A 55705-nucleotide genomic window follows, 5' to 3' on the forward strand; every position below is an offset into this window, starting at 1 on the left:
TGCTCGGCCTGTCGACCTTGCTGCGGGGCAACCTGCAGAAACTTACCCGTTTCGGTCCCCTTCGTCAACTTGGCGCTGACTCGGCTCTCGAACCGGTGTCGGCGCGCACAGCACCTGGGACCTGGTGGCCTCTCGACCGGGGGTTTTGGTGCCGCTCGCGGCGACAGGAAGAACATTACACAGCGGTGTCGGGAGCTTCAAATCGGGGCAGACGACCGGCGAACCGACCACCTGCCGACGCCCAGGATCAGCGGTTCGGCACGCCTCAGGAGCCGGCGCGGCGGCGCTTCTCCAAGGACTGGGCGGGCCGGTAGACCGACACCGTCGGGTCCCCCGTGATCCAGAACCGCCACGGCCGTTCCGGCGCGCCTCGCAGCCCCACCCGGGGTCCGGTCGACACCGTCGTCACCGGGTCGCCCAGCTCCAGGTGGACCGGCCCCGCCGCGAGGTCGGCGCCATTGTGCTCCCCGGTGAGGTGCAGCGCGCGGGTCAGGCGCGCCGGCCCCCGGGCGAGGTCTCGGTCGGACGAGCCGAGACGACGGTGCCGGGCGAGGTCGATCCCGTCGACCACCTCGCCGGCACGCAGCAGGCACCCGGACGGGTCGCCCTCGACGCTGCAGACCACGTTGGCGCAGAAGTGCATGCCGTAGGTGAAGTAGACGTAGAGGTGGCCGGCCGGGCCGAACATGACGGCGTTGCGGTTCGTCCGGCCGCGGTAGGCGTGGGAGCCCGGGTCCGCCGGGCCGGCATACGCCTCGACCTCGGTGATCCGGACAGTGACGCCGGCGTGCGAGAGCAGGCCGCCCAGCACCAGCGGGGCGACCTGCTCGACCGGGCCGGCGAGGGCCTCAGCGAGCCCGTCCACGCCCGTCCTGGTCGTCGCCCAGGGGCGCACGCAGGGGCGCTCGCAGCGACGCCACGCGCTGGCGCAGCTCGGCGAGCTGTTCGGCCACCCGGTCCGGGGCGGTGCCGCCGCGGCCGTTGCGGGACTCGACGGAGCCCTCCGCGGTCAGGACCAGCCGGACCTGCGGCGTGAGGGCAGGCGAGATGGCGGCGAACTCCTCGTTGGTGAGCCCGTCCAGGTCGGTCCCCTTCGCCTCGGCCGCCCGCACGCAGGCGCCGGCGAGCTCGTGGGCGATGCGGAACGGCGTCCCCTCCCGGACCAGCCACTCGGCGATGTCGGTCGCGAGCGAGAAGCCCTGCGGTGCGAGCTCGGCCATCCGGTCCGTCTTGTAGACCAGGGTCGCGACCTGACCGGTGAAGGCGGGCAGGAGCACCTCGAGCGTGTCGACCGAGTCGAACACCGGCTCCTTGTCCTCCTGGAGGTCGCGGTTGTAGGCGAGCGGCAGCGCCTTGAGCGTGGTGAGCAGACCGGTGAGGTTGCCGACCAGGCGCCCGGCCTTGCCCCGGGCGAGCTCGGAGATGTCCGGGTTCTTCTTCTGCGGCATGATCGACGACCCCGTGGACCAGGAGTCGTGGAGCGTCACGAAGTCGAACTCCTTCGTGGCCCACAGGATGATCTCCTCGGCGATCCGCGAGACGTCGACGCCGGCCTGCGCGCAGACGTAGGCGAACTCCGCCACGAAGTCCCGCGACGCGGTGCCGTCGATCGAGTTGGCCGTCGAGCCGGTGAACCCGAGCTCGCTCGCGACCAGCTCGGGGTCCAGACCGAGGCTCTGACCGGCCAGCGCGCCCGAGCCGTACGGCGAGTCCGACTCGACCCGCCGGCGCCAGTCCCCCATCCGCTCGACGTCGCGCAGCAGCGCCCACGCGTGGGCGAGCAGGTGGTGCGACAGCAGCACCGGCTGGGCGTGCTGGAGGTGCGTGCGGCCCGGCATGATCGCGCCGAGGTGGGTCTCCGCCTGCCCGGCCAGCGCCTCGACCAGGTCGAGGAGGAGACTGGCGACGACGCGACCGTGGTCGAGCAGGTAGGACCGGAACAGCGTGGCGATCTGGTCGTTGCGCGACCGTCCGGCGCGCAGCTTGCCGCCGACGTCGGGTCCGACCTCCTCGATCAGGAGGCGCTCCAGCGCGCCGTGGACGTCCTCGTCGGATGCCGCCGGCCGCAGCCTCCCCGTCGTGAACCGCTCGGCGAGGACGTCGAGGCCGCGGTGCAGCTCGAGCTCCTCGTCGGCGGTGAGCAGCCCCGCGGCACCCAGCGCCTTGGCGTGGGCGTGCGACCCGGCGATGTCGTAGAGGGCCAGCCGCCAGTCGAAGTGGGTCGAGCGGGACAGCGCCTCGAGCTCGGGCGAGGGGCCGCCCGAGAAGCGGCCGCCCCAGAGCTTGCCCTCGTTGGTCCCCTGCAGCTCAGTCAACGCCGGACTCCAGCGCCGCCTCGTCGACGGCCTCGTCGAGCGCCTCCGCCTCGGCGACGGCCTCGGGGTTGTCCGAGATCTGGTCGAACCCGCCGGCCGGCAGCTCGCCGAAGAGGGTGCCGTGCTCGACGAGCACGTTGCCCTGGTCGAGCGGCTGGGCGGCGTACTGCTCGAGCTTGGCCCGGCTGTCGGCGATGTCGAGGTTGCGCATCGTCAGCTGGCCGATCCGGTCGGTCGGGCCGAACGCGGCGTTCTCGACACGCTCCATCGACAGCTTCTCGGGGTGGTAGGAGAACGCCGGACCCTCGGTGGCGAGGATCGTGTAGTCGTCGCCGCGGCGCAGGCGGAGGGTCACGGTCCCGGTCACGAGCGACGCGATCCAGCGCTGGATCGACTCACGCAGCATCAGCGACTGCGGGTCCAGCCAGCGGCCCTCGTAGAGCAGCCGGCCGAGCTTGCGGCCCTCGGTGTAGTAGTTCGCGAGGGTGTCCTCGTTGTGGATCGCGTTGAGCAGCCGCTCGTAGGCGATGAACAGCAGCGCCATGCCGGGCGCCTCGTAGATGCCGCGCGACTTGGCCTCGATGATCCGGTTCTCGATCTGGTCGGACATCCCGAGCCCGTGGCGACCGCCGACCGCGTTGGCCTCCAGCACCAGGGCGACCGGGTCGTCGAAGCGGCGTCCGTCGATCGCGACCGGGCGGCCCGCCTCGAACGTGATCGTCACGTCCTCGACGTCGATGGTGACGCTCGGGTCCCAGAACTTCACGCCCATGATCGGCTCGACGGTCTCGAGCGAGACGTCGAGGTGCTCCAGCGTCTTGGCCTCGTGGGTCGCACCCCAGATGTTGGCGTCGGTCGAGTACGCCTTCTCCTGGCTGTCGCGGTAGGGCAGGCCGTGCTCGGTGAGCCACTGCGACATCTCGGCGCGTCCGCCCAGCTCGGAGACGAAGTCGGCGTCGAGCCACGGCTTGTAGATGCGCAGCTCGGGGTTGGCCATCAGGCCGTAGCGGTAGAACCGCTCGATGTCGTTGCCCTTGTAGGTCGAGCCGTCGCCCCAGATGTTGACGTCGTCGGACTGCATCGCGCGGACCAGCATGGTGCCGGTCACCGCACGGCCGAGGGGCGTGGTGTTGAAGTAGACCTTGGCACCCGACCGGATGTGGAAGGCGCCGCAAGCCAGCGCGGCCAGGCCCTCCTCGACCAGCTGGGGCTTGATGTCGATCGCGCGGGCGATCTCGGCACCGTACTGGCGGGCACGCCCGGGGACCCCGGAGATGTCGGGCTCGTCGTACTGCCCGATGTCGGCGGTGTAGGTGCACGGCACAGCGCCCTTGTCGCGCATCCATGCCACGGCCACCGAGGTGTCCAGTCCGCCGGAGAACGCGATACCGACGCGCTCGCCCTGCGGCAGGGAGGTCAGGACCTTGCTCACTTGTTTGCTCAACTCTCCTGTACGTCGGGGTGGGACTGATCGTCGTGGTTGGGCTGCTGGTCGGCCAGCCCGAGGAAGCGCTGGGCCAGGTCGTCGCCGCCCTGCGGGTCGCGACCGATGACGAGCACGGTGTCGTCGCCCGCGATCGTGCCCAGGATCTCGGGGAAGTCGGCCTTGTCGAAGGCGGACGCGAGGAACTGCGCGGCGCCCGGCGGGGTGCGCAGGACCACGAGGTTGGCACTGGCCTCGGCGGTGACCAGCAGCTCGGCGCAGAGCCGGGCCAGCCGGTGGCTCGCCGCGGCCGACTCCCCCGGCGCCTGCGGCCGGCGGTCGCCGCCCTCGGCGGGGACCGCGTAGACGAGCGCGCCGCCCGCGGCGCGCACCTTGATCGCGTCGAGCTCGACCAGGTCGCGCGACAGCGTCGCCTGGGTGACCTGGACGCCGCGGTCCGCGAGCAGGTCGGCCAGCTCGCCCTGGGACCTGATCTCGTGGCCGGCGACGAGCTCGACGATGAGCCGGTGCCGAGCGTTCTTGGTCGACGGTCGCAGCGCGGACTCGGTCATGAGAGACCGCTCTCCGCGGCCAGGAACGCGAGGATCGCCTTCTGCGCGTGCCGGCGGTTCTCGGCCTCGTCCCACACGACGCTGCGCGGACCGTCGATGACCGACGCGGCGATCTCCTTGCCCCGGTAGGCGGGCAGGCAGTGCATGACGATCGCGTCGGGCTTGGCGTGCGCGAGCAGCTCCTCGGTGAGCGCATAGGGCGAGAACACGGCCAGGCGTGCCTGTGCCTCGTCCTCCCGGCCCATCGAGACCCAGGTGTCGGTGACGACGACATCCGCGTCCGTCACCGCTTCGGCCGCGTCCGTGACCCAGCTGGCCGAGCCGCCGGTGCCGGCGCCGATCTCGTTGGCCCGGTCGAACATCGACGCCTCGGGCGCGTAGCCCTTCGGCGCGCCGATGACGACGTGGACGCCCGCCAGCGCGCCGGCCAGCAGCCACGAGTTGCCCATGTTGCACGCGCCGTCGCCGACGAACGCCACCCGCAGCCCGGCGAGCGTGCCCTTGTGCTCACGGACGGTGAGGAGGTCGGCGAGCAGCTGGCACGGGTGGAAGTCGTCGGTGAGCGCGTTGACGACCGGCACGCCGGCGTAGGACGCCATCTCCTCGAGCCGGTCCTGGGCGTAGGTGCGCCACACGATGATGCTCGCCTGCCGCCCGAGGACACGCGCGACGTCGGCGACCGACTCGCGCCGGCCGATCCCGGCCAGCCCGCCGTCGACGAGCATCGCGTGGCCGCCCAGCTCGGCGATCCCGGCGGCGAAGGACGTCTGCGTGCGCAGCGTCGGCTTGTCGTAGATCGTGGCGACCGTGCGCGGACCGGCGAGCGGCTTCGGGCCGTAGGGGTCGGCCTTGAGCGTGGCGGCGAGGTCGAGGACCCGCGCCAGCTCCTCCGGGCTCAGGTCGTCGTCGCGCAGGAAGCTGCGGGCCGTCATGACCAGGCCTCGTCGAGGATCCGCGGCCAGGCCGCGAGGAAGGCTTCGGCGTCGTCAGCGGTGAGCACCAGCGGCGGGGCCAGCCGGACCCGGCCGGTGGTCGCGTTGTTGACGATGAAGCCCGCCTTCAACGCGGCTGCGGCGACCTCGGCCGCCTTCTGCTCGGTCAGCACGATCCCGACGAACAGCCCCTCGCCGGCGACCTCGGCCACCCGGGGGTCGGCGGCGAGGCCGTCGCGGAGCTTGTGCCCGAGCACCGTGACGTGCTCGAGCAGGCCGTCCTCCTCGATGGTCCGGATCACCGCCAGAGCGGCGGCGCAGGCGACCGGGTTGCCCCCGAACGTGGTGCCGTGGTTGCCCGGCTCGAACAGCGACGCCGCCCGGCCCAGGCCGAGGCATGCACCGATCGGGAAGCCGCCGCCCAGGCCCTTGGCGAGGGTCACGATGTCGGGGGTGACGCCCTCGGCCTGCGAGGCGAGCCACCGGCCCGTCCGGCCCATGCCCGACTGGATCTCGTCGAACCAGAGCAGGGCACCGTGCTCGTCGGCGATCCGCCGCGCGGCGGTCAGGAAGCCCTCGGGCGGGACGACCACGCCGGCCTCGCCCTGGATCGGCTCGATCACGATCGCCGCCGTCTCGTCGGTGACGGCCGCGGCGAGCGCATCGGCGTCGCCGTAGGGCACGAAGGTGACGTCGCCCGGCAGGGGCTCGAAGGGTGTGCGGTAGGCCTCCTTCGAGGTGAGCGCGAGCGAGCCCATCGTGCGGCCGTGGAACGAGCCGGTCATCGCCACCAGGTGCGTGCGGCCGGTACGCCGGGTCAGCTTGAACGCGGCCTCGTTGGCCTCGGTGCCGGAGTTGGCGAAGAAGACCTTCCCGTCGGCGCCGGCGATCGACAGCAGCTTCTCCGCGAGCTCGATCTGCGGCTCGGAGGCGAAGAAGTTGGAGATGTGCCCGAGGGTCTGCAGCTGCGTGGTCACCGCCTCGACCACCGCCGGGTGGCCGTGGCCGAGCGCGTTGACGGCGATCCCGCCGAGCAGGTCGACGTACTCGCTGCCGTCCTCGTCCCACACGTGGGCGCCGTGGCCGCGCGTCAGGACGCTCTTCGGCGTGCCGAAGGTGTTCATCAGCGCGCCCTGGTAGCGCCGCGTGTAGTCGTCGGTCGAGCTCATCGGTGAGCAGCCTTCCTGATCTTGGTCTCGACTCCCGGGAGCACCTGGGTGCCGATGCCCTCCTCGGTGAAGATCTCGAGCAGCACGGCGTGCGGCTCGCGTCCGTCGACCACGGTCGCACGGGGTACGCCGTGGGTGACGGCCTGGAGGCAGGCGCTCATCTTGGGCACCATGCCGCTCGCCAGGGTCGGCATCAGCTCGGCGAGCGCCTCCGGGCCGATCTCGCCGATGACGTCGTCGCTGCTCGGCCAGTCGCGGTAGAGCCCCTCGACGTCGGTGAGCACCAGCAGCTTGGCGGCGCCGAGCGCGACCGCGAGGGCCGAGGCAGCGGTGTCCGCGTTGACGTTGTGGACCTGGCCGTCGGCGTCGGGGGCGACGCTCGAGATCACCGGGATGCGGCCGGCCTCGATGAGGTCGAGGACCGCGTCGGGCCTGACCTCGGACACCTCGCCGACCAGGCCCAGGTCGACCTCCTCGCCGTCGACGACGGTGTTGGCCGGGATGGCGGTGAAGAGCCCCGCGTCCTCGCCGGACAGGCCGACCGCGAGCGGGCCGTGCTGGTTGAGCAGGCCGACCAGCTCGCGCTGCACCTTGCCCACCAGGACCATGCGGACGACGTCCATCGCCTCGGGCGTCGTCACCCGCAACCCGCCCCGGAACTCGGACTCGATCCCGAGCCGGTCGAGCATGCGGGAGATCTGCGGCCCGCCGCCGTGGACCACGACCGGCTTGAAGCCGGCCAGCCGGAGGAACGCGATGTCCTCCGCGAAGGCCACCTTCAGCGCCTCGTCGGTCATCGCGTTGCCGCCGTACTTGATGACGATGATCTTGCCGTTGTACTTCTTCAGCCAGGGCAGCGCCGCGGCCAAGGTCGCGGCCTTGGCACGCGAGACCGCAGGGTCGTCGACGAGCTTGGTGGGCATGACGGTCTCGTTCATGAGCTGTAGGCGCTGTTCTCGTGCACGTAGGCGTGGGTGAGGTCGTTGGTCCACACGGTGGCCGCGGCCTCCCCCACCTTCAGGTCGATGGTGACGGTGACGTCGCGCTCCTCGAGGCTGATCGCCGCGGGGTCCTCGGCCGGGGCCGAGTTGCGGCACACCCAGACGCCGTTGAGCGCGACGTCGAGGTCGGCCGGGTCGAACGCCGCCTGCGTCGTGCCGACGCTGGCGAGGATGCGGCCCCAGTTGGGGTCCTTGCCGAAGATCGCTGCCTTGAAGAGGTTGCTCCGGGCGACCGAGCGGGACACCTCGACGGCCTCGTCCTCGGAGGCCGCGTTGACCGTGGTGATCGCGATCGAGTGGTCGGCGCCCTCGGCGTCCGCGAGCAGCTGCAGGGCGAGGTCCGTGCAGGCGTCGGCGAGCCGCGCGGTGAACTCCTCGAGCGACGGAGCGACGCCGCTGGCCCCGCTGGCGAGCAGGCTGACGGTGTCGTTGGTCGACATGCAGCCGTCCGAGTCGAGCCGGTCGAAGCTGATCCGCGTCGCGGCGCGCAGCGCCTTGTCGAGGTCGGCCGCGGGTACGACGGCATCGGTCGTGAGGACCACCAGCATCGTGGCCAGGGCCGGCGCGAGCATGCCCGCGCCCTTCGCCATGCCACCGATCGACCAGCCGTCACCCTCGACGACGACCTGCTTGGCGACCGTGTCGGTGGTCATGATCGCGTGGGCGGCGTCGATGCCGCCGTCGGCCGCGAGACCAGCGGCTGCGGCGTCCACGCCGGCCAGGAGGGCGTCGCGGTCGTTGAGGAGGCCGATGAGACCGGTGGAGCAGACGATGACGTCGCCGGCACCGATGCCGAGGTGCTCGGCCACCCGCTCTGCGGTGAGGTGGGTGTTCTGGAAGCCGGCGTGGCCGGTGTAGCAGTTGGCGCCGCCCGAGTTGAGGACCACCGCCTTGACGACGCCGTCCTGGGCGACCTGCCGGCTCCACAGCACCGGGTTGGCCTGGCAGCGGTTGGCGGTGAACACGTTGGCCGCGTCGAACCGGGGACCGGTGTTGACCACGAGCGCGACGTCCTTGCCGCCGGACGTCTTGAGGCCGGCGGCCACCCCGGCCGCCGTGAACCCCTGGGGGTGGGTGACGCTCATGGAGCGAGTCCGATCGTGCTCAGGCCGGCGGCCTCGTCGAGGCCGAGGGCGAGGTTCATGCACTGGACGGCTGCGCCGGCCGTGCCCTTGGTCAGGTTGTCGACGGCACCGACGGCGACGAGCCGCCCCGCCGTCTCGTCCACCGTGACCTGCAGGTGGACGGCGTTGGAGCCCGTCACCGACTTGGTCTGGGGCCACTGTCCCTCGGGCAGCAGGTGGACGAACTGCTCGTCCGCGTAGGCCTTCTCGTAGACGGCGCGGACCTCGTCGGGAGTCACGCCCGGGCGGAGCCGCGCGCTGCAGGTCGCGAGGATGCCGCGCGGCATCGGCACGAGCAGCGGGGTGAAGCTCACGGTCACGGTGCCGTCGGCCAGAGCGGAGAGGTTCTGGGTGATCTCCGGCGTGTGCCGGTGCACTCCGCCGACGGCGTAGGCGCTGACGTTGCCGGCGGTCTCGCTGCCGAGCAGGTGCGACTTGGCGGCCTTGCCGGCGCCACTGGTGCCGCTGGCCGCGACGACCACGACGTCGTTCTCGACGATCCCGGCGGCGACCGCGGGGGCGAGGGCGAGGGACGACACGGTCGGGTAGCACCCGGGCACGGCGATCTTCGTCGCGCCGGCGAGCCTCTCCCGGTTGCCCGGCAGCTCGGGCAGCCCGTAGGGCCAGGTGCCGGCGTGGCCGCCGTTGTCCGTGCCGTAGAACCGCTCCCACTCCCCCGCGTCGGCCAGCCGGAAGTCGGCGCCGCAGTCGATGACGACGGTGCCCTCCGGCAGTGCTGACGCGATCGCGCCCGACTGGCCGTGCGGCAGCGCGAGGAACACGACGTCGTGGCCGCTCAGCGTCTCGACGGTGGTCTCCCCGAGCACCCGCTCGGCGAGCGGCAGGAGGTGCGGCTGCAGCGTCCCGAGCGTCTGGCCGGCGTTGGACCCGCCGGTCAGCGCGCCGATCTCGACCTCGGGGTGGCCCAGCAGGAGACGCAGCAGCTCACCACCGGCGTACCCGCTGGCTCCGGCGACGGCGACGCGCTTCACGATGTCTTCTCCTTCGACATATGCATGACTATACATGGTGATGCATGTGAATGTGCCATCGTCTCGAGACCGCGCCCAAAGGGATCGCGCGGCGTCGGCGCCGGGCGCTAGCGTCCTCCAGCGTGACCCGACTTCCCTTCGACGTCTACCTCGACCATATCGACCGCGAGTCGCGACGCTTCCGCGATGTGCTGGCCGGCTGCGACCCCGAGGCGCGCGTCCCGTCCTGCCCCGACTGGAGCGCCGCCGACCTCCTCTGGCACCTCACCGAGGTCCAGACGTTCTGGGAGCGCGTCGTGCGCGAGCGACCGGCCGGACCGGACGACGACTGGCAGGAGCCGTCGCGGCCGGGCACGTACGCCGAGCTGCTCGCCGCGTTCGACGACCGCCACGGCGCCTTCGTGGCGGCCCTCCAGGCCGCCGACCCCGCCGAGGCCGCGTGGACCTGGTCGACCGAGCAGACCGTCGGGTTCACGTTCCGGCGACAGGCCCAGGAGTCGCTCATCCACCGGCTCGACGCCGAGCTCACCGCCGGCTCGGTCACCGGGCTCGACCCGGTGCTCGCCGCCGACGGCGTCGACGAGGCGCTCGACATCATGTTCGGCGGCACGCCGGCCTGGGGCCGCTTCGACCCGCTCCCCCACCACGTCCGCGTCGACCTCACCGACACCGACACCCAGGTCTGGGTGCAGCTCGGCACCTTCAGCGGGACCTCGCCCGACGGGACCGACTACGCGGAGGAGCCGGACATCTCCGTCGTGCCGGATCCCGGCGACGACCCGGACGCGGTGGTCGAGGGTCTGGCCGCCGATGTCGACGCCTGGCTGTGGCGGCGCGGCGACGACGCCGGCATCCACGTCGCCGGGGACCGCGGGATCTACGACCGGTTCCGCGCCTGCGTCAACCAGCCGATCACCTGAGCGCGCTCAGCCCCCGTGCAGCCGCTGGTGCGCGCGGCTGGACGACGTCCGGGTCGAGGCACCGCCCAGCATCCGCGCGGAGTTGACCAGTCCCACGTGGCTGAACGACTGCGGGACGTTGCCGAGCTGGCGGCGGGCGACGGGGTCGTACTCCTCGCTCAGCAGGCCGACGTCGTTGCGGAGGTCGAGGAGACGCTCGAAGAGGTGCTCGGCCTCCGCCGTCCGACCGATCCCGGCCAGGGCGTCGACCAGCCAGAAGCTGCAGGCGAGGAAGGCGCCCTCGCTCCCGGGAAGGCCGTCCGTGCCGCCGTCGGCCTCGGGGTCGTAGCGGCGTAGCAGCCCCTCGTGGCACAGCTCGCGCTGGACGGCGTCGACGGTGCCCCGCACGCGGTCGTCGTCCCAGGGCAGGAACCCGACCCGCGGGAGGAGCAGGAGCGCGGCGTCGAGGCCGGAGGAGCCGTAGAACTGGGTGAACGTGCCGCGGTCGGTGTCGAAGCCGTGCTCGCAGACCTCGGCGTGGATCCGGTCGCGCAGCTCGCGCCAGCGGTCGACGGGCCCGTCCAGCCCGTGGTCCTCGACCGAGTGGACGGCCCGGTCGACGCCGGCCCACGCGAGCACCTTGGAGTGGACGAAGTGCCGGCGCGGGCCGCGCACCTCCCACAGCCCGTTGTCCGGCTCGTCCCAATGGCCCTCCAGCCAGTCCAGCAGCGCCAGCTGCAGGTCCCAGGCCGTCTCCTCGGCGTCCGCCCCGCTCTCCCGGGCCAGGTGCAGACCGTCGAGCACCTCCCCCCAGACGTCGAGCTGGAACTGCCCGGCGGCGGCGTTGCCCTCGCGGACCGGCCGTGAGCCGGCGTACCCGGAGAGCCAGTCGAGCTCGAGCTCGGGCATGCGCCGACGACCGTCGACGCTGTACATGATCTGCAGCTTCGCGGGGTCGCCCGCCACCGCGCGGACCAGCCACTCGCGCCACGCCTTCGCCTCGGCCACGTAGCCGGTGCCGAGCAGCGCCTGGAGCGTGAAGGTCGCGTCCCGCAGCCAGCAGTAGCGGTAGTCCCAGTTGCGTACGCCGCCGAGCTCCTCGGGCAGGGAGGTGGTCGCGGCCGCGACCATGCCGCCGGTGGGCGCATAGGTGAGCGCCTTCAACGTGAGGAGAGAACGGCGCACCTCCTGCTGCCAACGCCCTTCGTAGCGACAGCGGGCGATCCAGTCTGCCCAGAAGGTCTGCGTCTCACGCAGTGCGCGGTGCGCCTTCGTCGCCTCCGTCTCCCGGCTGTGGGCGGGTCGGTGCGTCAGCACGAACGCGACCTCCTCGCCCTCGCCGACCGTGAAGTCGGCGGTGATGACGCTCTCGTCCACGTCGACCGGTACGTCGCTGTTCAGCCACAGGGCGTCGGGCCCGGCGACCGCCCGCACGTCGCGCCCCCGGCCGACGACCCAGGGCACGACGCTGCCGTAGTCGAACCGCGGCACCAGCTCGCTGCGCATCGCGACGCGCCCACGCACACCGCGCACGATGCGGACCAGGTCGGCGGTGTCGCCGCGCGGCGGCATCAGCTCGAGCACGTCGACCGCGCCATCCGGGCCGTCCCAGTGGTTCCGGAGGACGAGCGAGTCGTCGACGTACTCCCGGTGGGAGACGCTGCCGCCCGTGACCGGGGCCAGCGTCCAGTGGCCCGCGCTCTCCTCGCCGAGGAGGGCCGCGAAGCAGGCCGACGACTCGAACCTCGGGAGGCACAGCCAGTCGATGCTGCCCGTCCTCGAGACGAGCGCGGCGGTGTGGAGGTCGCCGAGGAGGGCGTAGTCCTCGATCCGGGCGTGGTCCCTGATCACCGGTCACCCACGTTCTCGGCCGGCCGGCCGGTCAGTCCCTTCATACCTCGCCGGTGGCCGCCGAGCGCGAGACCTATGCCCTGGCGCATCGGTTCGTCACGCCTGGCCGGAGGTGCGGTGAAACCGCTGAAGGCGCCGTGAAGGCGGACTGAAACCGGCATCCCCGACAGTGGTGCCATGAACGTTTCCACGACACTCGCGGTCAGCGCCGAGGGCCTCGTCAAGAGGTTCGGCGACTTCAGCGCCGTCGACGGGATCGACCTGGAAGTGCGCCGCGGTGAGGTCTTCGGCGTGCTCGGGCCGAACGGAGCCGGCAAGACCACCACGCTCTCCATGCTCGCCACCCTGCTGCCGATCGACGGCGGCAGGGCCAGCATCTTCGGGGTCGACGTCGCGTCCTCCCCGCACCAGATCCGTCAGCTCGTCGGCGTCACCGGGCAGTACGCCTCGGTCGACGAGAACCTGACGGCCACCGAGAACCTCTACCTCTTCGGCCGGCTCCTCGGCCTGCCGAAGGCCCGGGCGAGGGCCACGGCGGACGACCTGCTCGGGCGGTTCGGCCTCGAGGAGGCCGCCACCCGGCAGATCAAGAACTTCTCGGGCGGCATGCGTCGCCGGCTCGACCTCGCGGCCTCGCTCATCGCGCAGCCCCCGCTCATCTTCCTCGACGAGCCGACCACGGGCCTGGACCCGCGCACCCGCGGCCAGATGTGGGACACGATCCGGGAGCTCGTCGCGAACGGGTCCACGATCCTGCTGACGACGCAGTACCTCGACGAGGCCGACCAGCTCGCCGACCGGATCGCCGTCATCGACCGCGGCCGGAAGGTCGCCGAGGGCACACCCGAGCAGCTCAAGAGCAGCGTCGGCGACTCGACGCTCCACGTGCGGATGACCGACCGGGAGCAGACGTCCCTCGCAGCGGCGGTCGTCGAGCGGGTCGTCGGCGAGGCGCCCGTCCTGACGCCGGAGGCCGGGGGCCTCAACATCGCTCTCCCCGACGCCGACCGGGCGGCCGACGTCCTCATCGCGCTGCGGCAGGCGTCGGTCTCCATCGCCACCGCCACCGTCCGGCAACCCACGCTCGACGAGGTCTTCCTGGCCCTGACCGGCCACCACAGCGACACCGACCACCAGGACGAGGAGGTGGCCTGATGACCACCCAGACGCTTCTCCCCGAGGCCCGCTCGGCCGTCGTCGTCGAGGAGCGGCCGCTGAGCCCGCGGCCGAGCCTGCGGGACACCGTCACGCAGACCTTCGCGATGGCCTGGCGCGCGATGAAGAAGATGCGCCGCAACCCGGAGCAGTTCTTCGACGTGACGCTCCAGCCGATCCTGTTCACCGCGATGTTCGCCTACGTCTTCGGCGGCGCGGTCTCCGGGTCCGTGAGCGACTACCTGCCGCTGATGATCCCCGGCATCCTCGCCCAGACCGCCCTGACCGCCTGCATGGCGACCGGGACGCAGATGCGCGAGGACATGGACAAGGGCGTCTTCGACCGGTTCAAGGCGATGCCGATCGCCCGGATCGCCCCGCTGGCCGGGCCGATGATGGCCGACCTGCTGCGCTACGGCATCGCCGCGACCATCACCATCGCGGTCGGTCTCGTCATGGGCTACCGACCCGACGGCGGTGTCGTCGGCGTGATCGCCGGCTGGCTGCTCACGATCGTCGCCGGCTGGTCGCTGGCGTGGATCTTCGCGTGGCTCGGGACCGTGGCACGCTCGGCGCAGGCCGTGCAGGGCATCGGCATGATGATCATGTTCCCGCTCACCTTCCTCTCCAACGCCTACGTGCCGGCCGGCACGATGCCCGACTGGCTGCAGACCTTCGTGAAGATCAATCCGGTCTCGCACGTGGTCACCGCGGTGCGGGACCTGATGAACGGCAACGGGCTCACCGCCCAGGTCGGCTGGGCGCTGGTCGCCTGCGCGATCGTCGTCGCGATCTTCGCGCCGCTCGCGGTCCGCAGCTACAGCCGCAAGATGTGACCTAGACGGTCATCACGAGCTCACGAGCCTCGTCGCGCACCTCGGGTGCGGGGCGGGGCTCGTGGGCCTTCTCCCCCAGCAGCTCCTCGGCCCAGTCGAGGTCGAGGCTGGGCAGCATCCGGTTGAAGGAGAAGGTCGTCGCGTAGCCGAGCAGGCGGCGCGCCTTCTCACGCGAGCCCCCGGTGGTCAGCTCCCACACGCCGAGGGCGAACAGTCCGCAGCCCACGACCGGGTAGTCGAGGAAGTCGTCGGCGTCGCCGAGCAGCACCACCAGCTTGTCCCGCAGCTCGTCCCGCTCCGCGCGTACGTCGGCCACCCGGCCGGCCCGGCAGTGGGCGGCGATGCAGGCCGACTCGGGGAAGATCACCCAGGGCGCGAAGTCGACCGGCACGTCGACGCCGGGCACCCCACGGTTCCGCAGCGAGGCGACCGCGTCGCGGTAGGCGGCCAGCCCCTCGTCGGTGTCACCCCGGGACAGCAGCAGCTCGGCGTGCCCGGCCAGCCGGCTGACCGCACCGCCGAAGATCGACTGGCTCGACTCGTCGGCGGCGACCGCGTCGAGGATCCGCTCCGCCTCGTCGAGCTCGCCCAGCCGGATCGCGGCCAGCGCGAGCATCGACTGCGTCTGCGCCATGTCGTCCCACGCGCCGATCTCGGTGAGGAGCGGCAGCGCCGCCGCGGCGTACTCCCGGGCCTCGGTGGTGTCCCCGGCCTGGAGCGCGAGGCTCGCCAGCTGCGCGGTGAGCAGGGCCGACGTCCACGGGCCGTCCTCGGCGTCGTCGAGCGCGAGCGCCCGCCGGGCCAGCGAGCGGGCACCCGGGAGGTCGCCGTTGTTCTCCAGCGCGCCGGTCGCCCACATCAGCGCGACGCGGGCGACGAGCGGATCCTCGTCGTCGGTCAGCCGCAGCAGCTCGTCCGTCTGCGCGCCCTCCGCGCCGGCCAGCGCCAGCACGACCCGCACGTTGGCCCGCGTCCGCGGATCGGTGGTTCCCGGCCCCAGTGACCGCAGCCGGGCGAGGATGTCGTCGGCGCCCTCCCGCGAGAAGATCATCCGGTTGGTGATGATGAACGTGAACACCGCCCGGAAACCGTCCTCGAGCCCCGGGACGACCGGTGCGGGCACGACCACGTCCTCGACCTGGGTGGCGAGGTTGATGACCTTGAAGTGGCTGCCCTCGACCGTCCAGTAGCCGGCCAGCGCACTGAACAGGCGCACGACCGTCGGCACGTCCTCGTCGGCCAGCGCCGCCCGGAGGACCTCGAGGAGGTTGCCCTCCTCGGCGCGCAGCTCGGCCATGGTCGCGACCTGGTCGGGGCTGAACAGTCGCGGCGCGGCGCCGTCGGCGAGCGCGAGCGCCCAGTCGCGGACCCGCCGGGCGGAGTCGATGTCGTCGCCGGCGTCGACGAGCTGCATCCGCCCGAACTCGCGGACCGTCTCGAGCAGCCGGAAGCGGATCCGCTCGCCCTCCTGCACGGTCACCAGCGACTGGTCGGCGAGAGCGGTGACCAGGTCGAGCGCGTCGGGGCCGACGACCGCGGCCGCTCCGTCGAGGGAGAACCCGTCACGGAAGATGCTGAGGCGCCGGAGCGCGACCCGCTGCTCCTCGGTCAGCAGGTTCCACGACCAGTCGATGACGGCCAGCAGGGTCTGGTGGCGCTCGGGCGCGTCACGGCTGCCGCCCCGTAGGAGGGAGAACCGGTTGTCGAGGCGCCGCTCGATCTCCGCCACGCTCATGACGCGGATCTTGGCGGCGGCGAGCTCCACGGCGAGCGGGAGGCCGTCGAGCCGGCCGACGAGGCTGCGAACGGCCGCCGGGTCGAGGTGGACACCGGGCCGGGCGGCGGTGGCCCGCTCGACGAACAGGTCGACGCCGTCGTCGATCGAGAGTTCCGGCAGCAGGTAGATCCGCTCCGCCGCCAGGCCGAGCGGCGCGCGTGACGTGGTCAGCACCGTGAGAGCCGGCGTACGGGCGATGAGCGCCGAGACGAGGTCGGCGACGGCCTCGACGACGTGCTCGCAGTTGTCGAGGATGAGGAGCGACGGCGCGGTCCCGACCGCATCCACGATCCGGCCGACGACGTCCTCGCGCCGCGGCCGGGCGCGGGTGACGGCGCTCTCCCTCACGCCGAGCACGTCGGCGACCTCGAGACCGACCCCGTCGGCCGACGTGACGCCGGCCAGCTCGACGAAGTGGACGACCGGCTGCTCGGCCTGGCGGCCGACCACGTGGGCCAGCCGGGTCTTGCCCAGGCCGCCGGCGCCGACGATCGAGACGACCCGCGCGGTGCGGACCATCGCCGTGACCGCCGCGATGTCGGACTCGCGGCCGATCAGGGCGTCGGCGTCGAACCGCAGGCCCGAGCGTACCGGTCGGTCACGGGCCAGCAGCTCGCTGTGGAGGGCCTGCAGCGTCGGGCTCGGGTCGACACCCAGCCGGTCGGCGAGCGCCTCCCGGTAGGCCTCGAAGCGGTCCAGGGCGGCCGGGACGCCGTGGACGTCGGCGATCGCCCGCAGGAGGGCGGCCGTGACCTCGTCGTCGGACTCGGTCTGCTCCTGGGCCCGCTCCAGCAGCGGGAGCGCCTCGACGTAGCGCCCCTCGGCCGCCAGGCGCAGCCCCTCGGGCCGCAGCGCCCACGCGTCCACCTCGGCCGGGGCGAGCGCGAGACGATAGCCGTACGCCGTCCGCTCGATCACCTCCGTGGCCGTGGCCGACCGCGCACGGGACACGACGACCTGCAGCGCCTTGGTCGGGTTCGACGGCGCGTCGTCGACCCAGACCTCGTCGGCGAGCGCGTGCTCGCCGAGGCCGCGGGGGCCGGCCTCGACCAGAGCACGCAGGAGCGCGTGCGTCCGCTCCCCGGGGACCGCCCTGCCGTCCCAGGAGACCTCGTCGAGCACACGCAGCCGCAGCACGCTGCGATCATGCCAGGGAACGGTCAGCGGACGACGTCCAGGACCTGCTTCTGGATGCCGTTCTCGTAGACCTGGTGCTCGACGAGCTTCAGCCGCTGCGCGGCGATGTCGGCGTCGCTGAACAGCGGCTTCCCCGCGCCGAGCAGCACCGGGAAGACCAGCAGGTGGTAGCGGTCGATCAGGCCGGCCTCCTGCAGCGCCCGGTCGAGGGACGCACTGCCGTGGACGAGGACGGGGTCGCCGTCCGTCTCCTTGAGCTTCGCCACGTCCTCGAGGGAGCGCAGGATCGTCGTCTCGCCCCAGTCGTCGACGAGGTCGTCGTCGGTGAGCGTGGTGGAGACGACGTACTTGGGCAGGGTCTTGTAGCGGGCGAACTCCTCCATGCCCGGCCACACCGGGGCGAAGAGCTCATAGCTCCTGCGCCCGAGGAGCAGGGCCCCCGCCTCCTCCTGCTCGCGCCCCTTGAGCTCGTAGGCGTCGAGCAGGAAGTCGACCGTCTTGTAGGTCCACTGGGTGTCGTGCAGGCCCGGGTCGCCGGCCGTGGGATCGAGCTTTCCGTCGAGCGAGACGAACGCGGTCGAGATCAAGGTGCGCATGGTGTTCTCCTTCGAGGGTGGTGACGCTTCCGACACCGCCACGAACGGCCGCAGCCGAATCCGACAGCCACGCCCGATCTTGCCCCTCAGGCGCGCTGCACGGCACCTGTCAGCTCGGCGGCCCTCGCCACCGCGGCGTCCCGCGCCGCGCCTGCCTCGCCCTCGACCAGCGTGCGGTCGGGGGCGCGGAACCGCAGCGCGAACGCGAGCGACTTCCTGCCCTCGCCGATCTGCTCGCCGACGTAGACGTCGAAGAGGCGGACCGACTCCAGGAGCGGTCCGGCGCCCTCGCGCAGGGCCGCCTCGACGGCACCGGCCGTGACGCCCTCGTCGACGACGAGCGCGACGTCCTCCTTTGCGACGGGGAACGTCGAGAAGACCGGACCGGAGACGACCTCGGGAGCCTGCCGCATCAGCGCGTCGAGGTCGACGACGACGGCAGCGCTGCGCTCGGGGAGGCCGAAGGCGTGGCACACCTTCGGGTGCAGCTCGCCGGCGAACCCGAGGGTGACGTCACCGGCGGTGACCTTCGCGCACCGGCCGGGGTGCCACGGCATGACCGACGCCGACTCGACGGAGATCTCGAGGCCGAGGTCGCCGGCGAGCCGGTCGACCAGGGCGAGCGCGTCCTGCCAGGCCGCCGTACGCGCCGGGCCCCACCAGCCGCCGCGCTCCTGCTCGCCCGCGAGGACGACACCGAGCTCGGTCCACTGGACCGGGATGGCGGCGAGGAGCTCGTCGAGCTCCGCCTCGGTCGGGCGACGGTCGACTCCGTAGATCGGCGCCGGACCCTTGTCCGCCGGGATGGCGACGATCTGCGTCTCGAACAGCGTGACGCCAGGGGCGCCGCGGCCGAGGTTGCGCCCGGCCGCCTCGAGCAGACCGGGAAGCACCGTGGTCGTGTAGGACGGCGCCTCCGCGGAGAGCGGATTGGCCAGACCGACGGTGTTGCGGCGCGGGTCGTCGGCGGCCAGGCCGAGCGCGTCGAACGACGCCTCGCCGACGAACGGGAAGCTGATCACCTCGACGGCGCCGGCACCGGCCAGCACCCGCCCGACGCGACGCCGGAGCCGCTGCTCGCGGGTCAGGCCGCGGCCGGTGGCGCGGCGCGGCAGGACGCTCGGGACCCGGTCGTAGCCGACGATCCGCACGACCTCCTCGACCAGGTCGTAGGGGTCGGTGACGTCCGGTCGCCACGGTGGCGGCGTCGCCGTCACCCGGTCGCCGGCGACGGAGACCGAGCAGCCGACGGCCTCGAGCAGCGCGACGGTCGTCCCGGCGGGTATGTCGATGCCGCTGATCCGCGCGGGAAGGTCCGCGTCGATCTCGATCGGCGCCGCCTCCGGCGGTACGCCGACCACGGTGACGCCCGGCTCGGCGGTCGCACCGCCGTGCTCGACGAGGAGCTCGACGACGCGGTCGGCGGCGGCCTCGCAGATCGTCGGGTCGACGCCGCGCTCGTTGCGCTTGCCGGCCTCCGAGCCGATCTTGTGGCGCTTGCCGGTGCGGAACATGGAGACCGCGTCCCAGTGCGCCGCCTCGATCAGCACGTTGGTCGTGGTGTCGGACATCTCGGTCGTCTCGCCGCCCATGACGCCGCCGAGCCCGATGATCCCCGAGTCGTCGGTGACGACGAGGTCCTCGGAGGAGAGCGTGCGCTCGTTGCCGTCCAGCGTCGTCATCCGCTCACCGGCGACGGCACGGCGCACGCGGATCGCACCCTGGAGCTTGTCGCGGTCGTAGCCGTGGATCGGGCGACCGGTCTCGAGCATCACGTAGTTGGTGACGTCGACGGCCAGCGAGATCGGGCGCATCCCGGCCTGCTCGAGCCGGCGCGCCATCCAGTCGGGGGTCGGCGCCGCGGGGTCGAAGCCCGTCACGGTCCGCGCGACGAAGACCGGGCAGCCGACCGGGTCGTCGACGACGACCGGGTAGCCCTCGGCGTTGGCCGCGGGGACGTCCCGCAGCACCGGGTCCCGGAAGGGCGCGTCGAAGCCGAGAGCGGCCTCCCGCGCGATGCCTCGCAGGGACAGCGCGTAGGCGCGGTCGGGGTTGATCTCGAACTCGATGACCTCCTCACCGAGACCGAGCACGGCGCGCGCGTCGGTGCCCGGCTCGGGCGCGTCCTCCGGCAGCACGATGATGCCGTCGTGGTCCTCGCCGAGGCCGAGCTCGCGGGCCGAGCAGATCATGCCCGCGGAGAGGTGGCCGTAGGTCTTGCGGGCCGAGATCTCGAAGTTCCCGGGCAGCACGCCGCCCGGGAGGATCACGACGACCTTGTCCCCCGGCTTGAAGTTGTGCGCACCGCAGACGATGCCCTGGGGCTCACCGGTGCCGTTGGCGTCGCCGACGTCGACGGTGCACCAGTTGATGGTCTTGCCGTTCTTCTGCGGCTCCGGGTCCATGGTGATCACCCGGCCGACGACGAGCGGGCCCTCGATGCCGGCGCCGGCGGTCTCGATCGCCTCGAGCTTGAGGCCGAGCATGGTCAGCCGGTCGGTGAGCGCCTCGGTCGTGAGGTCGGCCGGCAGGTCGACGTACTCCTTGATCCAGGAGACGGGGGCCTTCACAGTTCACTCCCAAATGCCGTGGTGAAGCGGACATCGCCCTCGAAGAGGCTCCGCAGGTCCTCGAGGCCGTGCCGGAACATCAGCGTCCGGTCGATGCCCATGCCGAACGCGAAGCCGCTGTAGCGCTCGCTGTCGATGCCGCAGGCGCGCAGGACGCGCGGGTTGACGATGCCGCAGCCACCCCACTCGATCCAGCCCTCGCCGCGGCAGGTGCGGCAGTTCTCGGAGTCGACGCCGCGGCAGACGAAGCAGACCAGGTCGACCTCGGCGGACGGCTCAGTGAACGGGAAGTACGACGGCCGGAACCGCGTCGTGATGCCCTCGCCGAACATCGAGCTGGCGAAGTGGTCGAGCGTGCCCTTGAGGTGGCCCATGGTGATGCCCTCGTCGATGGCGAGGCCCTCGACCTGGTGGAACATCGGGCTGTGCGTGGCGTCGTACTCGTCGGTGCGGAAGACGCGACCGGGGCAGACGACGTAGATCGGCGGCTCGGTCGTGAGCATCGTGCGCGCCTGGACCGGCGAGGTGTGTGTGCGGAGCACGAGGTGGTTCTCGGCCGGCTCGGTCCAGAACGTGTCCTGCATGGTGCGGGCCGGGTGGTCGGGTCCGAGGTTGAGGGCGTCGAAGTTGAGCCACTCCGCCTCGATGACCGGGCCCTCGGCGACCTCCCAGCCCATGCCGACGAAGATGTCGGCGATGAGCTCTGCGCCGGTCGTCAGCGGGTGGCGCGCCCCGACCGGGCGCCGGTCGGTGGGCAGCGTGACGTCGACGGCCTCCTCGACGAGGATGCGCGCCTCGTGCTCGGCCTCGAGCACGGCCTGCCGCTCGGCGAGCGCCTTGTTGACGGCACCGCGGGCCTGACCGATGCGCTGGCCGGCCTCCTTGCGGGCCTGCGGCGGCAGTGCGCCGATCTCGCGGTTGGCCAGTGCGAGCGGCGAGCGGTCCCCGGCGTGGTCCAGGCGGACCTGCTTGAGCTGCTCCAGGTCCTGCGCTCCGGCGATGGCCGTGAGCGCGGCGTCGCGGGCGGCCTCCACCTCCTCGGCCTTCAAGGGCGTGACCTCCACGGGGTCGTAGTCGGTGTTCGGGCCGGACATCGGTGCCTTTCCCAGCAGGTGACGTGCGGGGCCAAGTCTAGGAAGGTGGGCGGCGCCGGCACGAATGGGTTCCCGATATGGTCATGAAACGCGGGGGAGCTCGTCCTGCTCATGGTGGCCACGCGGGCCTGAGCGGTCGCGACCACGGGCCGCCCATGGCGTCCGGCTGCGCGGCCAGGGTCGCCGGTGGTCACGGGCAGCCACGTGACCCTTGTCACGTTCCGCCCCTCTGTGGTGATCTGGCGACGTGCCCGGACTCGACGGAACGGCCAGCGACCTGCTGCTCAGATCGGGCAGGTTCTTCACTCGGTGGGAAGAGACGGACGACGGGCGCGCGGTCTTCCGCGAGGGCGGCCGCGCCGGGGACGTCTTCTACCGAGATCGTTGGAGCCACGACAAGGTCGTCCGCTCCACGCACGGGGTCAACTGCACCGGCTCGTGCTCGTGGAACGTCTACGTGAAGGACGGGATCATCACCTGGGAGACCCAGGCGACCGACTACCCGTCGGTCGGACCCGACCGCCCGGAGTACGAGCCGCGCGGGTGCCCGCGCGGGGCGGCGTTCTCCTGGTACACCTACTCCCCCACGCGGGTGCGCTACCCCTACGCCCGCGGCGTGCTGCTCGAGATGTACCGGGAGGCGAGGCAGCGGTTGGGTGATCCGGTCCTGGCCTGGGCCGACATCCAGGCCGACCCGGAGCGGCGCCGCCGCTACCAGCAGGCACGCGGCAAGGGCGGCCTCGTCAGGACGAGCTGGGCCGAGGCGGTCGAGATGGTCGCCGCCGCCCAGGTGCACACCATCAAGACCCACGGACCCGACCGCAACATCGGCTTCTCCCCCATACCCGCCATGTCGATCGTGTCGCACTGCGTGGGCACCCGCTACACGCAGCTCATCGGCGGGGTGATGACCTCGTTCTACGACTGGTACGCCGACCTCCCGGTGGCCAGCCCGCAGGTGTTCGGCGACCAGACCGACGTCCCGGAGTCCGGCGACTGGTGGGACGCCAGCTACCTGGTCATGTGGGGCTCGAACGTCCCGGTCACCCGCACGCCGGACGCCCACTGGATGACCGAGGTGCGCTACCGGGGCACCAAGGTCGTCTCGATCAGCCCCGACTACGCGGACAACACCAAGTTCGCCGACGAGTGGCTGCCCGCGGCCGCCGGGACCGATGCGGCGCTCGCGATGGCCATGGGGCACGTCATCCTCAAGGAGTTCCTCGTCGACCGGCTGACGCCGTTCTTCGCCGACTACGTACGCGCCTACACCGACCTGCCGCACCTGGTCCGGCTCGAGGAGCATCCCGACCACCCGGGCTCCTACGTCGGGGGCAAGTTCCTCACCGCCGCCGATCTCGGTGGCGGCACCGACGAGGACCGGTGGAAGACCGTCGTGCTGGACGAGGCGACCGGCCGGCCGGTCGTGCCCAACGGCTCCCTGGGCTTCCGCTACGCCGACTCGGGCGTCGGCCGGTGGAACCTCGATCTCGAGGGCGTGACGCCGCGGCTGACGATGCTGGACGGGGATCGCGGTAGGCCTCCGGCCAGCGGCTCCGGCTCCTCGACCAGCGAAGCGGTCGAGGTGCTGCTGCCGGCCTTCGTCGATCCCGACGGGACCGGGTCGGTGCTCCGGCGCGGGGTGCCCGCCCGGCGAGTCGGCGGCCACCTCGTGACGACCGTCTTCGACCTGATGCTGGCGCAGTACGGCGTCGGACGCGCTCTGGACGGGCGCAGCCTGCCCGGCGACTGGGCGACCGGCTTCGACGACGCGTCGACGCCCTACACCCCGGCCTGGCAGGAGGAGATCACGTCGGTGCCCGCCGAGGCGTGCATCCGGATCGCGCGCGAGCTCGCCACCAACTCCGAGGAGTCCGGCGGCCGGTCGATGATCATCATGGGTGCCGGCATCTGCCAGTGGTTCCACGGCGACGCCACCTACCGCGCGGTCCTGGCCCTGCTGATGCTCACCGGCGCGATGGGTCGCAACGGCGGCGGCTGGGCCCACTACGTCGGGCAGGAGAAGTGCCGGCCGATCACCGGCTGGATCTCGCTCGCCAACGGGCTCGACTGGAGCCGACCGCCGCGCACGGTCCCCGGTACGTCGTTCTGGTACATGCACACCGACCAGTGGCGCAACGACGGCTACAGCACGGAGTCGTTGGCGTGGCCGCTCGCCCGTGGCCACGTGCGCGGCCACACTGCCGACGCCATCGCGTCCTCGGCGCGGATGGGGTGGATGCCGTTCTACCCCCAGTTCGACCGCAACCCGCTCGACGTCGCCGACGAGGCGGAGGCGGCGGTCGACGCCGGAGACGCGCCCGACGCGGCGTCGTACGTCGCCCGGGAGCTGAAGGACGGCCGTCTGGGCGCCGCGATCGACGACATCGACGCGCCGACGTCCTGGCCGCGCACGTTGATCCTCTGGCGTTCCAACCTGCTCGGATCCTCGGCGAAGGGGGACGAGTACTTCCTCCGCCACCTGCTCGGGACCCACCACAACGTGCTGGGCAGCGAGAACCCCGGGACGCCCCGGCCGGACGGCGTGCGGTGGCACGAGCGGGCGCCGGAGGGCAAGCTCGACCTGCTCGTCTCGGCCGACTTCCGGATGACGTCGACGACGCTCCTGTCCGACGTCGTCTTCCCAGCGGCCACCTGGTACGAGAAGCACGACCTCTCCTCCACCGACATGCATCCCTACGTGCACGCCTTCTCCCCCGCGATCGACCCGCCGTGGGAGGCGCGCAGCGACTTCGAGATGTTCCACGCGCTGGCCCGGAAGCTGTCGGAGCTCGCCCAGACCCACCTGGGCACCCGCCGCGACCTCGTCAGCGTCGCCCTCCAGCACGACACCCCCGGGGAGGCCCTCCAGGCAGGGGGCATCGCCCGCGACTGGCGCCAGGGCGGCGTGCCGGCCGAGCCGGGCCGCAACACACCGCTGTTCTCCGTGGTCGAGCGGGACTACACCGCGATCGCCGACAAGCTCGCCGCCGTCGGCCCGCTCGCCGACAGCCTGGGCTTCACGGTCAAGAACGTCACGTTCCGGCTGGAGCACGAGACCGAGCGGCTGGCACGCAGCAACGGGGTGATGTCCCACGGCGCGGCCGCGGGCCGCCCGGCGATCGACACCGACGCCAAGCTGGCCGAGGCGATCCTCACGTTCTCGGGGACCACCAACGGCGAGCTCGCGGCCCAGGGCTTCCGGACGCTCGAGGAGCGCGTCGGGAAGCGGCTGGCCGATCTCGCCGAGGGCTCGGAGGAGCGCCGGATCAGCTTCCGCCAGACGCAGGCGGCGCCGGTCCCGGTCATCACCAGCCCCGAGTGGTCCGGCTCGGAGACGGGCGGCCGCAGGTATGCGCCGTTCACGGTCAACATCGAGCGGCTCAAGCCGTTCCACACCCTCACCGGCCGCATGCACTTCTACCTCGACCACGACTGGATGACCGACCTGGGCGAGTCGATGCCGACGTACCGACCGCCGCTGGACATGCACCGGCTCTTCGGCGAGCCGCGCCTCGGCCCGGACGGTGCGGCGACGGTCACGGTGCGCTACCTGACGCCGCACAACAAGTGGTCGATCCACTCGGAGTACCAGGACAACCTCTTCATGCTGTCGCTCTCCCGCGGCGGCCCGACGGTCTGGATGAGCCCGGCGGACGCCACGTCGATCGACGTGAAGGACAACGACTGGGTCGAGGTGACCAACGCGAACGGCGTCTACGTGGCCCGGGCGGTCGTGTCCCACCGGATGCCGGCCGGCGTCGTCTACGTCCACCACGTCCAGGAGCGCACGATCGACGTACCGAAGTCCGAGGCGACCGGGCGACGAGGCGGCATCCACAACTCGGTGACCCGGCTGCTCGTGAAGCCGACCCACCTCATCGGCGGCTACGCCCAGCTGTCCTACGCGTTCAACTACCTCGGCCCGACGGGCAACCAGCGAGACATGGTGGCCACGGTCCGCAAGCGGCGTCAGGAGGTGGCCTACTCATGAGGGTCATGGCCCAGATGGGCATGGTGATGAACCTCGACAAGTGCATCGGCTGCCACACCTGCTCGGTCACGTGCAAGCAGGCGTGGACCAACCGGGCCGGCACCGAGTACGTCTGGTTCAACAACGTGGAGACCCGCCCCGGGCAGGGCTACCCGCGGCAGTACGAGGACCAGGAGCGGTGGCGCGGCGGCTGGACGATCGGGGCCAACGGGCGGCTCAAGCTCAAGGCGGGCGGCCGGCTCAAGAAGCTGCTCACCATCTTCTCCTCGCCGGTCCAGCCGGAGCTGGGCGACTACTACGAGCCGTGGACCTACGACTACGCGACGCTGGTCGAGGCACCGCTGGGCGATGACTTCCCGGTGGCGCGGCCCAAGTCACTCATCACCGGCGAGGACACCAAGGTGACCTGGTCAGCCAACTGGGACGACAACCTGGGCGGTGCCAGCGAGATGGGACACCTCGACCCGATCGTGGCGAAGGTGCGCCGCGAGGCCGAGGACCGGATCAAGTTCGAGTTCGAGCAGACGTTCATGTTCTACCTGCCGCGCATCTGCGAGCACTGCCTCAACCCGTCCTGCATGGCCTCCTGCCCCTCGGGAGCGATCTACAAGCGGTCCGAGGACGGCATCGTGCTCGTCGACCAGGACCGCTGCCGCGGCTGGCGGCAGTGCATCACCGGGTGCCCCTACAAGAAGATCTACTTCAACCACAAGAGCGGCAAGGCCGAGAAGTGCACGTTCTGCTACCCGCGCGTCGAGGTCGGCCTCCCGACAGTGTGCTCGGAGACGTGCGTCGGTCGGCTGCGCTACCTCGGCCTGTTCCTCTACGACGCCGACGCGGTCACCGCGGCGGCATCGGTGACCGACGAGCAGGACCTCTACGAGGCCCAGCTGGACCTGCTCCTCGACCCGCACGACCCGGAGGTCGCCCGCGCGGCCCGCAAGCAGGGCATCCCCGACGACTGGATGGAGGCCGCCCGGCGCTCCCCCGTCTACGCGCTCGCCAAGGACTACCGGGTGGCGCTGCCGCTGCACCCGGAGTACCGCACCATGCCGATGGTCTGGTACGTCCCGCCCCTCTCGCCGGTCGTCGACCTCCTCAAGGAGCAGGGCCACGACGCCGAGGCCGCCGGGAGCCTCTTCGGTGCCATCGACGCGCTGCGCATCCCGGTCGAGTACCTCGCGGGGCTCTTCACCGCCGGAGACACCGCCGTCGTCGACGGCGTGCTGAAGCGGCTCGCCGCCATGCGCGCCTACATGCGCGACATCACCCTCGGCCGGGAGCCGGACGCCGCCATCCCGGCCTCCGTCGGCATGAGCGAGGAGTCCGTCTACCAGATGTACCGGCTCCTCGGCGTCGCCAAGTACGACGAGCGCTACGTCATTCCCAAGGCGCACGTGGAGCAGGCCCACGAGCTCGAGGAGATCGGCTGCTCCCTGGACTACGACGAGGGCCCGGGCATGTACGGCGCCGGCCCGCTGGGCGAGGCGAGCGGCCGGCCCGTCCCGGTGGCGGTCGAGACCTTCCACGCGCTGCGCGACCGGCAGACCGCCGACATGCCGACCTCCGACGAGGGCCTGCGCGGCCGGGTCAACCTGCTCAACTGGGACGGCAACGGCAGGCCGAGTGGGCTGTTCCCGGAACGGCCTCCGGAGTCGCAGGAAGACGGCGGGGTGGACGAGCGATGAGACGGCCCGATTGGCGGGTGGTGCACCAGGTGGCGGCCTGGTGCCTCGGCTATCCCGACGACGACCTGCTCGCCCGGGTGCCGCTGCTGCGCGACGCGCTCGCGGAGCAGCGCGACAGCGAACCGGTGCGGCTGCTCACGCGGTTCCTGGACGAGATCGGCCGCCACCAGTCGGACGCGCTCCGGTCGGCGTACGTCGACACCTTCGACCTCAACCGGCGGAGCACGCTCTACCTCTCCTACTGGACCGACGGCGACACCCGGCGCCGCGGGGAGACGATCGGGGCGTTCAAGCAGCGCTACCGCGACGCGACGTCCAACGGCGCCTGGCTCGTGAACACCCACGGCGACCTGCCGGACCACCTCCCCATGGTGCTGGAGTACGCCGCCCTGGCGGATCCGGTCGGCGGCCGCGAGCTGCTGCAGGAGCACCGGCCCGGCCTGGAGCTGATCCGGCTCTCCCTGGCCGAGCGCGGGTCGCCGTACGCGGACGTGCTCGCCGCCGTGTGCGCGACCCTGCCGGGCCGCTCGCCGCGCGACCGCGCCGAGGCGATGGCGATCGCCCGCAGCGGGCCGCCGAGCGAGACGGTCGGGGTCGGGCCGGACCAGGGGTCGCCGGTGCTGCTGGGCTTCCCGACCGTGGCCACGGCGAGCAGGGAGGTCTGATGGACGTCGCACTGTGGGGCGTGCTGCCCTACATCGGTGTCGTGATCCTCGTGTTCGGGACCATCTGGCGCTACCGCTACGACAAGTTCGGGTGGACGACCCGCTCGTCGCAGCTCTACGAGTCACGGCTGCTGCGGATCGGGTCGCCGCTGTTCCACTTCGGGCTGCTCGTCGTCGTGGTGGGGCACGTGGTGGGCCTGTTCATCCCGGAGTCGTGGACCGAGAAGCTCGGGGTGAGCGACGGGTTCTACCACGGGAACGCGCTCTTCTGGGGCTCGATCGCCGGCATCTGCACGCTGGTCGGGATCGGCATCCTCATCTACCGCCGCCGCCGGACGGGCCCGGTGTTCATGGCGACGACGACCAACGACAAGGTGATGTACGTCGTCCTGGTCGGGGCGCTCGTGCTCGGCCTGTGGACCACCGTCGTCGCGGTGGCCCAGGGCCACGACACCGCCGACTACCGCGAGTCGGTCTCGCCGTGGTTCCGGTCGCTCTTCCGGCTGCAGCCCGACGTGGACGCGATGGCGGCGGCGCCCTACCAGTTCCAGGTGCACACGCTCGTCGGGCTGCTCCTGTTCGCGATCTGGCCCTTCACCCGGCTGGTGCACGCGTTCACCGCACCACTGCACTACCTGTTCCGTCCCTACATCGTCTACCGCAGCCGCGACACCGGCGCCACCGGTGCACGACCGGTCCGGCCCGGGTGGTCGCCGGTGGGCACCACCGACCGCGAGCGAGGAGTCCGTCGATGAAAGAGCGCAGCGAACGCACCATCCAGTCCGGCGCCCAGATGCGCAACCTCGCGCTCGCCACCTGGGCGTTCGCGATCAGCTTCTGGGCCTGGAACATGATCGCGCCGCTCGGTGTGAGGTACACCGACGCGCTCGGTCTCTCGTCCACCGAGAAGTCGGTCCTGGTCGCCGTTCCGGTGCTGGTCGGCTCCGTCGGCCGCATCCTCTCGGGCGCACTGACCGACCGGTTCGGCGGCCGCGTGATGTTCCCGGCCCTGCTGCTGATCTCCACCCCGTTCGTGCTGCTCGTGGCGTTCGCCGGCAACCAGGACTCCTACGGCCTGCTGCTCCTCTTCGGGTTCTTCCTCGGCATCGCTGGCACGACGTTCGCGGTCGGCATCCCGTTCGTCAACGCATGGTTCGAGCCCTCCCGCCGCGGCTTCGCGACCGGTGTCTTCGGTGCCGGCATGGGCGGCACGGCGCTCTCGGCGTTCTTCACCCCACGCTTCGTCGACTGGTTCGGCTACACCACGACGCACGTGATCATCGCCGCCGCCCTCGTCCTGACGGCCGTCCTGGTCTGGGCCGCGCTGCGCGACTCGCCGCAGTGGACGGCCAATCGCGACGCGGTCGTGCCCAAGCTGATGGCCGCGGCGAAGCTGCCCGTCACCTGGCAGATGTCGTTCCTCTACGCCGTCGCGTTCGGCGGGTTCGTGGCTTTCTCGACCTACCTGCCGACCTACCTCAAGGACGTCTACTCGTACGACCTGACCGCGGCCGGCACCCGGACGGCGGGCTTCGCCATCGCCGCGGTCGTGTGCCGGCCGATCGGCGGTGTCCTCGCGGACCGCATCGGACCCCGGCCCATCGTGGCGACCTCGATGGGCGGCGCGGCGGTGATGGCGGTCGACATCGCGTTCAAGCCTCCGGTCGAGCTGGCCGCGGGCATCTCGTTCGTGCTGATGGCGGCGTTCCTCGGCCTCGGCACCGGCGGGGTCTTCGCCTGGGTGGCCGAGCTGGCCCCGCCGCCACGGGTCGGGTCGGTGACTGGCATCGTCGGCGCCGCCGGCGGTCTCGGCGGGTTCTTCCCGCCGCTGGTCATGGGGGCGACGTACAACGAGGCGAACCACAGCTACACGGTCGGGCTGCTGCTGCTCTGCGTCGTCGCGGTGTGTGCGCTGCTCTACACGATCGTCGGCATCAGGCGACATCTCGTGCAGCGACCGGCCTAGCGAGTCCGGCTTGAAGCAACGTTCGTCCGGATCTGAACGGACGTTCGTTCAGACCACACCTCGCGGTCCTCACTCGACGCAGAGGCAGAACGGATGGCCGGCGGGGTCGAGGAAGACCCGGAACGTCGTGCCCGGCTGGTGCTCGGCGCGCGTCGCACCGATCGCCAGGACCTGCGCCTCCGCGTCGTCGAGGTCGGCGACGTCGACGTCGAGGTGGAGCTGCTGCGGCACCTGCTGGCCTGGCCAGTCGGGGGCGCGGTAGTCGTCCACCCGCTGGAAGCAGATGCAGGACGAGCCGTCGGCGGGCCGGATCTCCGCCCAGCCGCCGTCGGCGTCCTCCCGCTTGACCTCCCAGCCGAGCAGCGCGCCGTAGAAGCGCGCGAGCCCACCAGCATCGGGGCAGTCGTAGACGAAGGACGGGAAGCGAGCGATGGCCATGGAGGGACCGTAGCCACGGGCACCGACAGGCGTCACGCCCGCGCGTCGAAGGACGTCACGACCTCGTGCAACCACGCGTCGAGACCGGCCAGCTCCGACGCCGCGCCGAAGAACGGCTTCTTGCCGGGAGGCGGGAGGAAGCCGACCGCGTCCATCACCAGCCAGTAGGCGTCCGGGTCGGTGCCGGTGACGGCGGCGTACGCCCCGAGGAAGGACCTCGCCGGCCCCGGGCCGAACGCGACTGCGAGGTTGGTCGCGGCATGAGCGGCATCGAGCCAGGCCGGCCCGATGGAGGTCTCGACCCAGTCGACGACGCCCGAGACCGCGCCGTGCGTCCACAGCAGGTTGCGGTGGCTGAAGTCCCGGTGCAGGAGGGTCGGCTCGTAGCCGGGCGGCTCCTCGGCCAGGATCGCGAAGGCACGCCGCCACGAGTCGGCGTTCCGGGTCCAGTCCGGCACCACCCACTTCGCCTCCCACGCCCACGACTGGTAGGTGCGGAACGGCTCGCCGGGCCACACGTCGTGGATGGCCGCGAGCACGTCGGCCATCGCCGCCAGGGCGCCGTCGTCCACGGAGGTCGTCGGCATGCCCGGTAGCCGCGACATCAGGTGCGCCGCGACACCGGCTGCCGCTCCGTCGGCGTCCAGCCCGAGGCTCGTGGGGACGGGGATGCCTGATGCCGCGAGCGCACGCTGCGCCGCCCGCTCACGCCGGGTGAGGTCGGCGCCGTGCGCCCGCCAGGGCTCGTTCGTCATCAGCCGCAGCACCGACCGCGCCCCCGAGGCGTCGGTGAGCGCCAGCATGGTCGACGTCAGGCCTCCGCCGAGCGGCGTGACCTCGGCGATCGGGCCGGTGAGGACCGACTCGGCCCACGCGACCGCCGCTTCGTGCACGCGAGCGATCGTAGGGCGTCAGCGTGCCGTGGCGTCGATCTCGGCGCGACGCAGCCGGACGACCTCGTCGAAGACGTCGTCGGGCAGCAGGTCGGCGACGCTGACCCGGATCGAACCCGCCTTCTCCGACGTGTCCAGCCCGGGCAGCCGCTGCGCCACCGCGCCGCTGAAGGGGATCACCGAGAGGCCAGCCTTGGTCGCCATGACGCTGACCAGGCCCTTGCCGCGGTAGAGGTACGCCGGCATGGCATAGCTCCGGCCGACCACCGCGTCGGGGACGAGCGCGGGAACCCTGGCGTAGTAGGCGGCGATGATCGGCCGCTTCTCGGGCTCCACCTCGGCCAGGTAGTCGTCGATCGCGCGCGGCTCCTCGGTCGTCATCGCTCGCCCGCCTCTCTGCTCTGTTCGTACCGCGTCGGATTCGGCACGATCGGGCTCACCGACAGCGGTCGGGACCCGGCACGACCGATTCAAGCACCGGTCACAGCGAGAGGACACGACGATGACGTCAACACCAGAGCGCCTCCAGGGCACGATCGCGCTCGTCACCGGCGCGGGGCACGGCATCGGCCGGGCCTGCGCCGAGCGGCTCGCGGCCGAGGGTGCGCAGGTGGTCGTCACCGACCTCGAGCCCGACGCCGCGCACGCGACCGCTGAGGCGCTGCCCGGGTCGGCCCGGCACCTCGCCCTGGGCATGGACGTGACCGACCGGGCCTCGGTCGACGGCGCCGTCGGCCGGGCGGCCGACCAGCTCGGCGGGCTGGACGTGGTCGTCAACGTCGCTGGTGGAGACCTGCCGCACGGACCCTTCGAGGAGATCGGGGACGAGTTCTGGTCGGCCCTGCTCGACCTCAACCTCGTCGGGGTGGCGCGGGTGTGCCGTGCCGCGCTCCCCCTCCTGCGCCGCAGCGGGCGCAACCCGGCGATCGTGACCGTCAGCTCGGTCAACGGGCTGGTCCCGCTGGGCAGCGAGCCGTACTCGGCGGCGAAGGCGGGTCTGACGGCCCTCACGGCCAACCTCGCACGGGACCTGGGGCCGGCCGGGGTCCGGGTCAACGCCGTCGCGCCCGGGACGATCAGGACCCGCGTCTGGGAGGACCAGGAGGGCGGCGCCGAGCGGATGCTGCCGCTCTACCCGCTGGGCCGCGTCGGCGAGCCGGCCGACATCGCCGCCGCGGTCGCGTTCCTCGCCTCCGCCGACGCCGCCTGGATCACCGGGCACGTGCTGCCGGTCGACGGTGGCCTGCTGCTCTCCCGACCAGCCGTCTGAGGCCGGAGCCGACGTCAGAGGAGCGCTTCCCCGTCGTGCGGCCAGGTCGTCTCGATGCGCGCGCCGCCACCGGCGGCGTCGGTGACGGTGACCGTGCCGCCGTGCGCCTTCACCAGACCGCCGACCAGGTACAGGCCCAGGCCGGAGCCGGCGCTCTTGCCGCCCTTCCAGAACTTGGTGAAGACGCGCCGGCGCAGCTCGACGGGGATGCCCTCCCCCTCGTCCTCGATGGTCAGCGTGACCAGGTCCGGCCCGGCGCTGACGTGCACGCTGACCGTGCCCTCGCCGTGACGCACGGCGTTCTCGACGAGGTTGGTGACGACCTGGGTGAACTTGTCGGGGTCGACCGTGATCGACGGCAGGTCGGGCTCGGCGTGCAGCTCGATCGGCCGGCTGGTGGTCTGCTGCACGGAGTTGACCACTCGCTCGGCGAGCACGCCGGCGTCGCTCGGCCGCGGGTGCAGCTGCAGCCGTCCGGTGTCGAGGCGGGCGACGTCGAGCAGCTCGGCGATGAGCCGGCTGAGGCGGTCGGAGTCGACGCTGACGGTGGTGAGCATGAGCTTCTTCTGCTCGTCGTTGAGCTTGTCCCACCGGTTGAGGAGCGCCTGGACGAAGCCCTTGACGCCGGTCAGCGGGCTGCGCAGCTCGTGGGCCACGGTCGCGACCAGGTCCGATCGCTCGCGGTCCAGGCGGGCACGGCCGCGTCCGCTCCGGATCGTCACCGCCACCCCGGTGACGGGGCCACCGGGTCGCTCCCGGTGCAGTCGTGCGTGGGTGAGCACCTCGGTGCCGTCGGGCAGGAGCCAGGACTGCTCCGGGATGCCGGTGCGGGTCGCCAGGCCGGCGTACGGCTCGTTGACCTCGACCCAGGCGCGACTCTCGGTGTCGAGCAGGAGGAGTACGTCGCCCAGCGGCCGTCCCGCCGTCCCGTCGAGGCCGAGCATCCGACGGGCCACGGTGTTGGTGACCGTCACCGTGCCGTCGGGACCTGCGAGGACCACACCGTCGGGAAGGGCGTCGAGGGGGTCCATGGGGCGAATCTAGCCAGTGACCGGTGCCAGCTGAGGGACCGTGACAGCGCGCCGGGCCGCGAGCGCTGTTGCCGCGAGGACCACGGCGATGGCGACCAGCCCGGTCCTGACGCCCAGCGCGCCGCAGAGCCAGCCGACCGCCGGGGTCGCCAGGAGCACCGGACCGACCTGCGCGAGCTGCAGCAGCGACTGGAAGCGGGCCAGCATGTCGGCGGGCGTCCGCGCCACGAAGCTCGGCAGCAGGCCGGCCGTCAGCAACCCGCAGCCGACGCCCACCAGGGCCATCGCGGCAACCGCGGTGGCCGGCCGCTCCGTCGCTGCCAGGACGACCACTCCAGCCGAGGCGAGGACCGGACCGGCCACCGACAGTGCCGCCGGCGGTGCGCCCCGCCGGGCGACCACGACGGTCACGAGCAGGCCGCCGGCGATCCAGCCGCTCGAGACGAGCCCGGTGGTGCCCGCGTCCCAGCCGCGATCGCGTCCGGTCAGCGGCAGGGCGACCATCACCAGCGGCAGCGCCGTCGCGGCCAGGCCGACGATCGTCAGCAGCGTGGCCGGCACGCCACCTGTCGCTGTCGCCGTCCGCACCGCCGCCGTCACCCGGCGCCACGGCGAGACGCCGTCGGTGCGCCCGGCGGCCAGCTCCGCGTGCGGGGGTCGCACGGACAGCAGGGTGAAGAGAACCAGGAGGTACGACGCCGCGTCGAGCGCCGCCGCGCCCGAGAGCCCCAGCGCCCCGACCAGCACGCCGCCGACGGCAGGCCCGGCGAGCCGGGCGACCTGGGAGAACGAGCCCACCGTCGCGAGCCGGCGGTCCAGACCCTGCGACCCGAAGAGCCGTGGGAACACGCCCTCGGCCGGCCGCCGGAGCGCCGCGGCGCACCCGGAGACGAACCCGACGACGGCGAGCCCCCACAGCGGGGTGCCGCCGACGGAGCCGACGGCCAGCGCGGCCATCACCACCCCCATGACGAGGTCGCAGGCGCACATGACCTGGCGGACGCCGTACCGGTCGGCGGTGATGCCGCCGACGAGCACGAGCGCCGCGAGGGGCACCGACTCGATAGTGAGGACCAGACCCACGGCGCCGGCGCCGAGGCCCGAGGCGACCCAGCCGAGCGCGAAGAACGAGACCGAGTCGCCGAGCGTCGACAGGGTCGCCGCAGCGAGCCAGCACCCGAACGGGTGCCGGCTGACGAGGCCGCGCATCACTCCGGCCGGATCGGCATGACCAGGGCGACGAAGCCCGCCTGGTAGGGCGAGCGGAGGCGGAGCGGGCGTGCCGGGGCGCTGGCCGCGACGACGACCTCCGGCCCCAGGCAGGCGGCGATCCCGCGCAGGAGCAGGGCCGCGCCGAGCCTGAGGGTGAGATCCGCCCCGGCCACCGTGCCGCCGATCTCCCGACCGTCGAGGACCGGCCCGCCAACGGCCAGCTCCAGCGTCACCTCCGCGCGGCCGGCCGCCTGCACAGCGCCTGCCAGCGTCGCCGTGGGCAGCACCGCCGTCGTCGTCGCGTCGTCGAGCCCGTCCAGCACGACGCGGTGGGACGGGTAGGCGACGTGGCGCGCGGCGTACTCCTCGCCCAGCAGCACGACCCGGTCGCCGGTCACCTCGACCGCCACCTCGCCGGCCGCGTCGAGCGCGTCGGCGAGCCGGGCCGCGACCGGGAGGGACAGGACGGCGCGGCCGGACCCACTGCCCGTGAACGGCAGGGTGCGCAGCGCCATCCAGAACCGGTTCGTCGCGACGACGTCGACGCCGTCGGGCGTGACCTCGAGCAGGACCGACGAGAGCGGCGAGGCGGGGTCACCGTCGGCGGCGGGTCGCACCTGGCGCAGCGCCGCCGCCAGCACCGGCCCGTCCACCTGCGTCTGCGCGGGCGGTCCGGGCTCGCTGCCCTGGACCGCCTCCAGCACCGCGACGAGGGCCGCCTCGTCACGGGCGGCCCGCTCCGCGCGGCTGTCCAGGAGCTCCCGCAACGCCTTCTGCGCCACGTCGGGGGTCGCGTCGAGGACGGTCCGCATGGTGTCGATGGCGACACCGGCGTCACGCATGCCCGCGACCAGCCGGGCGCGTCGGACCAGGTCAGGGGTGTAGTAGCGGTAGCCGCTCGCGGGATCGGTCGCGGCCGGCGGGAGCAGCCCGCAGTCGTCGTAGTGGCGCAGCGCGCTCGCTGTCAGCCCGACGGCGCGGGCGAACGACCCGATGGTCAGCAGGGGTTCCGTCGTCACACCCGCCACCCTTGGCCTTCAAGCGGCCTGAAGGTCAAGCACGCTGCGCACGGGCGCTGGCGTACAGACAGACGGCGGCAGCTGTCGAGAGGTTGAGGCTCTCGGCGCGGCCGTAGATCGGGATGCTGACGACGCGGTCGGCCAGGTCCCGGAGTCCGGTCGGGATCCCCCACGCCTCGTTGCCGAACAGCCAGGCGGTCGGCTTCGCGAGGACGTCGTCGGCGCCGAAGAGGTCGTCCCCGTCCATGTCGGCGGCCAGCACGGTGAGCCCGTCGGCCTGGGCGGCCGCGACGGCGGCGGCCGGGTCGCGCTCGACCACGACCGGGAGGTGGAAGATCGACCCGACCGAGGCCCGGATCGTCTTGGGGTTGTAGAGGTCGACCGAGTCACCGGCCAGGACCACGAGGTCGGCACCGGCCGCGTCGGCGCATCGGATGACGGTGCCCGCGTTGCCGGGGTCCCGTACGTCGGCGCAGATGGCGACCAGGCGCGGCGACTCGGGCACGACCGGCTCGAGGAAGCGGCAGACCGCGACCAGACCGGCGGGCGTCACCGAGTCGGAGAGTCCCCCGATCGCGCGGTCGTCGACCAGCGTGACCGTCGGGGCGGGCGCCAGCAGGGCGGCGTACTGCTCGGACGCCGCGGGCGTGGAGAAGACCTCCACCACGCAGTCGGGCACGCTCAGCGCACCCTCGACGGCCTTCGGACCGTCGGCAAGGAAAAGCCGCCGCTCGGATCGCTCCGAGCGGCGGCTCAGCTTCCTTGCTTCCTTCACGCGAGCGTTGCCCGCGGAAAGAGGCGGAGTCATGCTCAGGCGTTGGCCGGAGCGTTGACGTCCTCGGGGAGGGCGGCCTTGGCCTGCGCGACGAGCGCGTTGAACGCGGCGACGTCGTTGACGGCGAGCTCGGCCAGGATCTTGCGGTCGACCTCGATGCCGGCCAGGTTGAGGCCCTGGATGAAGCGGTTGTAGGTCAGGCCCTCGGCGCGCGCGGCGGCGTTGATGCGCTGGATCCAGAGCCGACGGAAGTTGCCCTTGTTCTTGCGACGGTCGTTGTAGGCGTAGACCAGGGAGTGGGTGACCTGCTCCTTGGCCTTGCGGTACAGACGCGAACGCTGGCCGCGGTAACCGCTCGCCCGCTCGAGGGTGACGCGACGCTTCTTCGCCGCGTTGACTGCGCGCTTCACGCGTGCCATGTGGAACTCCTTAGTGCGAAAAGATCGTGGGTGCCGGTCGAACGGCGATCCCGGGGAAGGTCAGCGGCCGAGAAGCTTCTTGGCGCGCGGGACGTCGTTCTTGGCAACCTCGACGGTGCCGGTCATCCGGCGGGTGACCTTGGAGGGCTTCTTCTCGAGGTTGTGGCGCTTGCCGGCCTTCTCGCGAAGGATCTTGCCCGAGCCGGTCACGCGGAAGCGCTTACCGGCACCGGAGTGGCTCTTGTTCTTCGGCATCTGTCGGTCTCTCTCTTCTACTTGCGGTGCGTCTCAGGCGTCGATCTCGGGATCGAGGTTCTCGGAGCGGCGGCGCTCCTTCTTCGCGGCCACCGGGCCGGCGGCTGCGGCCGCGGCGCGCTCGGCGCGCTCGGCGGCCTGGTCAGCCTCACGCTCGGCGGCCTTGTTCTCCTTGGCCGCCTGCTGGTCGACCTTGGCGTCGGCCTTCTTCTTGTTCGGGCCGAGCACCATGACCATGTTGCGGCCGTCCTGCTTCGGAGCGGACTCCACGAAGCCGAGCTCCTGCACGTCCTCGGCCAGCTTCTGCAGCAGGCGGAAGCCGAGCTCCGGACGGTGCTGCTCGCGACCGCGGAACATGATGGTGATCTTCACCTTGTCGCCGGCCTTGAGGAACCGCACGACGTGACCCTTCTTGGTCTCGTAGTCGTGCGAGTCGATCTTGGGACGAAGCTTCATCTCCTTGATGATGACGTTCGTCTGGTTCCGGCGGGCCTCACGGGCCTTCTGGGCGTTCTCGTACTTGAACTTCCCGTAGTCCATGAGCTTGCAGACCGGGGGCTTGCCCTGCGGGGCGATCTCGACGAGGTCGAGGTCGGCCTCCTGGGCCAGGCGCAGCGCGTCGGCCGTCGGCACGATGCCGACGGTCTCGCCGTTGGGACCAACGAGGCGGACCTCGGGTACGCGGATCCGGTCGTTGATACGAAGCTCGGTGCTGATGTGTCCTCCAGGGATTCGGTGGCGATGACTCGAGCGGCAACCCCGGGAAATGAGAAAAGGCTCCCGCTCGCTCAAGCGGAAGCCAGTCAGAGCACCCCACCTCTCGGTGGCTGCTCACCGGTGCGATCAGGACACGGCGTCCGCCGTGGCCGGACTGCTCCGGCGACCGGACCCGACGACCTGTGGTGTTGCTGGGGCGGTCGATGCGGGTGGGAGGGCAGTGGTTGCCTTCCGCTTGGGGATGTGGTGGCGACGGGTGTCGCTGCCACATCGGTCAACAGGAGAGGCTACCGGATCATTCCCCCTCGGGACCAATCCCGGGGGGCTCCTCGCCGGGACGGACCCAGGCGGTGCCGCCGGCGACGCGTGCGAGCGTCCAGCCGGCACCCAGACCGTACAGGTCCTCGCCCTCCACCACGAAGGTGACGGGGCCCGCCACGTCGACGAGGAGCGCGTCGGCCCGGTCCTGCAACGCCGCCCGCGCGGCGTCGGCGGCGGGCACGGCGACGGGGCGAGCGTCGGCCCGCCAGGCGGCCATGGCCTCCAGGCTCGTGAACGCCAGCAGGGCCTGGCGTCCGTCCGCCCCCGTGAGGAGCACGGTGGCCATGTCCGACGTCTTGTCGGCGCCGCTCTCGTCCACCTCCCCGAGGACCGCCACCACCGGCACGAGCAGGCGGCTGTCGGCCAGCACGGCCAGCACGTCGGCGTACGTCGCCTCGCGGCGGGCCAGACCCGCCAGCGCCTCGCCGAGCCGCTCGTCGGCCGCTCCCGTGTCGTCCGGGTACGCCGGGGCCTGGATGTCTCGTCGCCGCTCGTCGTCCATCCGGCAATTGTCCTGCACGGCCCATGGGATCGAGTGGGAGGATGGGCACATGCTCGACTCGGTCACCTGGGGTGCGTTCACCCTCACCTTCACGGTCCTCGGTGGGGTGGGCACGTGGTTCGCCTACCGCCGCCGTGGCCTGCGCTCCGGCCTGCGATGGGCGGCGGTCACGCTGCTCGTCCCGGCCGCCTACTTCACCCGCACGCTCAAGATGCTCAGCCAGATCGGCTCGGCCATCGCTGACTGGGCGGCGTCCTTCGTGTGGAACCCGATGGTGTGGTTCGGCCTGGCGCTCACCGCGCTGTCGGTCGTCCTCTTCGTGGTCGCCGCCCGGCTACCCGGCCGTGAGCGGCGGACGAAGAAGCCGGTCGAGCGCGGCGCCGCGCCGTCGGCGCTGCCCGGCAGTGACCCGGAGCTCGCCGAGATCGAGGCCCTCCTCAAGCGCCACGGCATCAGTTGATGGCGAGTCACATCGAGCGCAACCGCCTGTGGTCGCGCCTCTCCGGCGCGGTCGCGGCCGCCGAGGCGCGCACCGGCGAGCCGCTGCCCCGGCCCGTCATGGTCGTCGACCTGGACGCCTTCGACGCCAACGCCGACGACCTGGCCCGCCGCGCCGGCGGTACCCCGATCCGTGTGGCCTCGAAGTCGCTGCGCGTCCCCGCGCTGATCTCCCGCGCGCTGGCGCACCCGGGCTTCGAGGGCGTCCTGGCCTTCACACTCGCCGAGGCGCTCTGGCTGGAGGAGAACGACGTCAGCGACGACATCGTCGTCGCCTACCCCACCGTCGACCGCGGCGCCCTCGCCCGGCTCGTCGCGTCGCCGCGTGCCGCCGCCCGCATCACGCTCATGGTCGACTCGGTCGACCATCTCGACGTCGTCGACTCGGTGCGCACCTCGAAGGCCGTCCCGGTGCGGGTCGCGATCGACGTCGACGCCGGCCTCGACCTCGGCCTGACGAGGGTCGGCCCCCGCCGCTCCCCCGTCACCTCGGCGGCCGCGGCGGAGGAGCTCGCACGGCACCTCCAGCGCCCCGGCTTCACCCTGGCCGGTGTGATGACGTACGAGGGCCAGGTGGCCGGCGTGCCGGACCAGGTGCCCGGCCAGCGGCTCCGCTCGGCGATGGTCCGCCGGCTCAAGACGATGTCGGTCGCGCAGCTGGCCGAGCGCCGGGCGACCGTGTCCGAGGGGATCTCGCGGGTCGCCGAGCTGGCGTTCTGGAACGCCGGCGGCTCCGGGTCGCTCGAGACCTCGGCGTCCGACCCGGTCGTGACCGAGCTGACGGCCGGCTCCGGGCTCCTCGTGCCCGGCCTCTTCGACCACTTCCGCTCCTTCGCGCCGCGACCGGCCGCCTACTTCGGCGTGCCGGTGACCCGGCGCCCGGACGACCGGACCGCCACCGTGCACGGCGGTGGGCTGATCGCCTCCGGTCCGGTCGGCCCCGACCGGCTCCCGCTCCCCTGGGCTCCCGCCGGCCTCGCGCTCACGGGCCTGGAGGGCGCGGGCGAGGTGCAGACGCCGCTCACCGGCCCCACCGCGGCGATGCTGTCGGTCGGCGACCTCGTGTGGTTCCGGCACGCGAAGTCCGGCGAGCTGTTCGAGCACACCACCACCGCCCACCTCCTGGCCGGCGACCAGCTGGTCGACGACGTGCCGACGTACCGCGGGCATGGGCTCGCCTTCTGACGACGCCCGGGAGGTCCTGGCACTGACCCTCGATCGGCCGGCGTCGCTCGGCACGGGCCGGCTGGTCTGCGTCGACGGGCCGGCCGGCTCCGGCAAGTCGACGCTGGCGGACGCGCTCGCCGAGCTCGCCCCGGACGCGACCGTGGTGCGCACCGACGAGCTGCTGGAGGGCTGGGCGGGCCTGCCGGGGCTCGCCGGCTCCGTCCGCGCACTGCTGGAACCGCTCGCGCGCGGCACGGCCGGCTCGTGGCGGCGCTGGGACTGGCACGCGGGCGGCTGGGCGGAGACGCGTCAGGTCGCGCCGAGCCGTCTGCTCGTCCTCGAGGGGGTCGGGTCGTGGTCGCCGGAGATCGCGCCGTGGGTGACGACGCTGGTGTGGCTGGACGCCGCGCACGACGTGCGGAAGCGGCGCGGGATCGAGCGCGACGGCGACGACTTCGCGCCGTACTGGGAGCAGTGGGCCCGCGACGAAGCGGCGCTGTTCGCTCGCGACCGCACCCGCGAGCGGGCCGACATGGTCATCGAGACCTGAGCGGTCTCACTGGAACGGCGTCGTGCGCGCCACCTGGAGCGAGCGCGACAAGGAGAACGGCGAGGCCTGCCGGACCAGCCATGGCCGGCCGAACCACAGGTAGGCGTCGACGTTGCGCAGGGCGTCGGCCTGCTGCTGCGCCGTGAGCCCGAGCCCGGACTGACCGGCGACGTCGGTGGTCGGCGGTACGCCGAGTGTGTCGCAGGTGCTGTCCGAGACGCTGCGGCAGGTGATCGCGTTGTCGAAGTCGTCGCCCGGGTGCTCGGAGCGGTGCTGCATCCAGGTGAACGGCCGGCCGTTGTCGGCGGTGTCGATGACGAACTTCTTGCCGTCGATGCCGGCGCGCTCGAGCGCGGCGATGATGTCCATGCCGTAGTCGACGTTGCCGCCGACGCTGGAGTAGTGCGTCGCACCGAGGGCGAAGCCGCGGGTGTACTGGATGCCAGCCGCCTCGAGCACCGGCACGATCTTCGCGATCGAGAGCCAGTCGGCGTCGGAGGCGTCGAGGTAGACGTTCGTGCGGGGCAGCTCCGAGAAGCGCCGGGCGGCGTACTTCACCAGGCCGAGCCGGGCGCCGGGATCGGCGGTCCGGGTCTCCCAGGAGTTGTTGGGGACGGCGTTGAGGCCGAGGTCGGGCTCGAGCACCATCGCGACGCGGGCATCCCCGATCGCGTCGGCGGCGGCGTCCACCCAGGCGCGGTACGCCGCCTGCTCGCTGCCGCTCAGCGGCTTGCCGCGGCCGCCCTCGCCGTGCGGCCACTCGCGGAAGACGGCGATCTGGATGAGCGCGTCCTTCCCGAACTCGGCCTGCTGCTCGGCGATGAAGTCGCGCAGCTGGGTGCGGATGGAGCTGGTCGAGAACTCGGAGGCGAACCAGATGACGCGCGGCTGGAGCGCGATCCGGCCGAGCAGCCGCTTGTCCTCGCCGCTGGCCCGCTCGTAGGCGGGGTAGATGCCGTTCCAGGGACCGCGGTAGACCGCCCACTTCCCGCCGGCGAGCGGGTTGTCGGGCAGGACCGTCCGGGCCTTCGACCGCACCGAGGCGGGCCGGTAGCCGGGGACCCGTCCGGTGGTCCGCACCGACACCCGGCGACCGATCATCCGGTCGGTGGGCACCAACGTGCGCTTCGTCGCCCCGGGGATCCGCTCGCCGTCGAGGAACCACTGATAGGTGAACCGCACGCCCGGCGTCCAGCCGTGCCGGTGGTGGACCTTCGCCACCAGCCGCCGGCCCGACACCGGGTCGGCCGTGAGACGGGGCGCAGCCCCGGCCGTCACCCGCGGCGGAGGAGGAGGCGGGGTGGACGGGGAAGCAGTGGGTGTCGGCGTCGGCGTCGCCGCGTGGTGCTGGGCCGCCGGCTGCGCCGCACCGGGCTCGTCGCCCGCGGGCCTGAAGACCAGGGCCGCCGCGACCGCCAGGCCGAGGACCAGAGCACCGACGAGGACGGCGTCGCGCAGCCGCACGCGCGGGCGCTGAGGGGCATGGGACGGCACAGCGTGGGCTTCTCCGAGGTCTGGGACAGAGTCACGACCATCCGACAGGGGGCGCCGGGAGGTCAAGTCGCGGGCACTACCGTGGGAGCGTGCTAGCTCCGAGCGGACAGCAGTTCCACATCAGCAGCGGCGACTACGCCGCCGTCGTCACCGAGAGCGGAGGGGCGCTGCGGGCGCTGACCCACCGGGGCAGGCCGCTGCTCGACGGCTTCGAGGAGGACCGCACCGCCTCCGGCGGTCGCGGCCAGCTCTTGATGCCCTGGCCGAACCGGATCCGCGACGGCCGCTACCGGTTCGAGGGCGACTCCCAGCAGCTGGCGCTCAGCGAGCCGTCCCGGCACAACGCCTCGCACGGGCTGGTGAGGTGGGCCGCCTGGTCGCTGGTCGCCCACCGGCCCGACCATGTCACGCTGGGCTACCGCCTCATGAGCCAGACCGGCTATCCATGGACGCTCGACGTCGAGGTCGGCTATGCGCTCGGCGCGGACGGCCTGACCGTGACGCAGACAGCGACGAACAGGTCGGACACGGTGGCACCGTACGCCTCAGGCGCCCACCCCTACCTGCTCGCCGGTGCCGGGCCGGTCGACGGCTGGACGGTCGAGGTCCCGGCCGAGGTGCGGATGCTCACCGACGCCGAGCGGCTGCTCCCGACGGGCACGGAGGACGTGGACGGGACGCCGTACGACCTGCGCACGCCGCGAGAGCTCGGCGACCTCGTGCTCAACCACGCCTACGGGCGGCTGCAGCGCGGTGAGGACGGCCGCGCGACGGCACGGCTGCGCGCCCCCGAGGGCACCGGCGTGGAGCTGTGGGTCGACGGACGCCACCAGTGGCTGATGCTCTACACCGCCGACGACGTGCCGGCGACGGCGCGGCACTCCCTCGCCGTCGAGCCGATGACGGCGCCACCCGACGCCTTCAACTCGGGCCTCGACCTGGTCCGGCTGGCGCCCGGCGAGCGGGTCAGCGCCTCGTGGGGCGTCCGCTCGACCGACTGAGCGTCCTCAGCCGAGCTCGGCGACCAGCCGGCGCAGGTCGCGGACGGCGGCCGCGGCCCGGTTGCCGTCGGAGCCCTGGATCCCCATCGCGGAGATCTCGGACCCGTCGGCCAGGTCGAGCCGGGCCCAGGGCGCGCCCGGCGGCAACCTGACGGCGACGACCTGGGCCCAGGCCAGCTCGCGCCGGCGGTAGCCGTTGACCACGATCAGCTTCTCCTTGGTCGCGCTCACGCGCGAGCGGGTGAGCGCGTGCACGCACGCCAGGATCATCAGGGCGAAGAACGCCATTGTGATCTTCTGGAAGACGTCGAACGCGGCCTTGGTCGCCTCGTCGAACCCGATCCACGCCATCGCGCAGACGACACCGAGCCCGACCACGAGGACGACCGCGACGATGCGCGGTCCCAGCGGACGGTAGGTGTGCGGGAGGGTCGGCAGGCCCGGGTCGGTCGACTCAGAGTCGGCAGGCATGGATGTCGGTGAGCAGGATGGCGCGCGCGCCGAGCGAGTAGAGGTTGTCCATGAGCCGCTGAGCGCCCTCGCGGGGCACCATGGCGCGGACGGCCACCCAGCCCTCGCGGTGCAGCGGGCTGACCGTCGGGCCCTCCAGCCCGGGCGTGAGCTCGGTGGCGGCGGCGAGGTCGGCGGCGCGGATGTCGTAGTCCATCATCACGTAGCTGCGCGCGATCATGACGCCCTCGATCCGGCGCCGGAACGTCTCGAACGACGTCGGAGCACCCCGGCGGCCGCAGGTGATGACCACCGCCTCCGACTCCAGGATCGTCTCCCCGAACACGTCGAGGCCGGCCTGTCGCAGCGTCGAGCCGGTCTCGACCACGTCGGCGATCACGTCGGCCACCCCGAGCTGGATCGAGGACTCCACGGCGCCGTCGAGGCGGGTCACGCTCGCGTCGATCCCTCGTTGCTGGAGGAACGCCTCCACGACGCCGGTGTAGGACGTCGCGATGCGCTTGCCGGCCAGGTCGTCGGTGCTGGTGTAGCGGCCCGCCGGTCCGGCGAACCGGAACGTGCTGCGGCCGAAGCCGAGCTGGACGACCTCGTCGGCCTTCGCCCCGGAGTCGTGCAGCAGGTCGCGGCCGGTGATGCCGACGTCGAGGGTGCCCTCGCCGACGTAGAGCGCGATGTCGCGCGGGCGGAGGTAGAAGAACTCCACGCCGTTCTCCTCGTCGAGGAGGGTGAGGCGCTTGCTGTCGTCGCGCTGCCGGTAGCCGGCCTCGCGCAGCATCGTCGAGGCCGCCTCCGCCAGCGCGCCCTTGTTGGGCACGGCGATGCGGAGGTAGCCGGGCTTGTCGTCTGACACGGTTGTCCTCACAGGTGGGCGTAGACGTCGTCGAGCTCGAGGCCGGTCGCGAGCATCAGGACCTGGGCGTGGTAGAGCAGCTGGCTGATCTCCAGCGCCGCCGCGTCCTTGCCCTCGTGCTCGGCCGCCATCCAGGACTCGGCGGCCTCCTCGACCAGCTTCTTGCCGATCGCATGGACGCCGGCATCGAGCTCCGCGACGGTGCCGGAACCCGCAGGACGGCTGACGGCCTTCTCGGAGAGCTCGGCCCACAGCTGCTCGAACGTCTTCACGGGGCCACAGCCTAGGCGGTGCGCCGGCGAGGGTCGTCGCCGGTCTCACAACGTCCGACGACCGGTCGCGGGTCTGGTCGTCGGTCTGGTCCTCGGTCTGGTCGTCGGTCTGGGCCTACGTCTGGAACGGGCTGCGGATCCGCTTGATCGTCTGCGCGGTCTGCAAAGCGGCGGCGGCCGCCTCATAACCCTTGTCCTCGCTCGAGCCCGCCAGCCCCGCCCGGTCGAGCGCCTGCGCCTCGTCGTCGCAGGTGAGCACGCCGAAGCCGATCGCGACCGTGTGGTCGAGCGCGACGCGGGTCAGCCCGTCGGTGGCGGCGCTGCACACGTAGTCGAAGTGCGGGGTGCCGCCCCTGATCACGACGCCGAGGGCGACGACCGCGTCGAAGCCCTGCTGGGCGAGCGCGCTCGCCACGACGGGCAGCTCGAACGTCCCAGGCACGCGGGTCACGACGGCCGCCTCGATCTTGTGGTCGGCGAAGGCGCGCTCGGCGCCGGCGATCAGGCCGTCCATGACCTGCTCGTGCCAGGACGCGGCGACGAGGGCGACGCGCAGGTCGTGACAGTCCGTGGCGTGGGTCTGGGGTGCTCCGGCACCGCTCACTGGGCAGCTCCTAGGTCGAGATCCGGCAGGACGTGGCCCATCCTGTCGCGCTTGGTGATGAGGTAGGCGATGTTGTGGTCGTTCGGGCGTGGCGTCAGTGGCACCCGTTCGGCCACCGTGACGCCGTAGTCCTCGAGCTCGGAGACCTTCTCCGGGTTGTTGGTGAGCAGCCGCACCTCGGACACGCCGAGGTCGCGGAGGATCTGGCTCGCGGCGGCGTAGTGCCGCGCGTCGGCGGGCAGGCCGAGGTCGAGGTTGGCGTCCACCGTGTCACGGCCGCCGTCCTGCAGCTGGTAGGCCTGCAGCTTGGCCACCAGCCCGATCCCGCGGCCCTCGTGGCCGCGCAGGTAGACGACGACCCCACGGCCCTCCGCGACGACACGGCGCAGGCTCTCCTCCAGCTGCGGCCCGCAGTCGCAGCGGCGGCTGCCGAACACGTCACCGGTGAGGCACTCGGAGTGGACGCGGGTGAGGACCGGGCTCTGGTCGTCGCCCGACAGGTCGCCGTAGACGAGCGCGACGTGCTCGGAGGCGTCGACGGCGATGCGGAAGCCGTAGGCGGTGAAGTCGCCGTACGCCGTCGGCAGTCGTGTCTCGGCGGCACGCTCCACCAGGATGTCGTGGCGGCGCCGGTAGGTGACGAGCTGCTCGATCGAGATCATCGCCAGGCCGTGCTCGTCGGCGAACTCCCGCAGCTGCGGCGCGCGCTTCATCGTGCCGTCGTCGTTGACGACCTCCACCAGGACGCCGGCCTCCTCGAGCCCGGCGAGTCGGGCGAGGTCGACGGCTGCCTCGGTGTGGCCCCTCCTGACCAGCACCCCGCCCTCGCGGTAGCGCAGCGGGAACACGTGTCCCGGGCGGGTGAGCTGCTGCGGCGTCGTAGCGGGGTCGGCGAGGAGCCGCGCGGTGCGGGCGCGGTCGGCGGCCGAGATCCCCGTCGAGACGCCGTCGCGGGCGTCGACGCTGACGGTGTAGGCCGTCCGGTGCCGGTCGGTGTTGTGCGGCGTCATGAGGGGGATGTCGAGGTCGTCGAGCAGCTGCGCGGCCATGGGGACGCAGATGACCCCGCTGCTGTGCCGGATCGTGAACGCCATCAGCTCCGGCGTCGCCTTGCTGGCGGCGAAGATGATGTCGCCCTCGTTCTCGCGGCTCTCGTCGTCGACGACGATCACCGCCTTGCCGGCGGCGATGTCGGCGACGGCCCGCTCGACGTCGTCGAGCCTGACTCCCGGGTGCTGGGTGCTCATCGGTTCTCTCCCGTTCCGCCGAGCAGCCTCTCGACGTGCTTGGCGATGATGTCGGTCTCGAGGTTGACCAGGTCGCCGGTCTGCTTGCGGCCGAGCGTGGTGCGGGCGAGCGTCTCGGGGATGAGGCTGACGGTGAAGCTCTCCTCCCCCGCGGCCACCACGGTGAGGCTGACGCCGTCGACCGCGATCGAGCCCTTGTCGACGACGTACCGGCTCAGCGCCGTGGGCAGCGAGATCTCGACGACCTCCCAGTGCTCGCTGGGGGTGCGGGCCAGGAGGCGCCCGACGCCGTCGACGTGGCCCTGGACGATGTGACCGCCGAGCCGGGTCTGCGGGGTGACCGCCCGCTCGAGGTTGACGACGTCGCCCGGCGCGACGCCGCGCAGCGACGTCTTGTCGAGCGTCTCCTGCATCACGTCGGCTGTCCAGGTGTCCCCCTCGAGGGCGGTCACGGTCAGGCAGCAGCCGTTGACCGCGATCGAGTCGCCGTGCTTGACGTCCTCGAGCACGGTGGCGGCGGCGATGGTGAGCCGTACGGCGTCGCCCTGGTCCTCCAGTGCGGAGACGGTGCCGAGCTCCTCGACGATCCCGGTGAACATCAGCGGTCCCTTTCGGTGGTGGGTGGCGTGAGGGTGAGCCGGACGTTCGGCTCCTCGCCGTCGATCCCCGGCAGAACGGTCACGTCGGTGACGCGCGGCCGCAAGGCGTCGGCGATGGTGTCGATCCCGAGGTCGGCGACGGCGTTGCGACCGTCCCCGAGGAGCATCGGCGCGACGTAGGCGACGATCTCGTCGACGAGCCCGGCACGGAGGAACGCGGCCGCGAGGGTCGGGCCGCCCTCCAGGAACACGTGCCGCCGGTCGCGGACCCACAGCTCTTTGAGCGCCTGCTGCGGATCGCGGGTGCGCAGTTGGAGGGTCTCGGCTCGGTCGTTGAAGATCCGCTTGCCGGAGGGGAGGTCGCGCAGCCCCATGACGACGCGTAGCGGCTGTGTCCTCACCGGCCGGTCGTGCTCGTCACGGACGGTGAGCTCCGGGTCGTCGACGGCGACCGTGTTGCTGCCGACCAGCATCGTGTCGCTGAGCGCCCGGAGGCGGTGGGTGTCGCGCCGGGCAGCGGTCGACGAGACCCAGCGGCTGGTGCCGTCCGCCGCCGCGCTGCGCCCGTCGAGCGTCGCGGCGAACTTCCAGGTGACGAACGGTCGCTGCCACTGGGTGGCGCGCGTCCAGACGGCGTTGAGGGCACGGGCCTGGTCGGCGAACAGTCCTGAGTCGACCTCGATGCCCGCGTCGCGCAGGCGTGCCGCTCCCCCGGCGGCGACCGGATTGGGGTCGGCCTGCGCGAACAGCACCCGCCGTACGCCGGCGGCGATGAGGGCCTCCGAGCACGGGCCGGTCCGACCGGTGTGGTTGCACGGCTCGAGGGTGACGACGGCGGTCGCGCCGCGGGCCGCGGCTCCCGCGCGGGCGAGCGCGTCCGCCTCGGCATGCGGGGTGCCGGCGCCACGGTGGTAGCCCTCGGCGATCGTCGAGCCGTCCGGCCCGACGAGGACGCAGCCGACGCGTGGGTTGGGCCACAGCGGCGCATCGGGGCTGGCCGCCAGCTCGAGGGCGCGCGTCATCGCCGCGCGCTCCACGCTGACCTCAGACATGGAAAAGGCCCCTTCGCGGTCCGGTCGCGGACCCTGGGGCCTGACAATGTGCTCGAGAGCCGTCGCCTCCGGGAGGAGGGTCCGGCGAGGAGCAGGTGCGTGCGCTTCCCATCCGGACTTTCACCGTCGGTCCAGGAATCTCACCTGGTCAACCGATGACTGGCTGCCATCGGGTCGCGGACTTTCACCGCCGGTTCGGAATTACACCGACCCCAGAGCACGCGAGTTGTTCACTCGTCGAGTCGAGGATAGCCCGGATGTCCAGCCCGGCGGTGTGAGTTCCGTCAGGCGGGACTCACACCGCTGCCGTCGCGCCTCCGCTGCCCGCGGCGGTGGTCCGCTGGCGGATCACGTAGCCGACCCAGAGCAGCAGCACGGCGTCGCCGAGCGACAGCTCGGTGGAGAGCTCCAGGGCCGGCCGGTCGGTCCACCAGCGGGCGGGCGTCAGCCGCCCCACCTCCGCGCCGGCGCGCCGGACGACGAGGCGGCTGCTGAGGATGCCGGCCGGACGGACCTCGTACGTCCCGTGCTCGCCGGTCACCGTCCAGACCTCGCTGAGCCAGCCGGTGCGGACCGCGCCGAGGCGCTCGATGCCGTCGGGCCCGGTGATCATGAGCCGTTTCCAGCCGAGCGCCCGGAAGCTCCACGTCCCGGCGTCGGTCGAGACCGTCGCCCGCTCGCGCCACCACGACTTCTCGGCCGTCCCGACGGTCTCCCCGTCGCGGAGCAGCGCGTGGTCGCGACCCCACTCGTAGCGCATGGGGTCACTCTAGGGAGGTTGGCGCTGGGCGGTGAGTGGTCAACCGTCTGGGGTGTGGCTGAGTGGCTGCTCACCGGGGTGGGGCGGCGCGCGGGCAGCGGTGAGCCGGCAACCAGCTGACGCGCCGACCCGGTCGACCACTCACCGCCGCGTGGTGCGGCGGTGCGCCATCAACCATCCGACCCGCGCAAACGGTTGACTACTCACCGCCCGCGGCGGACCGGGCGGCGGACCCGGCCCGCTCCCGCAGCGCGGCGACCATGGCGTCGGGGTCGTCGGCGGAGTAGACGGCCGAGCCGGCGACGAACACGTCGGCGCCCGCCTCGGCGCAGCGCTCGATGGTCTCGAGGCTGACGCCGCCGTCGACCTGCAGCCAGATGTCGCCGCCGTGCCGGGCGATCAGCTCGCGGGTGCGCCGGATCTTGGGCAGGCACAGATCCAGGAACTTCTGGCCGCCGAAGCCGGGCTCGACCGTCATCACGAGCACCATGTCGAGCTCGGGCAGCAGGTCGGCGTACGGCTCGATCGGGGTCGCGGGCCTGAGCGCCATGCTCGCCCGGGCCCCCTGCGCGCGGATCTCGCGGGCGAGACGGACCGGTGCCGTCGCCGCCTCGACGTGGAAGGTGACGCTGCGGGCACCGGCCTCGGCATAGCCGGGCGCCCATCGGTCGGGGTCCTCGATCATGAGGTGCGCGTCGAGCGGCAGGTCACTGGAACGGGCCAGCGCCTCCACCATCGTCGGCCCGAAGGTCAGGTTGGGCACGAAGTGGTTGTCCATCACGTCGACGTGCACCCAGTCGGCGCTGCCGATGCGGGCGACCTCGGCCCCCAGGTCGGCGAAGTCGGCGTTGAGGATGCTCGGGGTGATCTGGATGTGGCCCACGCCGGAATCCTAGGAGCCGCCCGCGAAGGCGTGCGTGACCGCCTCGCGGCCGGCGCCGGCGCCCGACCAGTAGCCGTAGGTGCCCTGCTCGAGCAGCTCGTGCCCCGCCGTGGCGAGGGCTGCGTACGCCGCGTAGGCCAGCGCGCCACCGGTCGAGACGCGCGCGGCCCCCAGCTCCGCGAGTCGCGCCACCGGTGGTGTGCCCGGGAACGCCAGGACGTTCACCGGCCGGTCGACGCCGCCGACCACGGCGCGGATCTGCTCCTCGGTGACGGCGCCGGGCGCGAAGAGGACCGGGGCGCCCGCCTCCTGGAAGCGCCGCAGCCGCGTGAGCGTGTCGTCGAGGTCGCCGCCGTGGAGCAGGTTCTCCGCCCGAGCGGTGATCACGAAGTCCTCGCCGGCCGCCTCGACGGCGGCGGCCACGCGCTCGGTGGCCAGCTCGACGTCGTAGATCTCGCTGCCGCTCCAGTCCTCGACCGAGCAGCCCGCGAGGCCGGCCGCCTTGGCACGGGCGACCGTCTCGGCGACGCCGGCAGGGTCGTCGGCGAAGCAGTTCTCGAGGTCGGCCGAGACGGGAACGCCGACAGCCGCAGCGATCGCGGCCGCGTGGCCGATGGCCTCGTCGCGGGTCACCGACCCGTCGAGCCGGCCCAGCGTCGCGGCGAAGCCACTGCTCGTCGTCGCCAGGGCACGGGCGCCGAGCGAGGCCAGGATGCGGGCGGAGCCGACGTCCCAGGGGTTCGGCATCACGAGGGGGTCGCCGGGCCGGTGCAGGTCGAGGAAGTCGCTCATGGCGTCATCCTGCCGCCCCGCACCGACGCTCGGTCACCCCCTTTTCTCGAGCAGCCCGTGCTCCGTGACCAGCTCGGTCGGCAGGGTTCGGTAGCGGACCTCGTCGAAGAGGACGGTCAGCGGCGAGACGACCACGGTCGCCCCGTCGAGGAGCGCGGCCGCGGCCTGCCCGGGGAGGAGCCGGTCGTGGTCGAACCGCTGCTGGGCGGCACGCCGCACCTTCTGGGTGGTCGCTGACGTCACGCGCGTCGGTGACCGCACCGCCCGCGTCCATGCCGGTCAGTCCTCGGGCTCCGGCGGTGTCTCGCTGCCCGCGCGCTCGTCGCGCTCGGCCCATTCCAGCAGCGGCGCGATGTCGAAGACGTGGTCGTCGATGTGGGCGTGCAGGTCCCCGATCCGCGCGAACCGCTCGGGGACGGTGCGGATCGTGAAGTCGTTCGGATGCACGTCGGGCACCTCCTCCCACCGGACCGGTGTGGAGACGCGGGCCTCGGGGACGCCCCTGACGGAGTACGCCGACGCGATGGTGTGGTCGCGGGTGTTCTGGTTGTAGTCGACGAACAGCTGGGCGGGGTCCCGGTCCTTGCGCCACCACGCGGTGGTGACGTCCTGCGGCGCGCGGCGCTCGACCTCGCGGGCGAACGCGAGCGCCGCCCGGCGTACCTCCTGGAAGCCGTGGGCCGGCGGGATCCTGACGTAGACGTGCAGCCCCTTGCCGCCGCTGGTCTTCGGGTAGCCGACGGCGCCGAGCTCGTCGAGCACCTCGTGGACCACCACGGCAACCTGCTGGACGGTCTCCCACGGGCAGTCCGGCCCCGGGTCGAGGTCGATGCGCCACTCGTCGGGCTTCTCGGTGTCCTCACGGCGGCTGTTCCACGGATGGAACTCGACGGTCGACATCTGCACCGCCCAGATGACCGCGCCCAGCTCGGTGACGCACAGCTCGTCGGCGGTCCGCTTCCACCGCGGGAAGAACAGCCGCACCGTCTCGACCCAGTCGGGCGCGCCGGCCGGCAGCCGCTTCTGGTGGACCTTCTCGCCGTCCAGGCCGGTCGGGAAGCGGTGCAGCATGCACGGTCGCTCGAACAGCGCGTTGACGATGCCGGGGCCGACCGCCAGGTAGTAGTCGACGAGGTCCAGCTTGGTGAGCCCGAGCTTCGGGAAGTAGACCCGCTCGGGGTTGGTCACCTTGACGACGCGGTCGTCGACCTCGATCTCGACGAAGGGGCTCGCCATGGGCCCGAGCCTAGGGGGTCGAGGCCCTATCGTCAGCGCGTGGACTTCGACCAGCCACCGGTGGTGCGGGTCACCGCGCGGGACGACCATGACCTCCGGCGCGGTGAGTGGCCGCGCACGGTCCCGGCCGTCGAGCAGCTGCTCGGGGAGGGTCTCGCCCTCCCCCCAGGCGTCACGTTCCTCGTGGGCGAGAACGGGTCGGGCAAGTCCACGATCGTGGAGGCGGTCGCGATGGCCTACGGCCTCAGCCCCGAGGGCGGGAGCCGCAACAGCCATCACTCCACCCGCCGCACCGAGTCCGACCTCGGCGGCGCGCTCGTGCTCCAGCGCGGGATCGGCACCGGCCGCTGGGGGTTCTTCCTCCGGGCCGAGACGATGCACGGCTGGTACTCCCATGTGGAGTCCCTCGGCGCCAGTCGCGACCCCCGCTTCCACGAGATGAGCCACGGGGAGTCCTTCCTCGCGGTGCTCAGGACGCGCTTCGACTCCCCCGGCTTCTACTGCCTCGACGAGCCCGAGGCGGCGTTGTCGTTCTCCGCGACGCTCGGCCTCGTCTCGGTCCTGCACGAGCTCGCGGCGACCGGCGGACAGGTCCTGTGCGCCACCCACTCGCCGGTGCTGGCGGCGATGCCCGGGGCGACGATCCTCGAGGTCGGACCCTGGGGACTGCGGCCGACGACCTGGGAGGACCTCGAGCTCGTCCACCACTGGCGCGCCTACCTCGCGGAGCCGCACCGCTACCTCCGGCACGTCCTCGACGAATGAGTGCAACACGACCGTGGGGTCGAGGCGTCGAACGAGGTGTGAAGAGGAACCACGACGAGTACGCGGACTTCGTGCGGGCCACGGGCACCCAGCTGCACCGCGCGGCGCTGCTGCTGACCGGTGACCACCACCTGGCCGAGGACCTGACCCAGGCGACGTACGCCAAGGTGTTCGCGCGGTGGGGACGGGTGAGCGCGGCTGACAACCCGCTCGCCTATGCGCGGACGACGCTGCTCAACACGTTCCTCTCGCACCGGCGGCTGCGGCGCAACAGCGAGCAGCCGGTCGACCTGACCGTGGGCGCCGAGCTCGAGACGCTCCCGGTCGACCACGCCGCGCGCCTGGACCTCCTGGCCGCGCTCGCCACCCTGCCCGCGCTCGACCGGGCGGTGGTGGTGCTGCGCTACTGGGAGGACAGGAGCGTGGCCGACACGGCGATCGACCTCGACCTGACCGAGACCGCCGTCCGCACCCGGGCCCGCCGCGCGCTCCTGCGCCTGCGGCCCCTGCTCGACCACCTCGATCTCTCCGAGAGGACCCCGTCATGACCGACTTCGACTCCCGCCTGGGTACGGCGCTCCACGACCGCGTCGCCGGGGTCCACCCCGACCTCGACCACCTCGTCGCCGCCTCGACCCGGGCCGGCACCCGGATCAGGCTGCGGCGCCGGGCCGGCGTCTCGCTCGCGGCCGCGACCGGTGTCGCGGTCGTCGCCGTGGGCGGCGCGCAGATCGCCGGCGGCAGCGACCCCCGCCAGGTCGACGGCGGGTTCGCGGCGGAGCCGAGGCAGACCGCCTCCGCGGCACCCACGCCGACGAAGGCGCCGCTCGCTGACGGCCTGGTCTTCAGCCTGCACGGCCGGGACGTGACCGTGAGCCGCTGGGGCCACAGCTGGGTGGCCGACCTCGACTCGGAGGCACCACAGTCGGACGTCGCGGCAGTCAAGGAGCTCTACCCGCGCATCACCGCCGTGACGCCCTGGGAGGCCCTCCCGCCGCTCGTCGACCACGTGCCCGTGACGTTCTCCGCCCCCGGGTGGACCTGCGACCTCGCCGGCGGCGACGACAAGGGCGGCTGCACCGCCGACGACGGGCGGCTCGTGAGCGTGATCTGGCGCCGGGCGAGCGACTACGCGGCGTTCACCGCCAAGTCGGCCGACGACGGCTACTTCGTCAGCAAGGTCCACGACGGCCTCTTCGTGACCCTCCAGCCCGGCCAGGGCACGTCGAAGACCGCCGCCGACGAGCTCGGCGCGACGTTGCACTGGGTCGACTGATCAGTCCCGGCGCAGCAGCGCCATGAACATGGCGTCGGTCCCGTGCCGGTGCGGCCAGAGCTGGACCGTGCCGGGCACGGGACCGTCGGCGTCGGCCACCGCGCCCGCGACGCCCGTGACCGGCTCCAGCCGGACCTCCGGGTGCGCGCCGAGAACCGCTTCGACGACCCCGCGCGTCTCGGCCAGGACCGGCGAGCACGTCGCGTACAGCACCACACCACCCGGCCGCACCAGCCGCAGCGCACTCATGAGCAGGTCGCGCTGGAGCGGGACCAGACCGTCGAGGTCCTCGGGTCGCCGGCGCCATCGGGCCTCGGGCCGCCGACGCAGGGCGCCGAGGCCGCTGCACGGCGCGTCGACCAGCACCCGGTCGAAGGTGCCCTCGCGGAACGGCGGTCGTCGCCCGTCCCCCGCCACGACGCCGGCGGTCCCGCCGAACCAGCGCTCCGCGACCGGGTCGGTGAGGCTGCGCCGGACCAGCGTCGCACGGTGCGGCTGGGCCTCGTTGGCGACCAGCACGGCGCCCCGCTCCGCGGCCAGCGCGGCCAGGAGGGCCGACTTGCCGCCCGGGCCGGCGCAGAGGTCCAGCCAGAGCCGGTCGGCGCCGGAGAGCGGCGCGTCCGCAGCGGCGAGCGCCACCAGCTGCGACCCCTCGTCCTGCACGCCGGCCCGCCCCTCGGCGACGGCCGGGACGGCTCCGGGGTCGCCGGCGTCGAGCACGACGGCGTACGGCGACAGGCCGGTCGGTGTACCGCCCAGCTCGTCCACCGTGGCCCGGCCCGGCCGTGCCACGAGCGTGACCTTCGGCGGCGCGTTGTCGGCCTCGAGCAGCGCGTCGACCTCGTCGGCCCCGACCGCCTCGGTGAGTGTGTCCACGACCCAGCGCGGATGGCTGAAGGCGATGGAGCGGAAGCCGGCCGGGTCCTCCGGCGCCAGGCGCCTGACCCAGGTGCTCAGGTCGGCCTCGCCGATCCGCCGCATCACCGCGTTGGCGAACCCCGCCGCGCCCGGACCGGCCTGCGACCTGACCAGGTCGACCGTGGTGCTGACCGCGGCGTGCGTCGCGACCCGCATCCCGAGGAGCTGGTGCGCGCCGAGCCGCAGGGCGTCGCGGACCTTGGGGTGCGGGGAGCGGTCGACGCAGGCGTCGATGACGGCGTCGTAGGTCAGCTGTCCGCGGACCGTCCCGGAGACGAGCGCGGTGGTGAACGCGGCGTCACGGCCGGTCAGGCCGGCGCGCCGGAGCAGCACCGGGAGGAGCAGGTTGACGTAGGCGTCCTCGGTGCGGACGCGGGTGAGTACCTCGAACGCGATCTCGCGGGCGGGGTCGACGCGGGCGCGGCGCGGCGGGCGCCCGCCCGGTCCGCGGCGCTTGCGGGGGTCAGCCATCCAGCTCCTTCACGAGCTTCTTGGGGGCGACGGCCCGCCAGGCGTCCTCGATCACCTCGCGCAGCTCCTCGACGGCGATCTCACCGAGCCGCGACTCCTGCACGAGCACCGCGTTGTAGTGGTTGAAGTGGTCGATCGTGAAGAACGGCAGGCTGTCATCGGCGACCAGGGCCAGCTTGTCGGCCTCGGTC

General features: G+C 72.4%; 56 protein-coding genes and 1 riboswitch (1 of these 57 cut by a window edge). Of the genes, 16 read left to right on the forward strand and 40 right to left on the reverse strand.

What is annotated here, in order from left to right:
• Nucleotides 1-265: 265 nt before the first annotated feature.
• From QDS12_RS19410 to argC, 9 genes are read right to left on the reverse strand one after another with little or no spacing between them, the layout of a single operon-like run.
• A complete protein-coding gene (locus QDS12_RS19410) occupies nucleotides 266-865 on the reverse strand; it encodes a DNA-3-methyladenine glycosylase (RefSeq protein WP_279882236.1) in 600 nt (199 codons plus the stop codon).
• Nucleotides 849-2315, reverse strand: a complete 1467-nt coding sequence (gene argH / locus QDS12_RS19415) for an argininosuccinate lyase (RefSeq protein WP_279882238.1) — start codon at nucleotides 2313-2315, stop codon at nucleotides 849-851. The genes QDS12_RS19410 and argH overlap by 17 nt, the downstream gene beginning before the upstream one ends.
• Complete coding sequence (gene argG / locus QDS12_RS19420) at nucleotides 2308-3747, reverse strand: argininosuccinate synthase (protein ID WP_279882240.1); 1440 nt, start codon at nucleotides 3745-3747, stop codon at nucleotides 2308-2310. Before argG ends, argH begins: the two co-directional genes overlap by 8 nt.
• Before the next feature lie 8 nt (nucleotides 3748-3755).
• The gene (locus QDS12_RS19425; protein ID WP_279882242.1) at nucleotides 3756-4310 is read right to left on the reverse strand and encodes an arginine repressor; all 555 of its coding nucleotides are present in this window, start codon (nucleotides 4308-4310) and stop codon (nucleotides 3756-3758) included.
• Nucleotides 4307-5242 (reverse strand): ornithine carbamoyltransferase, encoded by a 936-nt coding sequence (gene argF, locus QDS12_RS19430; protein ID WP_279882244.1) that lies wholly within the window; start codon nucleotides 5240-5242, stop codon nucleotides 4307-4309. Before argF ends, QDS12_RS19425 begins: the two co-directional genes overlap by 4 nt.
• A complete protein-coding gene (locus QDS12_RS19435; protein WP_279882246.1) occupies nucleotides 5239-6411 on the reverse strand; it encodes an acetylornithine transaminase in 1173 nt (390 codons plus the stop codon). The genes argF and QDS12_RS19435 overlap by 4 nt, the downstream gene beginning before the upstream one ends.
• Nucleotides 6408-7334, reverse strand: a complete 927-nt coding sequence (gene argB / locus QDS12_RS19440) for an acetylglutamate kinase (RefSeq protein ID WP_279882248.1) — start codon at nucleotides 7332-7334, stop codon at nucleotides 6408-6410. Before argB ends, QDS12_RS19435 begins: the two co-directional genes overlap by 4 nt.
• Nucleotides 7335-7345: 11 nt before the next feature.
• Nucleotides 7346-8497: a bifunctional glutamate N-acetyltransferase/amino-acid acetyltransferase ArgJ gene (gene argJ, locus QDS12_RS19445; RefSeq protein ID WP_279882250.1), complete on the reverse strand. Its 1152-nt coding sequence runs from the start codon at nucleotides 8495-8497 to the stop codon at nucleotides 7346-7348.
• On the reverse strand, nucleotides 8494-9531 hold the full coding sequence (gene argC, locus QDS12_RS19450) for an N-acetyl-gamma-glutamyl-phosphate reductase (RefSeq protein WP_279883476.1): 1038 nt from the start codon (nucleotides 9529-9531) through the stop codon (nucleotides 8494-8496). The genes argJ and argC overlap by 4 nt, the downstream gene beginning before the upstream one ends.
• 119 nt (nucleotides 9532-9650) lie before the next feature.
• Here argC and QDS12_RS19455 point away from each other — a divergent pair, with 119 nt between their 5' ends.
• Nucleotides 9651-10448 carry a maleylpyruvate isomerase family mycothiol-dependent enzyme gene (locus tag QDS12_RS19455; protein ID WP_279882252.1) on the forward strand — a complete coding sequence of 266 codons (798 nt, stop codon included), beginning with the start codon at nucleotides 9651-9653 and terminating at the stop codon, nucleotides 10446-10448.
• A gap of 6 nt (nucleotides 10449-10454) precedes the next feature.
• Here the strand turns inward: QDS12_RS19455 and QDS12_RS19460 are convergent, their stop codons facing one another.
• Nucleotides 10455-12278, reverse strand: a complete 1824-nt coding sequence (locus tag QDS12_RS19460) for a glycoside hydrolase family 15 protein (RefSeq protein ID WP_279882254.1) — start codon at nucleotides 12276-12278, stop codon at nucleotides 10455-10457.
• Between the two features lie 177 nt (nucleotides 12279-12455).
• On the opposite strand from QDS12_RS19460, the gene QDS12_RS19465 reads away from it, so the two are divergent.
• A complete protein-coding gene (locus tag QDS12_RS19465; protein WP_279882256.1) occupies nucleotides 12456-13433 on the forward strand; it encodes an ATP-binding cassette domain-containing protein in 978 nt (325 codons plus the stop codon).
• Nucleotides 13433-14269: an ABC transporter permease gene (locus QDS12_RS19470; protein WP_279882259.1), complete on the forward strand. Its 837-nt coding sequence runs from the start codon at nucleotides 13433-13435 to the stop codon at nucleotides 14267-14269. Before QDS12_RS19465 ends, QDS12_RS19470 begins: the two co-directional genes overlap by 1 nt.
• Before the next feature lies 1 nt (nucleotide 14270).
• Here QDS12_RS19470 and QDS12_RS19475 read toward each other — a convergent pair whose 3' ends face one another.
• From QDS12_RS19475 to pheS, 4 genes are all read right to left on the reverse strand, one after another.
• Nucleotides 14271-17183 (reverse strand): BTAD domain-containing putative transcriptional regulator, encoded by a 2913-nt coding sequence (locus QDS12_RS19475; protein WP_279882261.1) that lies wholly within the window; start codon nucleotides 17181-17183, stop codon nucleotides 14271-14273.
• A 23-nt stretch (nucleotides 17184-17206) separates the two neighbouring features.
• Complete coding sequence (locus tag QDS12_RS19480; protein WP_279882263.1) at nucleotides 17207-17779, reverse strand: dihydrofolate reductase family protein; 573 nt, start codon at nucleotides 17777-17779, stop codon at nucleotides 17207-17209.
• 86 nt (nucleotides 17780-17865) lie between these two features.
• Complete coding sequence (gene pheT / locus QDS12_RS19485; RefSeq protein WP_279882265.1) at nucleotides 17866-20349, reverse strand: phenylalanine--tRNA ligase subunit beta; 2484 nt, start codon at nucleotides 20347-20349, stop codon at nucleotides 17866-17868.
• Nucleotides 20346-21443 (reverse strand): phenylalanine--tRNA ligase subunit alpha, encoded by a 1098-nt coding sequence (gene pheS / locus QDS12_RS19490; protein WP_279882267.1) that lies wholly within the window; start codon nucleotides 21441-21443, stop codon nucleotides 20346-20348. Before pheS ends, pheT begins: the two co-directional genes overlap by 4 nt.
• A 277-nt stretch (nucleotides 21444-21720) precedes the next feature.
• Between pheS and QDS12_RS19495 the strand changes: the two genes are divergently transcribed.
• The 5 genes from QDS12_RS19495 to QDS12_RS19515 are packed head-to-tail and all read left to right on the forward strand — an operon-like array spanning nucleotide 21721 to nucleotide 29756.
• A complete protein-coding gene (locus QDS12_RS19495; protein ID WP_279883478.1) occupies nucleotides 21721-25437 on the forward strand; it encodes a nitrate reductase subunit alpha in 3717 nt (1238 codons plus the stop codon).
• A complete protein-coding gene (gene narH / locus QDS12_RS19500) occupies nucleotides 25434-27125 on the forward strand; it encodes a nitrate reductase subunit beta (protein ID WP_279882269.1) in 1692 nt (563 codons plus the stop codon). Before QDS12_RS19495 ends, narH begins: the two co-directional genes overlap by 4 nt.
• Nucleotides 27122-27790, forward strand: a complete 669-nt coding sequence (gene narJ / locus QDS12_RS19505) for a nitrate reductase molybdenum cofactor assembly chaperone (RefSeq protein ID WP_279882271.1) — start codon at nucleotides 27122-27124, stop codon at nucleotides 27788-27790. Before narH ends, narJ begins: the two co-directional genes overlap by 4 nt.
• Nucleotides 27790-28545 (forward strand): respiratory nitrate reductase subunit gamma, encoded by a 756-nt coding sequence (gene narI / locus QDS12_RS19510; RefSeq protein ID WP_279882273.1) that lies wholly within the window; start codon nucleotides 27790-27792, stop codon nucleotides 28543-28545. Before narJ ends, narI begins: the two co-directional genes overlap by 1 nt.
• A complete protein-coding gene (locus tag QDS12_RS19515; protein WP_279882275.1) occupies nucleotides 28542-29756 on the forward strand; it encodes an MFS transporter in 1215 nt (404 codons plus the stop codon). The genes narI and QDS12_RS19515 overlap by 4 nt, the downstream gene beginning before the upstream one ends.
• A 69-nt stretch (nucleotides 29757-29825) precedes the next feature.
• Here QDS12_RS19515 and QDS12_RS19520 read toward each other — a convergent pair whose 3' ends face one another.
• Genes QDS12_RS19520 through QDS12_RS19530 form a run of 3 tightly spaced genes read right to left on the reverse strand, consistent with a single transcriptional unit; the run spans nucleotide 29826 to nucleotide 31468 of the window.
• Complete coding sequence (locus QDS12_RS19520) at nucleotides 29826-30194, reverse strand: VOC family protein (RefSeq protein WP_279882276.1); 369 nt, start codon at nucleotides 30192-30194, stop codon at nucleotides 29826-29828.
• A gap of 32 nt (nucleotides 30195-30226) precedes the next feature.
• Entirely contained in the window at nucleotides 30227-31087 is an 861-nt protein-coding gene (locus QDS12_RS19525; protein ID WP_279882278.1) for an aminoglycoside phosphotransferase family protein, read from the reverse strand.
• An 18-nt stretch (nucleotides 31088-31105) separates the two neighbouring features.
• Entirely contained in the window at nucleotides 31106-31468 is a 363-nt protein-coding gene (locus tag QDS12_RS19530; RefSeq protein WP_279882280.1) for a DUF1801 domain-containing protein, read from the reverse strand.
• Between the two features lie 121 nt (nucleotides 31469-31589).
• Between QDS12_RS19530 and QDS12_RS19535 the strand changes: the two genes are divergently transcribed.
• Nucleotides 31590-32357, forward strand: coding sequence for an SDR family NAD(P)-dependent oxidoreductase (locus QDS12_RS19535; protein WP_279882283.1), 768 nt, complete (start codon nucleotides 31590-31592; stop codon nucleotides 32355-32357).
• Between the two features lie 14 nt (nucleotides 32358-32371).
• Here the strand turns inward: QDS12_RS19535 and QDS12_RS19540 are convergent, their stop codons facing one another.
• From QDS12_RS19540 to QDS12_RS19575, 8 genes are all read right to left on the reverse strand, one after another.
• Nucleotides 32372-33388, reverse strand: a complete 1017-nt coding sequence (locus tag QDS12_RS19540) for a PAS domain-containing sensor histidine kinase (RefSeq protein ID WP_279882285.1) — start codon at nucleotides 33386-33388, stop codon at nucleotides 32372-32374.
• Between the two features lie 9 nt (nucleotides 33389-33397).
• On the reverse strand, nucleotides 33398-34597 hold the full coding sequence (locus QDS12_RS19545) for an MFS transporter (protein ID WP_279882287.1): 1200 nt from the start codon (nucleotides 34595-34597) through the stop codon (nucleotides 33398-33400).
• Nucleotides 34597-35619 carry a MerR family transcriptional regulator gene (locus tag QDS12_RS19550; RefSeq protein ID WP_279882289.1) on the reverse strand — a complete coding sequence of 341 codons (1023 nt, stop codon included), beginning with the start codon at nucleotides 35617-35619 and terminating at the stop codon, nucleotides 34597-34599. Before QDS12_RS19550 ends, QDS12_RS19545 begins: the two co-directional genes overlap by 1 nt.
• 34 nt (nucleotides 35620-35653) lie before the next feature.
• The gene (locus QDS12_RS19555; protein ID WP_279882291.1) at nucleotides 35654-36427 is read right to left on the reverse strand and encodes an RNA methyltransferase; all 774 of its coding nucleotides are present in this window, start codon (nucleotides 36425-36427) and stop codon (nucleotides 35654-35656) included.
• Between the two features lie 2 nt (nucleotides 36428-36429).
• Complete coding sequence (gene rplT / locus QDS12_RS19560; RefSeq protein WP_279882293.1) at nucleotides 36430-36813, reverse strand: 50S ribosomal protein L20; 384 nt, start codon at nucleotides 36811-36813, stop codon at nucleotides 36430-36432.
• A 60-nt stretch (nucleotides 36814-36873) separates the two neighbouring features.
• Nucleotides 36874-37068: a 50S ribosomal protein L35 gene (rpmI, locus tag QDS12_RS19565; protein ID WP_192680718.1), complete on the reverse strand. Its 195-nt coding sequence runs from the start codon at nucleotides 37066-37068 to the stop codon at nucleotides 36874-36876.
• 33 nt (nucleotides 37069-37101) lie between these two features.
• Complete coding sequence (gene infC / locus QDS12_RS19570; RefSeq protein ID WP_347882196.1) at nucleotides 37102-37836, reverse strand: translation initiation factor IF-3; 735 nt, start codon at nucleotides 37834-37836, stop codon at nucleotides 37102-37104.
• 244 nt (nucleotides 37837-38080) lie between these two features.
• Nucleotides 38081-38608: an SseB family protein gene (locus QDS12_RS19575; protein ID WP_279882297.1), complete on the reverse strand. Its 528-nt coding sequence runs from the start codon at nucleotides 38606-38608 to the stop codon at nucleotides 38081-38083.
• A 49-nt stretch (nucleotides 38609-38657) separates the two neighbouring features.
• On the opposite strand from QDS12_RS19575, the gene QDS12_RS19580 reads away from it, so the two are divergent.
• From QDS12_RS19580 to QDS12_RS19590, 3 genes are read left to right on the forward strand one after another with little or no spacing between them, the layout of a single operon-like run.
• Nucleotides 38658-39068, forward strand: coding sequence for a hypothetical protein (locus QDS12_RS19580; RefSeq protein WP_279882299.1), 411 nt, complete (start codon nucleotides 38658-38660; stop codon nucleotides 39066-39068).
• Nucleotides 39068-40291 (forward strand): amino acid deaminase/aldolase, encoded by a 1224-nt coding sequence (locus QDS12_RS19585; protein ID WP_279882301.1) that lies wholly within the window; start codon nucleotides 39068-39070, stop codon nucleotides 40289-40291. The genes QDS12_RS19580 and QDS12_RS19585 overlap by 1 nt, the downstream gene beginning before the upstream one ends.
• Nucleotides 40275-40823 (forward strand): 4-amino-4-deoxy-L-arabinose transferase, encoded by a 549-nt coding sequence (locus QDS12_RS19590; RefSeq protein WP_279882303.1) that lies wholly within the window; start codon nucleotides 40275-40277, stop codon nucleotides 40821-40823. The genes QDS12_RS19585 and QDS12_RS19590 overlap by 17 nt, the downstream gene beginning before the upstream one ends.
• Before the next feature lie 6 nt (nucleotides 40824-40829).
• Here the strand turns inward: QDS12_RS19590 and QDS12_RS19595 are convergent, their stop codons facing one another.
• Nucleotides 40830-42317, reverse strand: coding sequence for a glycoside hydrolase family 6 protein (locus QDS12_RS19595; protein ID WP_279882305.1), 1488 nt, complete (start codon nucleotides 42315-42317; stop codon nucleotides 40830-40832).
• Nucleotides 42318-42406: 89 nt separating this feature from the next.
• Here QDS12_RS19595 and QDS12_RS19600 point away from each other — a divergent pair, with 89 nt between their 5' ends.
• Entirely contained in the window at nucleotides 42407-43318 is a 912-nt protein-coding gene (locus tag QDS12_RS19600; protein ID WP_279882307.1) for an aldose 1-epimerase family protein, read from the forward strand.
• Between the two features lie 6 nt (nucleotides 43319-43324).
• Here QDS12_RS19600 and QDS12_RS19605 read toward each other — a convergent pair whose 3' ends face one another.
• The 12 genes from QDS12_RS19605 to ligD all read right to left on the reverse strand — a co-directional run bounded on the left by QDS12_RS19605 (nucleotide 43325) and on the right by ligD (nucleotide 52084).
• Nucleotides 43325-43789 (reverse strand): PH domain-containing protein, encoded by a 465-nt coding sequence (locus QDS12_RS19605; protein WP_279882309.1) that lies wholly within the window; start codon nucleotides 43787-43789, stop codon nucleotides 43325-43327.
• A complete protein-coding gene (hisG, locus tag QDS12_RS19610; RefSeq protein ID WP_279882312.1) occupies nucleotides 43773-44639 on the reverse strand; it encodes an ATP phosphoribosyltransferase in 867 nt (288 codons plus the stop codon). The genes QDS12_RS19605 and hisG overlap by 17 nt, the downstream gene beginning before the upstream one ends.
• Before the next feature lie 8 nt (nucleotides 44640-44647).
• Nucleotides 44648-44911: a phosphoribosyl-ATP diphosphatase gene (locus QDS12_RS19615; protein WP_279882314.1), complete on the reverse strand. Its 264-nt coding sequence runs from the start codon at nucleotides 44909-44911 to the stop codon at nucleotides 44648-44650.
• A 115-nt stretch (nucleotides 44912-45026) separates the two neighbouring features.
• On the reverse strand, nucleotides 45027-45515 hold the full coding sequence (gene ribH / locus QDS12_RS19620; protein ID WP_279882316.1) for a 6,7-dimethyl-8-ribityllumazine synthase: 489 nt from the start codon (nucleotides 45513-45515) through the stop codon (nucleotides 45027-45029).
• On the reverse strand, nucleotides 45512-46762 hold the full coding sequence (locus QDS12_RS19625; RefSeq protein ID WP_279882318.1) for a bifunctional 3,4-dihydroxy-2-butanone-4-phosphate synthase/GTP cyclohydrolase II: 1251 nt from the start codon (nucleotides 46760-46762) through the stop codon (nucleotides 45512-45514). The genes ribH and QDS12_RS19625 overlap by 4 nt, the downstream gene beginning before the upstream one ends.
• Nucleotides 46759-47361, reverse strand: coding sequence for a riboflavin synthase (locus QDS12_RS19630; protein ID WP_279882320.1), 603 nt, complete (start codon nucleotides 47359-47361; stop codon nucleotides 46759-46761). The genes QDS12_RS19625 and QDS12_RS19630 overlap by 4 nt, the downstream gene beginning before the upstream one ends.
• Nucleotides 47361-48413 carry a bifunctional diaminohydroxyphosphoribosylaminopyrimidine deaminase/5-amino-6-(5-phosphoribosylamino)uracil reductase RibD gene (gene ribD, locus QDS12_RS19635; protein ID WP_279882323.1) on the reverse strand — a complete coding sequence of 351 codons (1053 nt, stop codon included), beginning with the start codon at nucleotides 48411-48413 and terminating at the stop codon, nucleotides 47361-47363. The genes QDS12_RS19630 and ribD overlap by 1 nt, the downstream gene beginning before the upstream one ends.
• A gap of 95 nt (nucleotides 48414-48508) precedes the next feature.
• Nucleotides 48509-48638: riboswitch (FMN riboswitch) on the reverse strand.
• 70 nt (nucleotides 48639-48708) lie between these two features.
• Entirely contained in the window at nucleotides 48709-49173 is a 465-nt protein-coding gene (locus tag QDS12_RS19640; protein WP_279882325.1) for a hypothetical protein, read from the reverse strand.
• 199 nt (nucleotides 49174-49372) lie between these two features.
• Complete coding sequence (gene rpe, locus QDS12_RS19645; protein ID WP_279882327.1) at nucleotides 49373-50056, reverse strand: ribulose-phosphate 3-epimerase; 684 nt, start codon at nucleotides 50054-50056, stop codon at nucleotides 49373-49375.
• A gap of 9 nt (nucleotides 50057-50065) precedes the next feature.
• On the reverse strand, nucleotides 50066-50848 hold the full coding sequence (locus tag QDS12_RS19650; protein ID WP_279882329.1) for an isocitrate lyase/phosphoenolpyruvate mutase family protein: 783 nt from the start codon (nucleotides 50846-50848) through the stop codon (nucleotides 50066-50068).
• Between the two features lie 33 nt (nucleotides 50849-50881).
• A complete protein-coding gene (locus QDS12_RS19655; RefSeq protein WP_279882331.1) occupies nucleotides 50882-51091 on the reverse strand; it encodes a hypothetical protein in 210 nt (69 codons plus the stop codon).
• 36 nt (nucleotides 51092-51127) lie between these two features.
• A complete protein-coding gene (gene ligD, locus QDS12_RS19660) occupies nucleotides 51128-52084 on the reverse strand; it encodes a non-homologous end-joining DNA ligase (protein ID WP_279882333.1) in 957 nt (318 codons plus the stop codon).
• 39 nt (nucleotides 52085-52123) lie between these two features.
• On the opposite strand from ligD, the gene QDS12_RS19665 reads away from it, so the two are divergent.
• Genes QDS12_RS19665 through QDS12_RS19675 form a run of 3 tightly spaced genes read left to right on the forward strand, consistent with a single transcriptional unit; the run spans nucleotide 52124 to nucleotide 54125 of the window.
• A complete protein-coding gene (locus tag QDS12_RS19665; RefSeq protein ID WP_279882335.1) occupies nucleotides 52124-52849 on the forward strand; it encodes an AAA family ATPase in 726 nt (241 codons plus the stop codon).
• 38 nt (nucleotides 52850-52887) lie between these two features.
• Complete coding sequence (locus tag QDS12_RS19670; protein ID WP_279882337.1) at nucleotides 52888-53397, forward strand: sigma-70 family RNA polymerase sigma factor; 510 nt, start codon at nucleotides 52888-52890, stop codon at nucleotides 53395-53397.
• Nucleotides 53394-54125: a hypothetical protein gene (locus QDS12_RS19675; protein ID WP_279882339.1), complete on the forward strand. Its 732-nt coding sequence runs from the start codon at nucleotides 53394-53396 to the stop codon at nucleotides 54123-54125. The genes QDS12_RS19670 and QDS12_RS19675 overlap by 4 nt, the downstream gene beginning before the upstream one ends.
• On the opposite strand, the gene QDS12_RS19680 is transcribed toward QDS12_RS19675, so the two are convergent.
• On the reverse strand, nucleotides 54126-55514 hold the full coding sequence (locus tag QDS12_RS19680) for a transcription antitermination factor NusB (protein ID WP_279882341.1): 1389 nt from the start codon (nucleotides 55512-55514) through the stop codon (nucleotides 54126-54128). It lies immediately after the preceding gene.
• A protein-coding gene (locus tag QDS12_RS19685; protein ID WP_279882343.1) for an MmcQ/YjbR family DNA-binding protein crosses the window boundary here: on the reverse strand, nucleotides 55507-55705 show its final stretch. The gene runs 212 nt beyond the window's last position; only the last 199 of its 411 coding nucleotides appear in the window; the start codon falls outside the window, past its right edge; it ends in the stop codon at nucleotides 55507-55509. Before QDS12_RS19685 ends, QDS12_RS19680 begins: the two co-directional genes overlap by 8 nt.

Origin of the sequence: Nocardioides sp. CER19 (assembly GCF_029846275.1) — a bacterium.
Classification (GTDB): Bacteria; Actinomycetota; Actinomycetes; order Propionibacteriales; family Nocardioidaceae; genus Nocardioides.

Excerpts from the sequence above, each read along its gene's own strand:
- QDS12_RS19555 (WP_279882291.1), bottom strand. The coding sequence starts at position 36,427 with ATGACTCCGCCTCTTTCCGCGGGCAACGCTCGCGTGAAGGAAGCAAGG.
- ribD (WP_279882323.1), bottom strand. The coding sequence starts at position 48,413 with ATGTCTGAGGTCAGCGTGGAGCGCGCGGCGATGACGCGCGCCCTCGAG.
- pheS (WP_279882267.1), bottom strand. The coding sequence starts at position 21,443 with ATGTCCGGCCCGAACACCGACTACGACCCCGTGGAGGTCACGCCCTTG.
- argB (WP_279882248.1), bottom strand. The coding sequence starts at position 7,334 with ATGCCCACCAAGCTCGTCGACGACCCTGCGGTCTCGCGTGCCAAGGCC.
- QDS12_RS19435 (WP_279882246.1), bottom strand. The coding sequence starts at position 6,411 with ATGAGCTCGACCGACGACTACACGCGGCGCTACCAGGGCGCGCTGATG.
- QDS12_RS19520 (WP_279882276.1), bottom strand. The coding sequence starts at position 30,194 with ATGGCCATCGCTCGCTTCCCGTCCTTCGTCTACGACTGCCCCGATGCT.
- QDS12_RS19680 (WP_279882341.1), bottom strand. The coding sequence starts at position 55,514 with ATGGCTGACCCCCGCAAGCGCCGCGGACCGGGCGGGCGCCCGCCGCGC.
- QDS12_RS19585 (WP_279882301.1), top strand. The coding sequence starts at position 39,068 with ATGGCGAGTCACATCGAGCGCAACCGCCTGTGGTCGCGCCTCTCCGGC.
- QDS12_RS19575 (WP_279882297.1), bottom strand. The coding sequence starts at position 38,608 with ATGGACGACGAGCGGCGACGAGACATCCAGGCCCCGGCGTACCCGGAC.
- rpmI (WP_192680718.1), bottom strand. The coding sequence starts at position 37,068 with ATGCCGAAGAACAAGAGCCACTCCGGTGCCGGTAAGCGCTTCCGCGTG.
- QDS12_RS19590 (WP_279882303.1), top strand. The coding sequence starts at position 40,275 with ATGGGCTCGCCTTCTGACGACGCCCGGGAGGTCCTGGCACTGACCCTC.
- QDS12_RS19675 (WP_279882339.1), top strand. The coding sequence starts at position 53,394 with ATGACCGACTTCGACTCCCGCCTGGGTACGGCGCTCCACGACCGCGTC.
- QDS12_RS19545 (WP_279882287.1), bottom strand. The coding sequence starts at position 34,597 with ATGCGCGGCCTCGTCAGCCGGCACCCGTTCGGGTGCTGGCTCGCTGCG.
- QDS12_RS19480 (WP_279882263.1), bottom strand. The coding sequence starts at position 17,779 with ATGCGCACCTTGATCTCGACCGCGTTCGTCTCGCTCGACGGAAAGCTC.
- ligD (WP_279882333.1), bottom strand. The coding sequence starts at position 52,084 with ATGGCGAGCCCCTTCGTCGAGATCGAGGTCGACGACCGCGTCGTCAAG.
- narJ (WP_279882271.1), top strand. The coding sequence starts at position 27,122 with ATGAGACGGCCCGATTGGCGGGTGGTGCACCAGGTGGCGGCCTGGTGC.
- QDS12_RS19605 (WP_279882309.1), bottom strand. The coding sequence starts at position 43,789 with ATGCCTGCCGACTCTGAGTCGACCGACCCGGGCCTGCCGACCCTCCCG.
- QDS12_RS19650 (WP_279882329.1), bottom strand. The coding sequence starts at position 50,848 with ATGAGCGACTTCCTCGACCTGCACCGGCCCGGCGACCCCCTCGTGATG.
- QDS12_RS19580 (WP_279882299.1), top strand. The coding sequence starts at position 38,658 with ATGCTCGACTCGGTCACCTGGGGTGCGTTCACCCTCACCTTCACGGTC.
- QDS12_RS19640 (WP_279882325.1), bottom strand. The coding sequence starts at position 49,173 with ATGCGCTACGAGTGGGGTCGCGACCACGCGCTGCTCCGCGACGGGGAG.
- QDS12_RS19425 (WP_279882242.1), bottom strand. The coding sequence starts at position 4,310 with ATGACCGAGTCCGCGCTGCGACCGTCGACCAAGAACGCTCGGCACCGG.
- QDS12_RS19630 (WP_279882320.1), bottom strand. The coding sequence starts at position 47,361 with ATGTTCACCGGGATCGTCGAGGAGCTCGGCACCGTCTCCGCACTGGAG.
- argF (WP_279882244.1), bottom strand. The coding sequence starts at position 5,242 with ATGACGGCCCGCAGCTTCCTGCGCGACGACGACCTGAGCCCGGAGGAG.
- QDS12_RS19515 (WP_279882275.1), top strand. The coding sequence starts at position 28,542 with ATGAAAGAGCGCAGCGAACGCACCATCCAGTCCGGCGCCCAGATGCGC.
- QDS12_RS19470 (WP_279882259.1), top strand. The coding sequence starts at position 13,433 with ATGACCACCCAGACGCTTCTCCCCGAGGCCCGCTCGGCCGTCGTCGTC.
- QDS12_RS19535 (WP_279882283.1), top strand. The coding sequence starts at position 31,590 with ATGACGTCAACACCAGAGCGCCTCCAGGGCACGATCGCGCTCGTCACC.
- narI (WP_279882273.1), top strand. The coding sequence starts at position 27,790 with ATGGACGTCGCACTGTGGGGCGTGCTGCCCTACATCGGTGTCGTGATC.
- QDS12_RS19625 (WP_279882318.1), bottom strand. The coding sequence starts at position 46,762 with ATGAGCACCCAGCACCCGGGAGTCAGGCTCGACGACGTCGAGCGGGCC.
- argJ (WP_279882250.1), bottom strand. The coding sequence starts at position 8,497 with ATGAGCGTCACCCACCCCCAGGGGTTCACGGCGGCCGGGGTGGCCGCC.
- narH (WP_279882269.1), top strand. The coding sequence starts at position 25,434 with ATGAGGGTCATGGCCCAGATGGGCATGGTGATGAACCTCGACAAGTGC.
- rplT (WP_279882293.1), bottom strand. The coding sequence starts at position 36,813 with ATGGCACGCGTGAAGCGCGCAGTCAACGCGGCGAAGAAGCGTCGCGTC.
- QDS12_RS19465 (WP_279882256.1), top strand. The coding sequence starts at position 12,456 with ATGAACGTTTCCACGACACTCGCGGTCAGCGCCGAGGGCCTCGTCAAG.
- QDS12_RS19530 (WP_279882280.1), bottom strand. The coding sequence starts at position 31,468 with ATGACGACCGAGGAGCCGCGCGCGATCGACGACTACCTGGCCGAGGTG.
- QDS12_RS19540 (WP_279882285.1), bottom strand. The coding sequence starts at position 33,388 with ATGGACCCCCTCGACGCCCTTCCCGACGGTGTGGTCCTCGCAGGTCCC.